This window comes from Streptomyces globisporus, assembly GCF_003501885.1.
In the GTDB taxonomy this organism is placed as follows: domain Bacteria; phylum Actinomycetota; class Actinomycetes; order Streptomycetales; family Streptomycetaceae; genus Streptomyces; species Streptomyces globisporus_D.
The window spans coordinates 1-48,129 of sequence record NZ_QWFA01000094.1; the positions used below are offsets into that span (position 1 = coordinate 1).

A 48,129-nucleotide genomic window follows, 5' to 3' on the forward strand; every position below is an offset into this window, starting at 1 on the left:
GATCAGGGGGGAGTTGCGGGGAGAGGGGCGGCCGGGTCGGTGGGGGCGCCGGTCCTGCGGGGCTCAGCGCCGCGCGGAGAACTTCCGGAACGCCCAGTTCATCTCCGGCTCGGTGGCCCATTTCAGCGCGCGGCCCACCAGCGGGGCGCACATGAGCGTCACAGCCACCGCCGCCACGAGCGAGACGACGACCAGACCGACCGGGTCGGAGAGCCAGGTGTAGCGGTCGAACAGGCCCGCGTACTCGGCCCCCTTGATCAGGAAGCCGTGCAGCAGATAGCCGCAGATCGTGCCGGCGCCGAGCACCGTGAACCACCGCGCCCGGCCGGGCACCCAGGCCAGGAAGCCGACCGTCAGCACCAGGGCGCAGCCGAACATCGCGAGCGTCATCACCGCGCCCGACCACCACGGAGCGCCCATCTCCTGAGCGCTGTTGGCGCGGTAGAACCAGCCGAGCTGCATGCGCGGGGCCGCCCAGTACGCGAAGAGCAGCGCACCGGCGAACAGCGGCAGGGACAGCAGCCGCACCTCGCGCCGCCTGACCAGCTGGAAGTGCTCGGGCTTCACCAGCAGGCCGAGCACGAAGAACGGCAGGAACTGCAGCACCCGCTGAAGATCGAGGTCGTCGCCGATGTCGGGGGAGACGGAGGCGAGCATGGCGATGGCGAGGGCCACCGGCAGCGGATGGCGGATCGCCTGCCAGATCGGCGTGGTCACCCGCCAGATGAACAGGGCGATCAGGAACCAGGTCAGGAAGAACGGGTCCACCAGACTGATCGCCATGTCGGGCGAATCGTCGGCGTACCGCTTGAAGAGCGAATAGGCCGTCTCGAACACCAGGTACGGCACCGCGACCGAGGTGATCAGCCGCTTCACCTTGGGCGCCGTCATGTCGAACGACCGGGAGAAATAGCCGGAGATGAGGATGAACGCCGGCATGTGGAACATGTACACGATCATGTACAGCGCCCGAGTGGCCCGGCTGCCGTCCATCACGGGTTCCCAGGCGTGCGCCACCGCGACGAGGACGATGGCCAGATACTTCACGTTGTCGAAGTAGGGGTCACGCTTCTTCGCCGCTCCGGGCGCTCCGGGCGCCGGGGCTCCGACTCCCGGCGACTCCCGGGTCGCCGGGGGAAGCGGGGCCCTCTGAAATACGCTCGGAGCTTGGAACATCTAAGGCACCTTAGACCGGTCGATTGCCTCGCGTAAAACCGCGGAGAGATATCGCGTGTTCCCCTCCATTCGAATGTGAAACCGTCCAACACCGCCCGCTATGACACCATTGATCCCGCTTAAACAGGGCATATCGCCGGGCGATTGGCCCGAGTGAATTACGTCGCATCCATGCCGTCAATTGGCTGTGAATGAAGTGTGGGGATGCGGAAACGATCGTGGTGACGGATATTCGGCCGCCGGTATTCACAGCCGGCGCACAGGGAGCGGCGCGGCGGCCCGGCTCCCGCTCGCTTCCCGGGCGCGGCGCGACCGAGGGTCCGCGTCCGCACCCGCCGCCGCGACGGCGCCGGCCGTCAAGGATGGCGGGATCCCATCACCCCGTTCCGTCACCCGGCAGCAACCACGGGGGAGTTGGTGGCACGATGGAGGCGACGGGGCGCGCGGTGGTGCACGCTTCCGGGCCGGCAAGGCGGACCGACCGAGGGTGTGATCAGACGTGGCTATATCACTGTCTATGGTGCTGCTGTTCGCGGTCATCCTGGTGGTAATGATCCGTAGCGGCTCCATCAAGCCCGGACCCGCGATCGTCGCCGTGCTCTTCGGCTTCTTCCTGGCATCGACCGGCATGGCCCCGTCGATCAACAGGTTCATGAACTCGCTGGCCGACACCATCAACCAGATCAGCTTCTGAGGCGCGGAGCGGTCTGTCGCGTAAAGCGCGAGGGCCCAAGGTCGTCGGTTCGAATCCGGCCACCCCGACCACCAGCAAGATCGCATTGTGGGAGTCCTCCCCCTTGCCGTTACTATGCAAAATGCGTGCCCGTGTGTCTGATGTACCGGGCTCGGTCCGCGAAGCCGTCACTCGGCGGCCCAGCAGAACCCCAAGAAGTCAGCCACCAAGGAGACCGAACCGTGAAGAGCGCCGTGGAGACCCTGAACCCGACTCGGGTTCGGCTCAGCATCGAGGTGCCCTTCGAGGAGCTCAAGGACAGCCTCGACGCGGCGTACAAGAAGATCAACCAGCAGGTCACGGTGAAGGGCTTCCGCAAGGGCAAGATCCCCGCGCGGGTCATCGACCAGCGGTTCGGCCGCGGTGCGGTGCTGGAGGAGGCCGTCAACGACGCCCTCCCGAAGTTCTACACCGAGGCGGTCAACGAGGGTGAGCTGAACGTCCTCGGCCAGCCCGAGGTCGACATCACCGAGCTGAAGGACGGCGAGCTGCTGGCCTTCACCGCCGAGGTTGACGTACGCCCCGAGATCGAGATCCCGGACTACTCCGGCATCGAGGTCACCGTCGACGCCCTCGAGGTCACCGACGAAGAGGTCGAGAAGGCCGTGGAGCAGCTCCGCGAGCGCTTCGCTTCCACCAACCCGGTCGAGCGCGCCGCCGCCGACGGCGACGTCGTCACGATCGACCTGCAGGCCAAGGTCGACGGCGAGGTCCTGGAGGACGGCGTGGCCGACGGTGTCTCGTACACCATCGGTTCCGGCGAGCTCCTCGACGGCATCGACGAGGCCGTGACCGGCCTGGAGGCCGGTGGCGAGGCCACCTTCACCTCGCAGCTGAAGGGCGGCTCCGCCGAGGGCAAGGACGCGGAGGTCACCGTCAAGGTCACCGCCGTCGCCGCCCGTGAGCTCCCCGAGCTGGACGACGACTTCGCCCAGATGGCCAGCGAGTTCGACACGCTGGAGGAGCTGAAGGCCGACAGCCGCAAGCGCCTGGAGACCACCAAGCAGTACGACCAGGCCACGCAGGCCCAGGAGCGCGTCCTGGAGGAGCTGCTGAAGCTCGCCGAGGTCCCGATCCCGGAGAAGCTGCTCGCGGACGAGGTCCAGACCCGCAAGCACAACCTGGAGCACCACCAGCTCGGCCAGATGGGCCTCGACCTCGAGAAGTACCTCGAGATCCAGGGCAAGACCCTGGAGGAGTTCGAGAACGAGACGTCCGAGCAGGCCATCAAGGGCATCAAGACCCAGTTCATCCTTGACGAGCTCGTCAACAAGGAGAAGCTGAACGTCAACCAGGAGGAGCTCACCGAGCACCTCATGCGGCGTGCCGCCTCCTCCGGCATGAGCCCCGACCAGTTCGCCCAGGCCGTCGTCGAGGGTGGCCAGGTGCCGATGCTCGTCGGCGAGGTCGCCCGCGGCAAGGCGCTCGCCGTCGTCGTCGAGGCCGCCAAGGTCGTCGACACCAACGGTGAGATCGTCGACCTGGAGGACGACGAGGACGAGGCCGCCGAGGCCACGGAGACGGCCGAGGCCGCCACCGAGGACAAGGCGGACGACAAGGCCGAGGAGAAGAACGAGGCCTGAGCCTCGCTCCGATCCGCGACAGCCTCGCGCTGACCGTCACGACGGGCCCCGAACGCATCCTGTGTTCGGGGCCCGTCGGCGTAGCGCGCCGGATCGCCGCGCGCCCCCGGAACCCTTGTGCCCACTGCGGAGCTTGCGCTCCCAGCGAACAGTTGCGGAAGCGGGATGGCGTTGTCCCACCTGCGCGTTAGGGTCCATGAAGAGGAAGGGTGGAGCAGTGGCTCCACCCGCCCGGTACGAAGACGCTGAGACGGCCGGAGCCGTCAGAGACGAGCAGGTGGATACGTGACGAATCTGATGCCCTACGCCGCCGGTGAGCCGTCCCTCGGTGGTGGCCTCGGTGACCAGGTCTACAGCCGACTGCTCGGCGAGCGCATCATCTTCCTCGGCCAGCAGGTCGACGATGACATCGCCAACAAGATCACCGCACAGCTTCTCCTCCTTGCCGCCGACCCGGACAAGGACATCTACCTCTACATCAACAGCCCCGGTGGTTCGGTGACGGCCGGCATGGCGGTCTACGACACCATGCAGTACATCCCCAACGACGTCGTCACCATCGGCATGGGCATGGCCGCATCCATGGGCCAGTTCCTGCTCACCGGCGGCGCCTCGGGCAAGCGCTTCGCGCTCCCGAACACCGACATCCTCATGCACCAGGGTTCGGCCGGTATCGGTGGCACGGCCTCGGACATCAAGATCCAGGCCGAGTACCTGCTCCGCACCAAGACGCGGATGGCGGAGATCACCGCCCACCACTCCGGCCAGACCGTCGAGACGATCATCCGCGACGGCGACCGCGACCGCTGGTACACGGCGGAGGAGGCCAAGGACTACGGCCTCATCGACGAGATCATCACGTTCGCGTCGGGCATCCCGGGCGGCGGCGGCACCGGTGCCTGATCCGGTACCCACCGGACCGTCGGCACCACTCCCGCACCACCGTCTCGTACGCCGAGACCTCCAGCCCCAGAACGCCACCAGGATGGTGAACACCCACATGAACAACTTCTCCGGCGCCTCCGCGAGCGGCCTCTACACCGGCCCGCAGGTGGACAACCGCTACGTCGTCCCGCGCTTCGTGGAGCGCACCTCGCAGGGTGTGCGCGAGTACGACCCGTACGCGAAGCTCTTCGAGGAGCGCGTGATCTTCCTCGGCGTCCAGATCGACGACGCCTCGGCCAACGACGTCATGGCGCAGCTGCTGTGCCTGGAGTCGATGGACCCCGACCGCGACATCTCGATCTACATCAACAGCCCCGGCGGCTCGTTCACCGCGCTCACCGCGATCTACGACACGATGCAGTTCGTGAAGCCGGACATCCAGACGGTCTGCATGGGCCAGGCGGCCTCCGCCGCCGCCGTCCTGCACGACCACGGCCCACGGCCGTGTGAACCGTGCCAAGGGGGGCCCGAACGGGGGCCCAGGCAAGGTACCGTCGGATAGAGGCACCAGGAGCCGCTGAACCAGGCGGCGTCCCAGGCGAAGGGGAAGCACCTCGTGGCACGCATCGGTGATGGCGGCGACCTGCTCAAGTGCTCGTTCTGCGGAAAGAGCCAGAAGCAGGTGAAGAAGCTCATCGCGGGACCCGGTGTGTACATCTGCGACGAGTGCATCGATCTCTGCAACGAGATCATCGAGGAGGAGCTCGCGGAGACGAGCGAGGTGCGCTGGGAAGAGCTTCCCAAGCCCCGCGAGATCTACGAGTTCCTGGAGGGGTACGTCGTCGGGCAGGAGCCCGCGAAGAAGGCCCTCTCGGTCGCGGTGTACAACCACTACAAGCGGGTCCAGGCCGGGGAGAACGGCGGCGGCGCCGGTCGTGAGGACGCGATCGAGCTCGCCAAGTCGAACATCCTCCTGCTGGGCCCCACGGGTTCCGGTAAGACGCTCCTCGCGCAGACGCTGGCCCGCATGCTCAACGTCCCGTTCGCGATCGCGGACGCGACGGCGCTGACGGAGGCCGGCTATGTCGGCGAGGACGTCGAGAACATTCTGCTCAAGCTGATCCAGGCGGCCGACTACGACGTCAAGAAGGCCGAGACCGGGATCATCTACATCGACGAGATCGACAAGGTCGCCCGCAAGAGCGAGAACCCCTCGATCACCCGCGATGTCTCCGGCGAGGGCGTGCAGCAGGCCCTGCTGAAGATCCTGGAGGGCACCACCGCCTCCGTCCCGCCGCAGGGCGGACGCAAGCACCCCCACCAGGAGTTCATCCAGATCGACACGACGAACGTGCTGTTCATCGTGGGCGGCGCGTTCTCCGGCCTGGAGAAGATCATCGAGTCCCGGGCCGGCGCCAAGGGCATCGGCTTCGGCGCCACGATCCGCTCGAAGCTGGAGATCCAGGCGAGCGACCAGTTCCAGGAGGTCATGCCNACGCCCTGGTCAAGCAGTACCAGCGCCTCTTCGAACTCGACGGTGTGGAGCTGGACTTCGAGCGCGAGGCGCTGGAGGCCATCGCCGACCAGGCGATCCTGCGCCAGACCGGCGCGCGCGGTCTGCGGGCGATCATGGAGGAAGTCCTCCAGTCAGTGATGTACGAGGTCCCGTCCCGCAAGGACGTCGCCCGCGTCGTCATCACGCCCGACGTCGTCCGCGACAACGTCAACCCCACGCTGGTCCCGCGCGAGCCGCGCACGATCGGCAAGAACGACGGCGGCCGCCACGAGAAGTCGGCCTAGCCGCAGCGGACTTGTCCTACGCCGAAGGGGCGCCCACCGGATGAACCGGCGGGCGCCCCTTCGGCGTCGAGCTGTCAGATCTTGGTGCGGGCGGTGTTGTAGAGCTTGGCGGTGAGGGCCGCGGCCTGGTCCTTGGGCACGCCCTGACCGGCGAGTGCCAGAGCCTTGTCCGCGGTCGTCGTGATGCCGGCCGTGCTGTAGTCGGCCCAGACGCAGACCGCGAGGATGAAGTGCTGGGGCCCCTTGGCGACCGAGCCGTCGCCGTTCTTGTTGGTCACCTTGAGGTCCTGGCACTTCATCACCGCCCCGTCGAACCCCGCGGGTTCGGCGGTCTCGGCCGAACCGACGAGTTCGATGGAGACCTCGCCGCTGCCCGACTTGGCGTCCTTCTCGACGTCGTTGAAGGCGTCGTTGACCACCTTGGCCGGATCGGCGATCTCGCCCCAGAAGCCCTCGAAGTTGAGCACCTTGGTGGCGGCGGCCGCGGTGCCCACCGAGTAGTCGGCCTTCGCCGCGCTGGGGTTCTTGATGCCCAGCGCCTCGACGTCCGTCTTCTTCGTCCCGGTCAGCGGAGCGCTGAGCACCGGCTTCGTGGTGTCCCGCTTGTAGGCGTCGACCGCGTCCGGAGGCGTGATCTTGTAGCCCTTGGTCGCCTCGGAGACGTCCGAGTTGCTGGCCCTGTCGCCCGTGAGGAAGTACACCCCGCCCGCGATGACCGCCAGCGCCACCACGGCGACACCGATGATCAGCCCGGTCTTCTTCTTCGGCTGCGGCGGCTGCTGGCCGTACATGGGCTGCCCACCGTACGGCGGCTGTGGCGGCTGCTGCCCGTACGGACCCGGCTGCTGCGCCTGCGGGTAGCCGTATCCCTGCTGCGGCCCCTGGGGCTGCCCGTACGGGTTCGGCTGCTGCTGGGGGACGCCCTGCGGGGCCTGCTGCGGGTAGCCGTAGCCGGGCTGGCCCTGCGGCGGCGGGGCGCCGTACGGGCCCGGCTGCTGTCCGTAGGGTCCGGGCTGGCCCTGCGGCGGCTGCCCACCGTACGGGCCCGGCTGGTTGTAGCTCATTGCGGTGTCCCCTCCAGAATTCCTTATGCGTTGCGAACATCCTGACGGAAGCCGCCCTGACGCGGGGGATCGGCCCGGACACCGTTACTGAACCAATCCGTTTCAGTGCAGACCTGTGACGGCCCTAAACTGTCTCCCGTGACCGAGAACTCATCGCAGCAGCCAGCCAGCAACCCCGAACTGCCGACCACGTACGCGCCGGCCGATGTAGAGGGGAAGCTGTACGAGCGCTGGGTAGAGCGTGGTTACTTCGAAGCCGACGAGCACAGCGAGAAGCCGCCCTACAGCATCGTCATCCCGCCGCCGAACGTCACCGGCTCCCTCCACCTGGGCCACGCCTTCGAGCACACCCTGATCGACGCCCTCGTCCGCCGGAAGCGGATGCAGGGCTTCGAGGCGCTGTACCAGCCGGGCATGGACCACGCCGGCATCGCCACCCAGAACGTCGTCGAGCGCGAGCTCGGCAAGGAGGGCAAGTCCCGCCACGACCTGGGCCGTGAGGCGTTCGTCGAGCGCGTCTGGCAGTGGAAGAACGAGTCCGGCGGCCAGATCTCCGGCCAGATGCGCCGCCTCGGCGAAGGCGTCGCATGGTCCCGTGAGCGCTTCACCATGGACGAGGGCCTCTCCAAGGCCGTCCAGACCGTCTTCAAGCAGATGTACGACGACGGGCTGATCTACCGCGCCGAGCGCATCATCAACTGGTGCCCCCGCTGCCTCACCGCGATCTCCGACATCGAGGTCGAGTACCAGGAGGACGACGGCGAGCTCGTCTCCATGACGTACGGGGAGGGTGACGAGACCATCGTCGTCGCCACCACCCGCGCCGAGACGATGCTCGGCGACACGGCCGTCGCCGTCCACCCCGACGACGAGCGCTACCGGCACCTGATCGGCAAGCAGATCAAGCTGCCGCTGACGGACCGCACCATCCCCGTCGTCGCCGACCACCACGTCGACCCGGAGTTCGGCACCGGCGCGGTCAAGGTGACCCCCGCCCACGACCCGAACGACTTCGAGATCGGCAACCGTCACGACCTGCCGTTCATCACCGTCCTCGACGAGCGCGCGGTCATCACCGTCCCCGGCCCCTTCGAGGGCCTGGACCGGCTGGAGGCCCGCTCCGCCATCGTCGCCGCCCTGCGCGCCGAGGGCCGGATCGTCGCCGAGAAGCGCCCCTACGTCCACTCCGTCGGGCACTGCTCGCGCTGCAAGACCACCATCGAGCCGCGCCTTTCGCTCCAGTGGTGGGTCAAGGTCGCCCCGCTCGCCGAGGCCGCCGGTGACGCGGTCCGCGACGGCAAGGTCAAGATCCACCCGCAGGAGATGGAGAAGCGGTACTTCGACTGGGTCGACAACCTCCACGACTGGTGCATCTCGCGCCAGCTCTGGTGGGGCCACCGCATCCCCGTCTTCTACGGCCCGAACGGCGAGGTCGTCTGCGTCGGACCGGACGACGAGGCGCCCACCGGCGAGGGCTGGACCCAGGACAACGACGTTCTGGACACCTGGTTCTCCTCCGGCCTGTGGCCCTTCTCCACGCTCGGCTGGCCCGAACGCACCGACAGCCTCGCGAAGTTCTACCCGAACTCCGTCCTGGTCACCGGCTACGACATCCTCTTCTTCTGGGTCGCCCGGATGATGATGTTCGGCCTGTACGTCAACGACGGCGTCCCGCCGTTCGGCACCATCGTCCTGCACGGCATGGTCCGCGACGAGCACGGCAAGAAGATGTCGAAGTCCTTCGGGAACGTCGTCAACCCGCTGGACTGGATGGACAAGTACGGCTCCGACGCCCTGCGCTTCACCCTCGCACGCGGCGCCAACCCCGGCACCGACGTCCCGATCGGCGAGGACTGGGTCCAGGGCTCGGCGAAGTTCTCCAACAAGATCTGGAACGCCACCCGCTTCGCCCTGATGAACGGCGCCACGATCGAGGGCGAGCTGCCCTCGGCCGAGGAGATGTCGGTCACCGACCGCTGGATCCTGTCGCGCCTCAACAAGACCGTCGCGGACGTCGACGCGTTCTACGACGACTTCCAGTTCGCCAAGATCAGTGAGGCGCTGCGCCACTTCGCCTGGGACGAGGTCTTCGACTGGTACGTCGAGCTCTCCAAGACCACGTTCTTCGCGGGCGGCCGCCCGGCCGAGGTCTCGGGCCGGGTCCTCGGCGAGGTCCTCGACGTGATGCTGCGGCTGCTGCACCCGATCGTCCCGTTCGTCACGGAGGCGCTGTGGACCGCGCTCACCGGACGCGAGTCGATCGTCATCGCCGAGTGGCCCGCCGACTCCGGCTTCCGGGACGACGCGGCCGAGAAGGAGATCGAGCTGGTCCAGCAGGTCGTCACCGAGGTCCGCCGCTTCCGCAACGACCAGGGCCTCCAGCCCGGCCAGAAGGTCCCGGCCGAACTGACCCTGACCGGCACGGCGCTCGCCCCGCACGAGGCGGCCATGCGTCAGCTCCTGCGGCTCCAGCCCGCCGGCGACGGCTTCCACGCCACCGCGTCCCTCCCGGTCGCCGGGGCCACCGTCGCCCTGGACCTGTCCGGCACGATCGACGTGCCGGCCGAGCGCAAGCGCCTCATGAAGGACCTGGAGGCCGCGCAGAAGGAGAAGGCCCAGGCCACCGGCAAGCTCGGCAACGAGGCCTTCCTGGCCAAGGCCCCGGACAACGTGGTCGACAAGATCCGCGGCCGGCTCGCCAAGGCCGAGGCCGACATCGAGCGCATCGGCGCCCAGCTGGCGGCCCTCCCGCAGAGCTGATCGGCTATGGACCGAAGCCCCCGCGCACCCGACCGACCGGGACGCGGGGGCTTCGCCGTACCGCTCGCCGACAGTTCGCCGGGCGCTGCGCGCGATGTCGGTGCCCATCCGTAGACTGGGGCCCGTGAGTGAGCCCCGCCCAGACCGGCACGACGCGTCCGATCCCGACGACACCTTCGAGGAGATCGTCGACGAGGCGACCCAGCGCGACCCCGACCTGGCGGTGCTCGAGGCCGGGAGCCGCACGCTGCGCGCCCACTCGGGTCAGCCGCAGGGCGAAGCGGTCCCCGCCCGCCCGGCCGACCCCGAGACCGACAAGGCGCTGCGCGCGGTGGAGCAGGAGCTCGCCGGACGCTGGGGCGAGACCAAGCTGGAGCCCTCCGTCACGCGCATCGCCGCCCTGATGGACGTCCTCGGCGAGCCGCAGCGCGCCTACCCCTCGATCCACATCACGGGCACCAACGGCAAGACCTCCACGGCCCGCATGATCGAGGCCCTGCTCAACGCCTTCGAGCTGCGCACCGGCCGCTACACCTCCCCGCACGTCCAGTCGATCACCGAGCGAATCAGCCTGGACGGCTCCCCGATCCCGGCCGAGCGGTTCATCGAGACGTACGAGGACATCAAGCCGTACGTCGACATGGTCGACACCCAGCAGCCCTATCGGCTCTCCTTCTTCGAGGTCCTCACCGGGATGGCGTACGCCGCCTTCGCCGACGCCCCCGTCGATGTGGCGGTCGTCGAGGTCGGCATGGGCGGAACCTGGGACGCCACGAACGTCATCGACTCCACGGTCGCCGTCGTCACCCCGATCTCGCTGGACCACACCGACCGGCTCGGCACCACGCCCGCCGAGATCGCCGGTGAGAAGGCCGGGGTCATCAAGCCGGGCGCCACGGTCATCCTGGCGCAGCAGCCGGTGGACGCCGCGCAGGTGATGCTGAAGAAGGCTGTCGAGGTGGACGCGACCGTGGCCCGCGAGGGCATGGAGTTCGGCGTCGCCTCCCGGGAGATCGCGGTCGGCGGCCAGCTCGTCACGCTGCGGGGCCTGGGCGGGGAGTACGAGGAGATCTTCCTCCCGCTGTACGGCGCCCACCAGGCGCACAACGCGGCCGTCGCGCTCGCCGCCGTCGAGGCGTTCTTCGGCATCGGCGCCGAGCAGGCCCGCTCCCTCGACATCGACGCCATCCGCAAGGCGTTCGCCTCGGTGCTCTCCCCGGGCCGCCTGGAGGTCGTGCGCTCCAGCCCGACCGTCGTCCTGGACGCCGCGCACAACCCCGCGGGGGCCAAGGCGGCGGCGAACGGCATCTCCGAGGCGTTCAGCTTCTCCCGGCTGATCGGCGTGGTCGGCACGAGCGACGACAAGGACGTCCGGGGGCTCCTGGAGGCCTTCGAGCCGATCTTCGCCGAGATCGTCGTCACGCAGAACTCCACCCCGCGCGCGATGGACGCGGACGCACTGGCCGCGATCGCCGTCGAGATCTTCGGCGACGACCGGGTCCAGGTCGAGCCGCGCCTCGACGACGCCCTGGAGGCGGCGATCACGCTGGCCGAGGAGGAGGACGAGTACGCGGGCGCCGGGGTGCTGGTGACCGGGTCCGTGATCACGGTCGGCGAAGCACGGCTGCTGCTGGGAAGGGGCTGAGAGAGGGATGCGGACGCTCTGCGCCTCGACGCTGATCGGTGAGTTCTTCGTGATCGGCTTCGCCGGTCTCGTCGCGATGAAGCTGGACGACGCCTCCATGACCGTGGTCTGGACGGTGTGCGGCATCGGCATGGCCCTGTCCGTGCTGCTGTGCGGAATGATCACCCGGCCCGGCGGCATCCAGCTCGGCTGGGCGCTCCAGGTCGCGCTGGTCCTCAGCGGATTCGTGGTCCCGATGATGTTCATCCTGGGGCTGGCCTTCGGCGGACTGTGGTGGGCCTCGATCCACTACGGCCGCAAGATCGACGAGGCCAAGGCGCGCTGGGCCGCCCAGGAGGAAGCCGAAGAGGCCACGGCCTGAGCACTTCCGTCGGTGGCCGACACGCCCGCCTCCGTCGCGGGTTCCGGCGGATCCGGGGGCCGAAGGTGACCCAGGGTGAACCCGGGCGTTGATCCGTTCCCGTACCCCTGTAATCTCGCCTCACCGCACCCGTATGCCTGGCCTTGCAAGGAGCCGTACATGACTCAGCGCACTCTCGTCCTGCTCAAGCCCGACGCCGTCCGCCGTGGCCTGATCGGCGAGATCGTCGGCCGCATCGAGCGCAAGGCGAACTGGCGGATCACCGCCCTGGAGCTGCGCACCCTGGACCACGAGACGCTGGAGCAGCACTACGGCGAGCACAAGGGCCGCCCGTTCTACGAGCCGCTCATGGAGTTCATGGCCTCCGGCCCCGTCGTCGCCCTGGTGGCCGAGGGCGAGCGGGTCATCGAGGGCGTCCGCGCCCTGGCCGGCCCCACCGACCCGATCGCCGCCGCGCCCGGGTCCATCCGTGGTGACTTCGGCACGATCACCCGGGAGAACCTCATCCACGCCTCGGACTCGGAGGAGTCCGCAGAGCGAGAACTGAAGCTTTTCTTTCCGGGACTTTCCTGACCCGATCGGCCAAACAGCGCTGTAGGCGAGGGGCGACCGAAGTAATTCGGTCGCCCCTCGGCATAGGGTTTGGGATCGCGGGAACGCATCCCTCCGACGTAACGTCACCTTGGGTAGGACGGCCACCCGTTCCGCTCACAATGGCGAAGGACCCTCGCGCTGTGTCCGTGGATACGGCACTACGATGGAAGCTTCCACGCCCGCAGCGCCAACCTCGCCTACCAGAACAAGCCATCTTCGCTACCTGGGAAGGCCCGACGCATCCTCATGGGGAACAAGGGGAACTCAATGTCGTTCATCGGCCGTGACATGGCTATCGACCTCGGGACTGCCAACACGCTGGTGTACGTCAGGGGGCGCGGCATCGTTCTGAACGAGCCGTCCGTCGTGGCCATCAACACCAACACCGGCGGAATTCTGGCGGTCGGCTCCGAGGCCAAGAAGATGATCGGGCGCACGCCGGGCAACATCGTTGCCGTGCGGCCGCTGAAGGACGGCGTGATCGCCGACTTCGAGATCACCGAGCGGATGCTCCGCTACTTCATCCTCAAGATCCACAAGCGTCGCTATCTGGCCCGCCCCCGGGTCGTCGTCTGCGTGCCCTCCGGTATCACCGGGGTCGAGCGCCGCGCCGTCATCGAGGCGTCCACGCAGGCCGGCGCGCGCCAGGTGCACATCATCGAGGAGCCCATGGCCGCGGCCATCGGCTCCGGTCTGCCGGTCCACGAGGCCACCGGCAACATGGTCGTGGACATCGGCGGCGGCACCACCGAGGTCGCCGTGATCTCGCTCGGCGGAATCGTCACTGCCCAGTCGATCCGGACCGCCGGTGACGAACTGGACAACGCGATCATCCAGCACATCAAGAAGGAGTACTCGCTCCTCCTCGGTGAGCGGACCGCCGAACAGATCAAGATCACCATCGGTTCGGCGTACGACCTGGACAAGGACGAGCACACCGAGATCCGCGGTCGCGACCTGGTCTCCGGCCTCCCCAAGACGGTCGTCATCTCGGCCGCCGAGGTCCGCAAGGCCATCGAGGAACCGGTCAACGCCATCGTCGACGCCGTGAAGACGACGCTCGACAAGTGCCCGCCCGAGCTGTCCGGCGACGTCATGGACCGCGGCATCGTCCTCACCGGCGGCGGCGCGCTGCTGCGCGGTCTGGACGAACGGCTGCGCCACGAGACGGGCATGCCGATCCACATCGCCGAGGACCCGCTGGACTCGGTGGCGCTCGGCTCCGGCAAGTGCGTCGAGGAGTTCGAGGCGCTCCAGCAGGTGCTGGACGCCCAGCCCCGTCGTTAGACGGAGCGCGGATTCCGCGGGACACACCCGATCCGGCGAGCGGACGCTGACGCTCCGTCCGCCGGATCGTTGATATAGATCGTTGCTGTACACGTACTGGAGCGGGCCACACCCGACCGGTACCCCGTACGGAGACGTACACAGGCACGAATATTCCGACGAGGAAGGCACGGCCGCCGCACGTGAGGGACACACGAGAGAGCCGGCTGCTCCTGGTGCTCTTGATCGCCATCGCATTCGCCCTGATCACGGTGGATATCCGAGGCGGCGAGGGGTCACCGGTCGACGGCGCGCGGCAGGCCGCGGCCACCGTCTTCGGACCGGTCGAGAACGGCGTCGCGGCAGCGGTCGACCCGGTGGGCAACGCCATAGGCGCCGTCAGGGACTCCGGCAACCGGCACGACCGGATCTCCACCCTGGAGAAGGAGAACGCGGCGCTGAAGGCCAAGCTCGGCAGCGACGACCGCACCAACAGCCGGGTCCGTCAGCTCGACGCCATGCTGAAGAACGCGGGCGCCGGACAGTACGGCATCAAGGGCGCCGAGGTCATCGCCATAGGAGCGGCCCAGGGCTTCTCCTGGACGGTTACCATCGACGCCGGCTCCGACGACGGCATCCGCCGCGACATGACCGTCCTCAACGGGGAAGGGCTGGTCGGCCGGGTCACCACCGTCGGCCCGGGCACCGCGACGGTCCTGCTCGCCAACGACCCCGACTTCACTGTCGGCACCCGGATGGAGAAGACCGACGAACTCGGCTTCGCCACCGGCCAGGGCTCGCGCCCGCTGTCGGTGCAGTTCCTCAACGGCAAGGCCGAGGTGAAGGCCGGAGACCGGCTGGTCACCTTCGGCTCCAGCAAGGACAAGCCCTTCGTGCCCGGTGTCCCGGTCGGCGAGGTCGTCCGCGTCGACCCCTCCGGCGGAGCGCTGACCCGGACGGTCTACGTGAAGCCGTACGTCGGGTTCACCAAGCTCGACATCGTCGGCGTCGTCGTCCAGGCCCCCCGCCAGGACCCGCGCGACACGGTCCTGCCCAAGCAGCCCGCCAGGACGAAGCCGAAGCCGACCCCCACGGTCACCGTCACGGTCCAGCCCAACGGCGACCTGGTCGACGGCTCCGGCAAGGTCGTCGGCAACATCAACGAGAAGCCGGGCGGCGGCGACGCCGGTGACGCGGCAGGCAACCAGCAGGGCAACGCCCAGCAACCCGACAACGCGGCCGACGGCCAGGAGCAGGGCTGATCCCCATGCGTATCAACCGGACCCTGCTCTCCACGGCCCTGGTCGTGGTCGCCCTGGTCATCCAGGTCTCCGTCCTCGCCCGCCTCCAGCTCCCCGGCGCAGTCCCGGACCTGCTGCTCCTCACCGTCCTCGGACTCGCCTTCGTGTACGGGCCGGTCAGCGGCTCCCTCATCGGCTTCGGCGCGGGCCTCCTCGCGGACCTCGCGCCGCCCGCCGACCACGCCGCCGGACGCTATGCCCTGGTGCTCTGCGTCATCGGCTACCTCGCGGGCATGATCCGCCCGGAGAACGGGCAGCTGAAGTCGGCCTTCGCCCCGATGGCCGTGGTCGTCGCCGCCGCGATCGGCTCGACCCTGCTGTACGCGGGCGTCGGCGCGCTCGTCGGCGACACCGCCGCCCGCCATGTCGGCCTCGGCAGCCTGCTGTTCACGGCCGCGGTCTACGACCTGCTGCTGGCGCCCTTCACGGTGCCGCTCATCATGGCGCTGGCCAGACGCACCGAGAACGACCCGCTCGCCGAGGCCTCCTCCGGGGGCAACGACGTCGCCGCCGGCTGGCTCGCCTCGGGCACCGGTCTGCGGATCGGCAACCAGCGCGGCGGCCTGCGGGCCAAGGCGGCCCGCAGCCGGGCCGCCCGCGCGGGCAGGATCAAGGGGGTCAAGCGCCTGTGAAGCCGTACGTGACCGAGGGGCCCGGGGGCACCGCGTGAGCAATATTCCCGAGACCGGGCGGACCCAGCGGGTCCAGATCCGGCTCATCGTCATCCAGGTCCTCGTCTTCTCGCTGCTGCTCACCCTCGGCGGACGCCTCTGGTACCTCCAGATCCGCAACGGCGACGAGTACACCGCCGAGGCCGCGGGCAACGGGGTGCAGCAGGTCGTCCAGCCCGCCGTGCGCGGCTCGATCCTCGACGCCCGCGGCGTGGCGCTCGCCGACAACGAGACCCGCCTCGTCGTCTCCGCCAGCCGCACCGAGCTGCTGAAGATGAAGGACGACGGCGTCGGCGTCCTCACCCGTCTCGCCGACGTCCTCGACATGAAGGTCAAGGACGTCCGGGACAAGGTCCGCCTCTGCGACTCCAAGACCCCCCAGCCCTGCTGGAACGGCTCGCCCTACCAGCCGATCCCGGTCACCGACGAGGCCACCACCCAGCAGGCCCTCCAGATCCGTGAGCGCGCCGAGGACTTCCCCGGCATCACCGCCGAACCCACCGCCGTACGCCGCTACGCCGCCCCCGGCAAGGCGCGGACCGCGCAGGTGCTCGGCTATCTCTCGCCCGTCACCGACGACGAGATCCAGAAGGCGCAGGACGGCCCGTCGCCCTACCTGCGCTCCGACCAGGTCGGCCGGTCCGGGATCGAGCGCACCTATGACAAGGAGCTGCGCGGCAAGGCGGGCGTCACCCGCTACGAGGTCGACAACCTCGGCCGCGTCATGGGCGAGGCGGAGAACGACCCGGCGGTGGCCGGCTCCACCCTCGTCACCAGCCTCGACGCCCGCGTCCAGGCGGTCGCCGAGTACGAGCTCGCCGCCGCGATGAAGCGGGTCCGGGGCGAGACCGACAAGATCACCGGCCGGAAGTACGAGGCCGACTCCGGGGCCGTCGTCGTCATGGAGTCGAAGACCGGCCGGGTCGTGGCGATGGCCTCCCAGCCCGACTACGACCCCAACGACTGGGTCGGCGGCATCTCCGGCAAGCAGTACGCCAAGCTCACCAGCAAGAAGTCCAACTACCCGCTGCTCAACCGGGGCATCCAGGGCCAGGCCCCGGCCGGCTCGATCTTCAAGGTGGTCTCTGCCAGCGCCGCCGTGCGCGCAGGTCACGACTTCAACGACCTCTACCAGTGCAGCAGCTCCTACAGCCTGGGCAACCAGACCTTCGCGAACTTCGAGTCCCAGGGCCACGGCCCCATCACCCTCGGCGACGCGCTCAAGTACTCCTGCAACACGGTCTTCTACCGCCTTGGCCACGAGCAGTGGGCGAAAGACGGCGGCATAAAGCCGAAGAAGGATGCCAAGGACTGGTTCTACCGCACCGCCCGTGACTTCGGGCTCGGCTCCGAGACCGGCATCGACCTGCCCAACGAGGTCAAGGGCCGCATCCCGGACCGCCAGTGGAAGCAGGACTTCTGGGAGGCCAACAAGGACGCCTGGTGCAAGGAGGGCAAGAAGGGCGGCACCTACGTCCAGCAGATCGCGTACGAGAGCTGCCTCGAAGGCAACCAGCTCAAGGCCTACGACAGCATCAACTACTCGATCGGGCAGGGCGACGTCCTTGTCACGCCCATTCAGATGGCCACCGCCTACGCCGCCATCAGCAACGGCGGCACCCTCCACGAGCCCACCGTCGGCAAGGCCGTGATCAGCCCCGACGGCAAGTCCGTCCAGGAGATCAAGCCCAAGGTCAGCGGGAAGCTCCCGGTCAACGCCCAGACCATCAAGGACCTCGACAAGGGGCTGCGTTCGGTGGTCGAGCCGGGCGGCACCGCCGCCTGGCGGTTCGGCGGCTGGCCGCAGGACAAGATCCCGATGCGCGCCAAGACCGGTACCGCCCAGGTGTACGGCAAGCAGACCACCGGCTGGTTCGCGACCTACACCGACGACTACACCATCGTCATGACGATCTCCCAGGGCGGCACCGGCTCCGGCTCCTCCGGCCCGGCCGTCCGCAAGATCTACGACGCGCTCTACGGCCTGGACTCCGCCGGCAACCAGGACCTGAAGCGGGCCCTGCTGCCCGAGCCGCAGAAGGCGCTGCCGAAGGTCCAGCCCGACGGCTCGATCCACGCGCCGAAGGTCAAGCCCTACGACCCCACTCCGGTCACGCCCGAGGAGCAGCCGGGAGGACAGGAACCCCAGTTGCCCCTGCCGCCCGGAGGCCAGCCCGGACTCACCGGATCGCCCGCGTCCACGGGGAGGCAGCCGTAATGGCAGGTGGATTCTCCGTCTCCCGCTACACCCCCGACGAGGGCCCCTGGGCCAAGCTGACGGCCCGCGACTCCCTCGCACGGCGGCTGGACTGGCCGCTGCTCGGGGCCGCGCTCGCGCTCTCGTTCCTCGGCTCGCTCCTCGTGTGGTCCGCGACCCGCAACCGCGATCACCTCACCCAGGGCGACCCGTACTTCTTCCTCCTGCGGCACGCCCTCAACACCGGCATCGGCCTCGCCCTGATGATCGGCACGATCTGGCTCGGCCACCGCACCCTGCGCGGGGCCGTCCCGGTCCTCTACGGCATCTCGGTGCTGCTGGTCCTCGCGGTCCTCACCCCGCTCGGCACCACCGTCAACGGCGCCCACGCCTGGATCAAGCTGCCCGCCGGCTTCTCGATCCAGCCCTCCGAGTTCACCAAGATCACCATCATCCTCGTGATGGCGATGCTGCTGGCCGCCCGCGTCGACGCCGGCGACCAGGCCCACCCCGACCACCGCACCGTCGCCAAGGCGCTGGGCCTCGCGGCGGTCCCGATGGCCATCGTCATGCTGATGCCGGACCTCGGCTCGGTGATGGTCATGGCCGTCATCGTCCTCGGCGTCCTGCTGGCCTCCGGCGCCTCCAACCGCTGGGTCTTCGGCCTCATCGGCGCGGGCGCGGGCGGGGCCGTCGCCGTCTGGCAGCTCGGTCTGCTCGACGACTACCAGATCGCCCGGTTCGCCGCCTTCGCCAACCCCGCGCTCGACCCGGCGGGCGTCGGCTACAACACCAACCAGGCCCGCATCGCGATCGGCTCCGGCGGACTCACCGGCACCGGACTCTTCGAAGGCACCCAGACCACCGGTCAGTTCGTGCCCGAGCAGCAGACCGACTTCGTCTTCACCGTGGCCGGCGAGGAGCTGGGCTTCCTCGGCGCGGGACTGATCATCCTGCTCCTCGGTGTCGTCCTGTGGCGCGCCTGCCGGATCGCCCGCGAGACCACCGAGCTGTACGGCACGGTCGTCGCCGCCGGGATCATCGCCTGGTTCGCCTTCCAGTCCTTCGAGAACATCGGCATGACGCTCGGCATCATGCCGGTCGCCGGACTGCCGCTGCCCTTCGTCTCGTACGGAGGATCCTCGATGTTCGCCGTCTGGGTGGCGGTCGGACTGCTCCAGTCCATCAGGGTGCAACGGCCGATGTCTGCCTGAACCCGGCCGGTCGCGGGTAGGTGTCCGTACATGGCGGACACCAAACGCGAGATCGAGCGGAAGTACGAAGCCACCGAAGACACCCGGCTGCCCGACCTGACGCGGGCGGCCGGGGTCGGCCGGGTCGCCCCACGCGGCCGGACCGAGCTCGACGCCGTCTACTGGGACACCGCCGACCTCCGCCTCGCCGCCGACTCCCTCACCCTGCGCCGCAGGACCGGCGGGGACGACGAGGGCTGGCACGTGAAGTTCCCCGTCGCGCTCGGCGTCCGGGACGAGATCCACGAACCGCTCTCCGACACCCTGCCGCCCTCGCTGGCCGCCCTCCTGCGCTCCCGGGTCCGGCACGCGGAGATCACCCCCGTCGTCCGGCTGCTCTCCTCGCGGGACGTCCACCACCTGCTGGCCGACGACGGCACGCTCCTCGCCGAGGTCAGCGTCGACACGGTGCTCGCGGAGCGGCTCGCGGGGGAGGGAAGCGGCACCAGCGCCGCCTGGACCGAGATCGAGGTCGAGCTGGCCGACGACGGTGACCCGGCCGTCCTGGACGCCGTCGAGAAGCGGCTCCGCAAGGCCGGAGTGCGCCCCGCCGAATCCGCCTCGAAGCTCGCCCGGGCGCTGGCGGAGACGACCCCCGCACGGGACGGCAAGGAGCCGGAAGAGAGCGCGCCGCGGACCGCGGGCGACCACGTCCTCGCCTACGTACGCAAGCAGATCGCCACGATCGTCCGCCTCGACCCCGCCGTCCGCCGCGACCTGCCCGACTCCGTGCACAAGATGCGCGTCGCCACCCGTCGGCTGCGCAGCGCCTTCAAGACCCACCGCAAGATCCTCGACCGCGAGGTCACCGACCCCCTCGGCGCGGAGCTCAAGTGGCTCGCCGCCGAACTGGGTCTCGACCGCGACCAGGAAGTCCTGGACGAGCGCATCGGCTCCCGCGTCGAGGCCCTGCCCGCCGTCCTGACCCTCGGCCCGGTGCGCGGCCGGCTCCGCGCCTGGTCGGCCGCCCGCCGCACCGGATCGCGCCGCAGGATCATCGACGTACTCGACGGGCAGCGGTATCTGGACCTCCTGGAGGCACTCGACGCCCTGAGCGCCGGCCCGCCCCTGCGCCCCGCTGCCCGCAAGGCACCGGAGAAGGCCCTGCCCCGGGCCGTGCTCAAGGACTACGAGAAGCTCGCGCGCCGGATGGACCACGCCCTGGAGCACCCGCCGGGCCCCGAGCGGGACACCGCGATGCACGAGGCCCGCAAGGCCGCCAAGCGCGCCCGGTACGCGGGCGAGTCGGCCCGCCCCGCGCTCGGCAAGCCCGCCAAGCGGTTCGCGAAGCGCGTGAAGGCCGTGCAGACCGTCCTCGGCGACCACCAGGACAGCGTCGTCGCCCGGGAGGCCTTGCGGACCCTCGCGATCCAATCGCACGCGGCGGGGGAGACCGCGTTCACCTGGGGACTTCTGTACGGGCAGGAGGAGGCCGCCGCCGATGCCCGGGAGCGCGAGCTGCCCGAGGTCTGGGCCCGCGCCTCGGACCCCGGACTGCGGGCGGATCTGAAGGGCCTGTGACCGGGGTACGCTGGATGGTCACCCCTGCCGGCTCACGAAGGTTCGCGAGATGTCTGCCGCATCGGTCTTCCCACAGCTCGAAGCTCTGCTCCCGCATGTGCAGAAGCCCATCCAGTACGTCGGCGGTGAGCTGAACTCCACCGTCAAGGACTGGGACAGCTGTGACGTCCGCTGGACCCTGATGTACCCCGACGCCTACGAGGTCGGGCTCCCCAACCAGGGCGTCATGATCCTCTACGAGGTACTGAACGAGCGCGAGGGCGTCCTCGCCGAGCGCACGTACAGCGTCTGGCCGGACCTCGAAGAGCTGATGCGCGAGCACAACGTGCCCCAGTTCACCGTGGACAGCCACCGCCCCGTCGGCGCGTTCGACGTCTTCGGGCTCAGCTTCTCCACCGAGCTGGGCTACACCAACATGCTCACCGCCCTGGACCTCGCGGGCATCCCGCTGGAGTCCAAGGACCGCACGGTGGACCACCCGATCGTCCTCGCGGGCGGCCACGCGGCCTTCAACCCCGAGCCGATCGCGGACTTCATCGACTGCGCGGTCGTCGGCGACGGCGAGCAGGCCGTCCTGGAGATCACCGAGATCATCCGCGCCTGGAAGGCCGAGGGCCGCCCCGGCGGCCGCGACGAGGTGCTCTTCCGGCTCTCGAAGACCGGCGGCGTCTACGTCCCGCGCTTCTACGACGTCGAGTACCTCCCCGACGGCCGCATCGGCCGCGTCGTGCCCAACCGGTCCGGCGTGCCGTGGCGCGTCTCCAAGCACACGGTGATGGACCTCGACGAGTGGCCCTACCCCAAGCAGCCCCTCGTCCCGCTCGCGGAGACCGTCCACGAGCGGATGTCCGTCGAGATCTTCCGCGGCTGCACCCGCGGCTGCCGTTTCTGCCAGGCCGGCATGATCACGCGCCCCGTGCGGGAGCGAAGCATCACCGGCATCGGCGAGATGGTCGACAAGGGTCTCAAGGCGACCGGCTTCGAGGAGGTCGGCCTCCTCTCGCTCTCCTCCGCCGACCACAGCGAGATCGGTGACATCGCCAAGGGCCTCGCCGACCGCTACACCGACGACAAGATCGGCCTGTCGCTCCCCTCCACCCGCGTCGACGCGTTCAACGTGGACCTGGCCAACGAGCTGACCCGCAACGGGCGCCGGTCCGGCCTCACCTTCGCCCCCGAGGGCGGCTCCGAGCGCATGCGCAAGGTCATCAACAAGATGGTCTCGGAGGAGGACCTGATCCGCACGGTCGCCACCGCGTACGGCAACGGCTGGCGCCAGGTGAAGCTGTACTTCATGTGCGGCCTGCCCACCGAGACCGACGAGGACGTCCTGCAGATCGGCGACATGGCGGTCAACGTCATCGCCAAGGGACGTGAGGTCTCCGGCCAGAACGACATCCGCTGCACCGTCTCCATCGGCGGGTTCGTGCCCAAGCCGCACACCCCCTTCCAGTGGGCCCCGCAGCTCAGCGCCGAGGACACCGACGCCCGGCTGAAGAAGCTCCGCGACAAGATCCGGGGCGACAAGAAGTACGGCCGCTCCATCGGCTTCCGCTACCACGACGGCAAGCCCGGCATCGTCGAGGGCCTCCTCTCGCGCGGCGACCGCCGCGTCGGCTCCGTCATCCGCGCGGTCTACGAGTCCGGCGGCCGGTTCGACGGCTGGCGCGAGCACTTCAGCTACGACCTCTGGATGAACTGCGCGGAGAAGACGCTCCCCGAGTTCGGCGTCGACGTCGACTGGTACACCACCCGCGAGCGCACCTACGAGGAGGTCCTGCCCTGGGACCACCTCGACTCCGGCCTGGACAAGGACTGGCTCTGGGAGGACTGGCAGGACGCGCTCGACGAGACCGAGGTCGAGGACTGCCGCTGGACCCCCTGCTTCGACTGCGGCGTCTGCCCGCAGCTCGACCTGGACATCCAGATCGGCCCGACGGGCAAGAAGCTGCTCCCGCTGAGCGTGGTCAACAAGTAGCAGCTCCGTGACACACCGCAGGCCCGGTCCGGCAACCCCGGACCGGGCCTGACGCGTCCTTGACGACATGGACCACGGCAAGCACCAGGCGCCCCAGGGATACGAGCCCGGCGAAGGGATCCTGACCACCCTGATCAGGATCCCGGTCCGGATCGTCGTCCTGGTGTTCGTCCTGCCCGCCCGCATGGTCTGGGACGCGCTCACCGCGCTCTGGCACGCCGCGGACCGCGTCCTGCTGCGCCCGCTCGGCCGGGGACTCCTGTGGCTCCTCGACATGCTCGTCCTGACCCCGCCGGCCTGGCTGTACACCTGGGTCCTCACTCCCCTCGGCAAGGCCGCCGCCTGGCTGGCCGTCGCCCTTCTCGTCCGGCCCTGGATCGGCCTGTGGCGGTACGTGATCGTCCCCGTCGCCCGGTACGGGATCGCCACGCCGGCGGTGTGGCTGTACGCCCACGTCCTCACCCCGCTGGGCCACGGCCTGCGGTGGATCGGCACCGCCCTGCTCATCCCGGCGCTGCGCGGCCTCGGCAACGGCATCGGCCGGCTGATCACCGTGCTGCTGATCGTGCCGCTGGAGTTCCTGTGGCGGTACGTGGCCGTCCCGGTGGTTCGTTACGGCCTGGTCGTCCCGGTGGTGTGGCTGTGCGAAACCGTCCTCACGCCGATCGGCCGCGGCACGGCGTGGGTCCTGAGCGCGCTGTGGCAGGGCACGGTCTGGATCCTGAGCGGGCTCTGGCAGGGCACCGCCTGGGTTCTGGCGCAGCTCTGGCGGGGGATCGCGGCCACCGGACGCGGACTCGGCCTGGCGGTCGCCTGGCTGGTGATGACGCTGCTGGTCGCCCCCCTCGGCTGGACGTACCGCCGGATCCTCACCCCGGTCGGCCGGGAGATCGCCGCCGCGTTCGAGGTCGCCTGGCGGATCGCCGGATACGTCTCCCGGGCCGTCGGCCGGGCCCTCGCCACGATCGCCTGGTACCTGATCGGCGCACCGGTCTCCTGGGCGTACCGCACGGTGTGCACCCCCGTCGGCCACTTCCTGCGCGACGCAGTCTGGGCCCCGGCCCGGCGCGCCGCCGCCGAAGCGGGCCGGGCCGCCCGCGCGGCCCTCGCCACCGCCCGGGAAACCGTGCGCCAGGCACGTCGTGACGCCTGGCGGGCCCTGGTCGGCGCCCCGGGCGGCGAACGGTCCGGGGAACCGCGAGGGATCCCTGCGCGTACTCTGGGTAGTACAACGACTGTCCCCAGCGCGGCGCAGGCGTCCGAGACCCCTCTGGGCGGCGATCCATTCGCCAAACAGGGGTGAGCCGGAGCGGCACCCCGGGGGTTACCCGTATTTCGTGGGCGGCGCGCCACCGCGCCCGCCCCGCACCGAGGAGAAGAACCACTGGGCAAGCGACAGCCCGAAGGCCCGCCGCCCGCACCGGCAGTGCAGCGCATCCGCCTGCGCTACACCAAGCGCGGCCGCCTCCGGTTCACCAGCCACCGAGACTTCCAGCGGGCCTTCGAGCGGGCACTGCGCCGCTCCGAGGTGCCGATGGCGTATTCGGCGGGCTTCACGCCCCACCCCAAGGTCTCCTACGCCAATGCCGCACCCACCGGCACGGGCAGCGAGGCGGAGTTCCTGGAGATCGCCCTCACCGAGGCGCGGGACCCCGAGGTCCTGCGCGGACTGCTCGACGCGTCCATGCCGGCCGGCCTCGACATCGTCGACGCCGTCGAGGCCCGCACCTCGGGCCTGGCCGAACGGCTCACCGCCTCCGTCTGGGAGATGCGCCTGGACGGCGCCGACCCCGAGGACGTCCGCACGGCCGTGGCCGCGTTCAACGACGCCGAGTCCGTCGAGGTCCAGCGCAAGGCCAAGAACGGCATCCGGACGTTCGACGCCCGCGCCGCCGTCGCCGACCTGCGGGTCGTCGACGCTCCGGCCGATAGGCCGGGTGAGCGGCCCTGTGCGATACTGCGCCTGGTTGTTCGGCACGTGACACCTGCCGTGCGACCCGACGACGTCCTGTCCGGTCTCCGAGCTGTGGCCGACCTGGCGCCGCCCGTCCCCGCCGCGGTGACGAGGCTGGCGCAGGGGCTCTTCGACGAGGAGTCCGGCACGGTGACCGACCCTCTCGCGCCCGACCGCGAGGCCGCCCCGACCGCACATCCCGCGGTCGCCGGGGCAGCCGTCGCGACGGCGCCGGAAGGTGCAGGTTCCGCGTAAGGCGGTCGTTGTAGCGCAGCCCTGTGACCCGGGAGCCACCTGGGTCGGGCCGCGCACTGACCCACAAGACTTTCGCCAGGCCGTACGCACACCGCATACGGAACCGGCGAGCCAGACATCAGTTCCCGTGCGGCGCCCGCGCCCCGGACGGCGGTATCGCACCACTGCGGACCGAGCCGGACCGGAATCAGACGCGGCGCCCGGGAGCACGACGGGAGAACCGCCCGCATGCCTCAGCCGAACGAACCCGGCACGACCGGGAACAGCGAAGAGAACACCCCCGGGGACAAGCTGCCGCCGCGCCGCAGGCGCCGCGCCGCCTCCCGCCCCGCCGGCCCGCCCGGCGGCCCCGTGAGCGCCGCCGAGGACGTCACGCCGGCCATACCGGCCGAGGCGTCCGCCGCACCGGCCACGGACGACACGCCCGGCGATTCGGTCGCCGAGACCGCCCCGCCCGCCCGTACGCGCCGCCGCGCCGTGCGCAAGGCCACCGCGCCCGCGGGCGCCCCCGCGCCGGTGGAGGCGGAGACCGCCGAGCCTGCCCCGGCCGCCGAGACCCCCGCGCAGCCCGCCGCCGACGAGGAGCCCGCCGCACCGGCGCCGCGCACCCGCCGTCGCGCGGTCCGCAAGGCGACGTCCCCGGCCGGTGCGCCGCAGTCCGCCGAGGCCCCCGCCCCGGTCGTCGAGACCCCGGCCGAGCCCACTCCGGAACCCGCAGCCGAGGAAGAGACCGAGGTCGCCGTGGAGACTCCCGACGAGGCCCCGGCGCCCCGCCGCCGTCGCGCCTCCCGCAAGGCCACTTCGCCCGCCGGCGCCCCGCAGTCCGCCGAGGACGCTGTCGTCGTCGAGCCCGCCGCTGCTGTCGCTGAGCCCGCCCCGGCCGCCGAGCCCGCCGCCGAGGTCGCGGAGCCCGTCGCTCCGCGTGGCCGTACCCGCCGCCGCGCCTCCGCGCCGGCCGGTGCGCCGCAGTCCGCCGCGCCCGCCGCCGAGCCGGTGGCCCAGCCGGAGCCGACTGCCGCCGAGCCCGCCGCCGAGGCCGAGGCCACGGAGGAGGCGCCTGCCCCGCGCACCCGCCGCCGCGCGTCCCGCAAGGCGTCCGCGCCCGCCGGTGCGCCGCAGGTCACCGAGGCCGCCGAGAGCGTCGAGGAGCCCGTCGAGACCGGCGAGAGCCTGCCCGCCGCCGTCGCCGAGGGGCTCGCCGCCGAGGTGGACGAGGTCGAGGAGGCAGCCCCGCGCGGGCGCCAGCGCCGCCGCGCCACCGCCGCCGGCCGCCCCGAGTTCACGGCCACGACCGAGGAGCCGACCCGCAAGGGCCGCCGCGCGACGCGCCCCGCCGTCGCCGTCTTCCAGGCCCCGGTCTTCGCCGAGCCGATGTTCCAGACCCCCGAGACCGCCGCCGCGGCTGCCGCGGCTGCCGGTTCCACCTCGCCGTACGACGAGGTGGACGAGGCCGAGGAGCAGCAGACCGCCGAGGCCGAGCAGAGCACCGCGCCCGCCGAGGCCGCGCCGCAGGGTGGTTCGCGCCGCCGTCGCCGCCGCCGTGGCGAGGCCGAGGCGGCCGAGCAGGCCGCCGAGCCCGCCGCCCCGGTTCGGACGCCCGCCGAGCAGCCCGCCGACGAGGCCCCCGAGGCCGAGGCGGACGAGCACGAGGGCGAGGACGGCGACGAGTACGGCGACCGTCCCTCGCGCCGTCGTCGCCGTGGTGGCCGTCGCCGCCGCCGTGGCGAGGCCAACGACACGGACGACGAGCAGACCACCGACGACGCGTCCGCCCGTGCAGAGGAGCCCCGCTCCGACGACGAGCAGGACACCGACCGCGGCCAGGCCCAGGAGGCCGCCGAGGAGAGCGACGAGGACGACGACTCCTCCGCCTCCGGTTCGAGCAGCAGCTCCCGTCGCCGTCGCCGTCGCCGTCGCCGCAGCGGTGACGCCGCCGTCGACACCGACAACGGCGCCGACGACCCGGAGCGTACGGTCGTCAAGGTCCGCGAGCCGCGCAAGAAGGAGGAGCGCGAGCCGGGCACCGGCTTCGACGAGGTCCAGTCCATCAAGGGCTCGACCCGCATGGAGGCCAAGAAGCAGCGCCGCCGCGAGGGCCGCGAGCAGGGCCGCCGCCGGGTCCCGATCATCACCGAGTCGGAGTTCCTCGCCCGCCGCGAGGCCGTCGAGCGTGTGATGGTCGTCCGCCAGAACGGCGAGCGCACCCAGATCGGCGTCCTCGAGGACAACGTGCTCGTCGAGCACTACGTCAACAAGGAGCAGGCCACCAGCTACGTCGGCAACGTCTACCTGGGCAAGGTCCAGAACGTGCTGCCGTCCATGGAGGCCGCCTTCGTCGACATCGGCAAGGGCCGCAACGCCGTCCTGTACGCCGGTGAGGTCAACTTCGAGGCGCTCGGCATGGCCCACGGGCCGCGCCGCATCGAGACCGCGCTCAAGTCCGGCCAGTCGGTCCTGGTCCAGGTGACCAAGGACCCGATCGGTCACAAGGGCGCGCGTCTCACCAGCCAGGTCTCGCTGCCCGGCCGCTACCTGGTCTACGTGCCCGAGGGCTCGATGACCGGAATCAGCCGCAAGCTGCCCGACACCGAGCGCTCCCGCCTCAAGACCATCCTCAAGAAGATCGTCCCCGAGGACGCGGGCGTCATCGTGCGCACCGCCGCCGAGGGCGCGAGCGAGGACGAGCTGCGCCGTGACGTCGAGCGGCTCCAGCAGCAGTGGGAGGACATCCAGAAGAAGGCGAAGGGCACCAGCGGCTCCAACGCGCCGACGCTGCTCTACGGCGAGCCGGACATGACCGTCCGGGTCGTCCGCGACATCTTCAACGAGGACTTCTCCAAGGTCATCGTCAGCGGCGACGACGCGTGGGAGACCATCCACGGGTACGTCTCGCACGTCGCGCCCGACCTCACCGAGCGGCTCTCCCGCTGGACCTCCGAGGTCGACGTCTTCGCGACGTACCGCATCGACGAGCAGCTGATGAAGGCGCTGGACCGCAAGGTCTACCTGCCCAGCGGCGGTTCGCTGGTGATCGACAAGACCGAGGCGATGGTCGTCGTCGACGTCAACACCGGCAAGTTCACCGGCCAGGGCGGCAACCTGGAGGAGACCGTCACCCGGAACAACCTGGAGGCGGCCGAGGAGATCGTGCGCCAGCTGCGGCTGCGCGACCTCGGCGGCATCGTCGTCGTCGACTTCATCGACATGGTGCTGGAGTCCAACCGGGACCTCGTGCTGCGACGCCTCCTGGAGTGCCTGGGCCGCGACCGCACCAAGCACCAGGTCGCCGAGGTCACCTCGCTGGGCCTGGTCCAGATGACCCGCAAGCGGGTGGGCCAGGGTCTGCTGGAGTCCTTCTCCGAGACCTGCGTCCACTGCAACGGCCGCGGTGTCATCGTCCACATGGAGCAGCCGACGTCCGTCGGCGGCGGTGGCGGCGGCAAGAAGTCCAAGAAGCGTGGCCGCGGCGGCGCCGGTCAGGACCACGAGCATGACCACGGCTCCGACGATCACGTGTCCGCCGAGCCCGTGGAGACGGAGACCGAGGCCGAGCTGGCCGCCGAGGTCGCCGCCCCGGTGGCCGTGGAGCCCGCGGTCGGGGAGGACGACGAGTTCTACGGCAGCCCCGCCGAGGCCGAGGCGGCCGCCTCGCGCCGCGGCCGCCGCCGGGCCTCCCGCAAGGCGTCGGCCCCGGCCGGCGCCCCGAAGGCCGAGGCAGCCGCCCCGGTCGTGGAGGCTCCCGTCGCCGAGGCCCCGGTCGCGGAGGTCGCGGAAACCCCCGAGGCCGTCCAGGCCCCCGAGGCTCCGGCCGAGGTCGCGCCCCAGGGCCGTACGCGCCGTCGGGCCACCCGTAAGGCCACCGCCCCGGCGGGTTCGCCGAAGCAGGCCGAATCGGCGGAGCCGGTGCAGCCGGCCGAGCCGAGCACGGAGCCGGTCGCGGTCGAGGACCCGGTCGTCGAGGCGCCCGCCGCCGAGGCCCCGGCCCCGGCGGAGCAGGCCCCCGAGGCCGAGGCCCCCGTGGCCGCCCCGCCGCGTGCCCGCCGCCGCGTGACCCGTAAGGTCACCGCTCCGGCCGGCTCGCCCACCGGGTCGGACGACGCGGAGATCGTCGTGGTCGCTCCGGCGCCCGAGGCGAACGCGCCCGGGACGAAGGCGCCCGAGGAATCCGCGGAGTCCGGAGCAACGGACGCCGAAACGGCGGAATCCGAGGCGGCGGAGCCGGCCCCGGCGAAGAAGACGGCCCGCAAGGCCGCCGCAAAGAAGGCCCCGGCGAAGAAGGCGGCGGCCAAGAAGACCGCCGCGAAGAAGACCGCCGCAAAGAAGACGACGGCGAAGACGGCCGCGAAGAAGGCGACGAAGAAGACCGTCGCCGCCGAGCAGTCGTCGCCGTCCGTGACGGTCAACGCGCCCTCGGCGGACGGCGAGTCGTCGGCGAGCTGATGAATCCGTAACCGATTGTTCACAGCAGGTGTCCCGTTCCGAGCACGTGGGGGCGGGACACCTGCTTTGTTTCAGAACTGATGCAGGGGCTGGTTAACGAGCCCGAAATGGGTCAAGAAATCCCTGATAATGTGACGGCGGTTGCCATACTTGTGAGGTTTCTTGGCGGAACTCACAGGCGGTGACAAGGCCCGGCGGCGATGCCGGCCGGGCCGGATTCCTCGGCAGGGCGTCGGCATTGTGCCGGTGGGGTTACGCGCGACCTCGTAAGGCGTCCCGCACCTCAAAGCTCTGCCTGGTAACGAGCTCTTGCGGTGTTCAAGGAGGACGTTCATGTCGAGCATCAACGAGCAGCCGATTCCTGCTGCCCGCCCCGTCATCGGGGAAGACGAGATCGAGGCTGCGGTACGCGTACTGCGCAGCGGTCGCGTCGTGCAGGGCCCGGAGGTCGCGGCCTTCGAGGAAGGCTTCTCGCGGCTGGTCGACGACCGGCACTGCGTCGCCGTCAACTCGGGCACCTCGGCCCTGCACCTGCTGCTGCTGGCCCTGGGCATCGGCCCCGGCGACGAGGTCATCGTCCCCTCCTTCTCCTTCGCGGCCTCGGCCAACGCCGTCCGCCTGGTCGGCGCCGACGTGGTGTTCGCCGACATCGAGCCCGGCAGCTTCGGGCTCGACCCGGCCGCCGTCGAAGCCGCGATCACGCCGCGCACCGCCGCGATCATGCCGGTGCACCTCTACGGTCACCCCGCCGCGATGGACAAGCTCATGCCCATCGCCGAGAAGCACGGGCTCGCCGTGGTCGAGGACGCCTGCCAGGCCCACGCGGCGGCGCTGAACGGCACCCCGGTCGGCGCGTTCGGCGCGGGCGGCACCTTCAGCTTCTACCCGACCAAGAACATGCACTCCCTCGAAGGCGGCATGGTCTCCACGGCCGACGCCGAACTGGCCCGCACCCTGCGCCTGCTGCGCAACCAGGGCATGGAGCAGCGCTACGCCAACGAGATCGTCGGCGCCAACATGCGGATGACCGACGTGTCCGCCGCCGTCGGCCGCGTACAGCTGGGCAAGCTGGAGGGCTGGACCGAGCAGCGCCGCGCCAACGCCGCGTACCTCGACGCCCACATCACCGCTCCGGCCGTCACCACGCCGCCGGTCGCCGACGGCGCGCGGCACATCTACCACCAGTACACCGTGCGCATCCAGGGCGACCGGGACGCCGCGATGGCGAAGCTCACCGAGGCGGGCGTCGGCAACGCGGTCTACTACCCGACGCCGATCCACCGGCTGAAGCCCTACTGGGAGCCGGACCAGAAGGCGGGCCGCACCTGGGACCTGCCCGAGACCGAGAAGGCCGCCGCCGAGGTCGTCTCGCTGCCCGTCCACCCCTCGCTCACCCAGGGCGACCTGGAGCGCATCGTCACCGCCGTGAACGACCTCGGGGAGAACCTGTGACCGCCGTACTCAAGGCCGGGCTCGTCGGCCTCGGCTCCATGGGCCGCCACCACGCCCGCGTCCTCGCGAGCCTGGAGGGCGTCGAACTGGTCGGCGTCGTCGACCCGATGGGCGACAAGAACGGCTGGGCCCAGGGCGCACCCGTGCTCTCCACCGTCGAGGAGCTCATCGCCCTCGGCATCGACTACGCCGTCGTGGCCTGCCCGACCGCGCTGCACGAGGAGGTCGGCCTCCAGCTCGCCGACGCCGGTGTCAGCGCCCTGATCGAGAAGCCGCTCGCCGACACCGTCGAGGGCGCCCGCCGCCTCGTCGACGCCTTCGAGTCGCGCGGCCTGGTCGCCGGCGTCGGTCACATCGAACGCTGCAACCCCGCCCTGCTCTCGCTCCGTGCCCGCCTGGAGGCCGGTGAGCTGGGCGACGTCTACCAGGTCGTCACCCGCCGCCAGGGCCCCTTCCCGCACCGGATCGCCGATGTCGGCGTGGTCAAGGACCTGGCCACCCACGACATCGACCTGACGAGCTGGGTCACCGGCCAGACGTACACCTCGATCGCGGCGCACACCGTCTCCAAGTCGGGCCGCGCGCACGAGGACATGGTCTCCGCGGTGGGCCAGCTGTCCGACGGCACGATGGTCAACCACCTGGTCAACTGGCTGAGCCCGCTCAAGGAACGATTCACCTCGGTCACCGGCGAGCGCGGCTGCTTCATCGCCGACACGCTCACCGCCGACCTCACGTTCCACTCGAACGCCGCCGTCGCCACCGAGTGGGAGGCGCTGCGCGCGTTCCGCGGGGTCGCCGAGGGCGACATGATCCGTTACGCCATCCCCAAGCGCGAGCCGCTGCTTGTCGAGCACGAGCTGTTCCGCGACGCTGTGCAGGGCAAGCCCGCCGACATCTGCACGCTGCGGCAGGGGCTGCGTACCGTCGAGGTGGCGACATCGCTGCTCGACTCGGCCAACCGTGGCCGGACCGTCGTATTCGAGACAGGAGAGCCTGCCCGCCATGGCGATTGACAGCTCGGCCGCAGGGCCGGAGCGCAGTTCCCGGGGAAAGATCGTCATGCTCGTCGACAACGGCGTCAACGGCGATTCCCGGGTGCAGAAGGAGGCCCGCTCGGCGGCGGAGGCCGGGTGGGACGTGGTGCTTCTGGGCAAGTCGCCCACCAAGAAGTCCCAGAAGTGGTGGCTGGGCGATGCCCAGGTCCGCCTGCTGCATGTGCCGACGCCCATGCACCGCCGCCGTCATGAGTACCGCAGGGCCGTTCTGCGCTCACCTCTCGCGTATCCGCCCGGTCCGCTCGCGGAGTACCGCAAGCAGCGGATGAAGGCGTGGCGCGCCGAGCTGAACGTCCGGAGCGTCGAGGCCAGGCGCAACGGTTCCTCGCTCGGTGCCGTGCGTCTGGTGCCCCCGCGCCTGCTCGCCAAGACGCTGAGCAAGTGGGTCCGTTTCCGGGCCGGCCGCACGGAGGCGCTCGCGCAGCGCCGCAAGAGCATGGACTCGCCGCTGGACCGCTTCACCACGGCCTTCTGGGTCCGCACCATGGGCGACCGGGCCTGGCGGCGCCTCGACCCGGCCCTGTGGGACTTCGAGCTGGCGTACGGGAAGGTCATCGACCGGCTCGAACCCGACGTGATCCACGCCAACGACTTCCGCATGCTCGGCGTGGCCGCGCGGGCGAAGCTGCGCGCCGAGGCCAAGGGCCGCAAGGTCAAGCTCCTCTGGGACGTGCACGAGTTCCTGCCCGGCATCAAGCCGTGGAACCCGCACCCGCGCTGGCACATCGCGCAGTGCGGACACGAGCGGGAGTACGCCAAGTACGCCGACGCCGTCACCACGGTCTCCGGCACCCTGGCGGAGATGCTCGTCGAGCGCCACGGTCTGAAGGCCCTGCCGGAGGTGGTGCTGAACGCCCCGGACGCCGAGGTCTCCCCGGAGCAGGCCGCGGAGCCGGTGCCCGACCTGCGCGAGCTGTGCGGTATCGGCCCGGACGTCCCGCTGGCGGTCTACAGCGGTGCCGCGGCCCCGCAGCGGGGTCTCGACATCATGGTCGAGGGACTGCCCCAGCTCCCCGGCACGCACGTGGCCTTCGTCGTCCTGCGGCCCAACTCGGCCTACATGCAGGAACTCAAGGAACGAGCCGCCGAACTGGGCGTCTCGGACCGGCTGCACATCCTGCCGTACGTGCCGCACTACCAGGTGGTCCCCTTCCTGTCCGCGGCCAGCGTGGGCGTCATCCCGATCCACCACTGGCCGAACCACGAGATCGCCCTGATCACCAAGTTCTTCGAGTACTCCCACGCCCGTCTGCCGTTCGTCGTGAGCGACGTCAAGACGATGGGGGAGATGGTCGCCCGGACCGGTCAGGGCGAGGTGTTCACCGCCGAGGACGTCTCCGACTACGTACGGGCGGTCAAGTCGGTGCTCGCCGACCCCGCGAAGTACCGCGCCGCCTACGCACGCGAGGGGCTGCTGGAGAACTGGACCTGGGAGGCGCAGGCCGAGGTCCTGGACGGCGTGTACACACGTCTGACCGGTGCCGAGCCGGTGAAGGCGCAACAGCCGGACTCCCAGGTGATGGCATGAGACGAGAGCCCGACGTCACCGTCGTCGTCGCCGTCTACAACACCATGCCGTACCTCACGGAGTGCCTGGACTCCCTGATCCGGCAGAGCATCGGCCTGGAGCGGCTGGAGGTCGTGGCCGTCAACGACGGGTCGACCGACGGGAGCGGTGCCGAGCTCGACCGGTACGCCGAGCGCCATCCCGACGTCGTGAAGGTGCTCCACCAGCCGAACTCGGGCGGCCCCGCCGCGCCCAGCAACCGGGCGCTGGACGTGGCCACCGGCCGTTTCGTCTACTTCATAGGCGCGGACGACCACCTCGGCGAAGAGGCGCTGGAGCGGATGGTCTCCGCCGCCGACGCCAACGGGGCCGACGTGGTCGTCGGGAAGATGGTCGGCACGAACGGCCGGTACGTCCACCAGAAGCTGTACGACGGGAACCACCCCGACATCAGCCTCTACGACTCGGCACTGCCCTTCACCCTGGCCAACACCAAGCTCTTCCGCCGCGAACTGGTGGAGAAGCACAGCCTCCGCTTCCCTGAGGACATGCCGGTCGGCAGCGACCAGCCGTTCACCATCGAGGCCTGCGTACGGGCCCGGAAGATCTCCGTCGTCTCCGACTACACCTGCTACTACGCGGTCAAGCGCGGCGACGCCAGCAACATCACCTACCGGGCGAACCACCTGGCCAGGCTCCGCTGCGTCGAGCGGATCATCGAGCACACGGCCGGTCTGATCCCCGCGGGTCCGCAGCGCGACGCCGTCCTCAAGCGCCACTTCGACTGGGAACTGTCCAAGCTGCTCCAGCAGGACTTCCCCGCGCTCGACCTCGACACCCGGCGTCAGGTGTGCGAGGGCGTCGGCGCATTGGTGGACACCCACTTCACCGACGGCCTGCGCGACGGCACCGGGGTCAAGCGCCGGGTGCGCTTCGGCCTCGCCCGCAGCGGCGCCGTCGAGGAGCTCACCCGCGCCATCGCGGAGGAGACCGAGCACGGAGCGCCGCCCTTCCTGCTGGAGGGTGGCCGTGCCTTCGCCACCTACCCCGGATTCAGGGACCCGGCCGTCGGCCTCGACGACCGCTGGTACGAGGTGCTCGGCGAGACGGTGGCGGGCCGCCTCTCCGCCGGTACACGCCTGGAGTCGGCCGACTGGGACCAGCACGGCACGGAGATGTTCTGTGTCCTGAACCTGCGGGCCGGCATCACGGGGGACACCTCCTCCGCCGTCGTCGCCCTGGCCCGGGGCGCCATGCCCCAGAGCGCCGACAAGGCAGGTGCGCGCAAGCTGCCGGCCGACGCCCCGCGCCCGCAGCGCGTCGGCACGCTCACCGTCGATGCCGCGGAGGACGGCGGCACCCTGCTGACCGCCCGCATCCCGCTGGCGGCCACCCGGGCCAAGAGGGGCGTCCGCCTCTACGTGGACGTGGCGGGCTCGACGTACGAGATCCCGGTCCGCACCCAAGGGCAGCCGATGCCGCTGGCACGCCGCTGGGGGACCACCGACCCCCACCGTGTCGCGGCGAGCCCGAACACGAAGGGCCGTCTCGTCATCACGACGGCCCCGCTGTGGGAACCGAAGCCCAGCGTGGGCGCGCGGCTGCGCCGAACGCTGTCCAGGTCGAAGAGGAAGTAACCCCGATGAACATCTGTGTAGTCGCGCTCGGCAAGATCGGGCTTCCGCTCGCCGTGCAGTTCGCCGCCAAGGGCCACAAGGTCATCGGCGCGGACGTCAACGAGAAGGTCGTCGACCTCGTCAACGCGGCCACCGAGCCGTTCCCCGGCGAGCACGACCTGGACGTCAAGCTGAAGGAGACGGTCGGCGCCGGCCTGCTCTCCGCGACGACGGACACCACGGCCGCGGTCGCCGCGTCCGACGCCGTCGTGGTCGTCGTCCCGCTGTTCGTGGACGCCGAGGGCACCCCGGACTTCGGCTGGATGGACGCCGCCACCAAGGCCATCGCGGCCGGCCTCAAGCCCGGCACCCTGGTCAGCTACGAGACCACGCTCCCGGTCGGCACCACCCGTACCCGCTGGGCGCCGATGCTCGCCGAGGGCTCGGGCCTCACCCCCGGCGAGGACTTCCACCTGGTCTTCTCCCCGGAGCGGGTGCTCACCGGCAGGGTCTTCGCCGACCTGCGCCGCTACCCCAAGCTCGTCGGTGGCATCGACGAGGCGTCCTCCGCCGCGGGCGTCGCCTTCTACGAGGCCGTCCTCGACTTCGACGAGCGCGAGGACCTGCCCCGCCCGAACGGCGTCTGGGACCTCGGCACGGCGGAGGCATCCGAGCTGGCGAAGCTCGCCGAGACCACCTACCGCGACGTCAACATCGGTCTGGCCAACCAGTTCGCCCGGTTCGCCGACCAGAACGGCATCGACGTCAAGAAGGTCATCGAGGCCTGCAACAGCCAGCCCTACAGCCACATCCACCAGCCCGGCATCGCCGTGGGCGGCCACTGCATCCCGATCTACCCGCGGATGTACCTGTGGAACGACCCGGAGGCGACCGTCGTGCGTTCGGCCCGCGAGGCCAACGCCGCGATGCCCGCCTACGCCGTCGATCTGCTGGCCGCCGCCTACGGCGACCTGGACGGCGTCGGGGTCGTGGTGCTGGGCGCGGCCTACCGCGGGGGCGTCAAGGAGACCGCGTTCTCCGGTGTCTTCGGCGTCGTCGAGGCGCTGAAGGCGCGGGGCGCGGTGCCGTTCGTCTCGGACCCCATGTACACCCCGGAGGAGCTGACCGCGCTGGGCCTCGTCCCGCACGAGGGCCAAGCCGTCACCGCGGCGGTTCTCCAGGCCGACCACGCCGAGTACCGCGAGCTGTCCGCCGCCGACCTCCCGGACGTCCGGGTCCTGGTCGACGGCCGCCGTACGACGAACCCGGCCAACTGGGCGGGCGTGCGTCGCGTCGTCATCGGCGGCTGAGCCGTCCGAAGAGACGGTGAGGGCGGGCGTCCTGCCGGACGCCCGCCCTCACCGTGTGCTCCGCGATTCCGCGGAGGGGTGCCTCACCGCTCGGACAGCACGCCGTCCTTCTCGTCGTACAGCGTTCCGCTCTGCGGGCACTCCCACACGCCCGGCTCGTCCGGCCGCTCGGTCAGGCGGACTCCGGCCCGTCCGACCCAGCCGATCCGCCGCGCGGGCACGCCGACGACCAGGGCGAAGTCCGGCACGTCCTTGGTGACAACGGCGCCGGCCGCGACCATCGCCCACCGGCCGATACGGACCGGCGCGACGCAGACAGAGCGCGCGCCGAGGGAGGCGCCCTCGGCGACCTTCACGCCGACCGCCTCCCAGTCGCCGCCGCGCTTCTGCTTGCCGTCCGGGTCGACCGACCGCGGGTTGTGGTCGTTGGTGAGAACGACGGCGGGGCCGACGAAGACGCCGTCGCCGAGCTCGGCGGGCTCGTACACGAGGGCGTAGTTCTGCAGCTTCACGTTGTCGCCGATGCGCACACCGGTGCCGACGTACGCGCCGCGGCCGACGACGCAGCCCTCGCCGAGCTTCGCTCCCTCACGGATCTGCGCCAGCTCCCAGACACTGGAGCCGTCCCCGATCTCGGCGGTCTCGTCGACCTGGGCGGTGGGCTGGACCCTGTAGTTCACGGCATGCCTTTCGGAGAGCTGATGCGCCCGGAAAGCATAAGGCGGGCGGCTCGCCGGCCCCGGCCCGCGGGCCCCGCCTGCGGTCCCGCGACCCGGTTTGACCCCCACACCCCGGCCCCGTAACCTTGACCCTCGGTGTGTTTCCTTAACGCGCCCACCCCTGAGCACATCCCTCCCGGTAACGGTCGGTGTTCGCGCCGTCCGCCAGGAGAGGCCGCTCATCCTTCCGGATCGACACGGGCCCCGGCCCGTGCGGGCGGCTGGCATCAGGGGTTCCGTTCCGAGCGAGAGAGAGATCCGCGTGTACGCCATCGTGCGCAGCGGTGGCCGCCAGCACAAGGTTGCTGTCGGCGACATCGTTGAGGTTGACAAGATTTCCACTGCCAAGGTTGGCGACACGGTCGAGCTCTCGACCCTGCTCGTTGTCGACGGTGACGCGGTCACCAGCGACCCGTGGGTGCTGGACGGCATCAAGGTCACGGCCGAGATCGTGGACCACCACAAGGGCGCGAAGATCGACATCCTTCGCTACAAGAACAAGACCGGCTACCGCCGCCGCCAGGGTCACCGCCAGCAGTACACGGCGATCAAGGTCACCGGTATCCCCACGGCTGCGAAGTAAGGGACTGAGAACACATGGCACACAAGAAGGGCGCATCGTCCACTCGGAACGGGCGCGATTCCAATGCTCAGCGGCTCGGCGTGAAGCGCTTCGGCGGTCAGGCCGTCAACGCCGGTGAGATCCTGGTCCGCCAGCGCGGCACCCACTTCCACCCCGGGGCGGGCGTCGGCCGTGGCGGCGACGACACGCTGTTCGCGCTGACCGCCGGTGCGGTGGAGTTCGGCACGCACCGCGGCCGCAAGGTCGTGAACATCGTTCCGCTCGCCGTCTGAGTCCTCTCGACGCGCGCAGAACGACACACAGCACCTTCCGAGGGCGGATCTCAGCTTTCCCGGTGAACGGGGAAGCGGGTCCGCCCTCGGCGTGTTACGACAGAGACAATTCCGCATTTTCCGCTGTACCTGGAGGCACCCACCATGACCACCTTCGTGGACCGCGTCGAGCTGCATGCCGCCGCGGGTAACGGAGGCCACGGCTGCGCCTCCGTACACCGTGAGAAGTTCAAGCCGCTGGGCGGCCCCGACGGGGGCAACGGCGGCCGCGGCGGCGACGTGATCCTCGTCGTCGAGCAGTCCGTCACCACGCTGCTCGACTACCACCACCACCCCCACCGCAAGGCCACCAACGGCCAGCCCGGCGCCGGCGACAACCGCTCCGGAAAGGACGGCCAGGACCTGGTCCTGCCCGTCCCCGACGGCACCGTCGTCCTCGACAAGGCCGGGAACGTGCTCGCCGACCTCATCGGCCAGGGCACCACCTTCGTGGCCGGTCAGGGCGGCCGTGGCGGCCTCGGCAACGCCGCGCTGGCCTCGGCCCGCCGCAAGGCCCCCGGCTTCGCGCTGCTCGGCGAGCCGGGCGAGAGCCGCGACATCGTCCTGGAGCTCAAGACCGTCGCCGACGTGGCCCTCGTCGGCTACCCGAGCGCGGGCAAGTCCTCGCTGATCTCGGTCCTCTCCGCGGCCAAGCCGAAGATCGCGGACTACCCGTTCACCACCCTCGTACCGAACCTCGGCGTCGTCACCGCCGGTTCGACCGTCTACACCATCGCCGACGTCCCGGGCCTCATTCCCGGCGCCAGCCAGGGCAAGGGCCTCGGCCTGGAGTTCCTGCGGCACGTCGAGCGCTGCTCGGTGCTCGTGCACGTCCTGGACACCGCCACCCTGGAGTCCGACCGCGACCCCGTCTCCGACCTCGACATCATCGAGGAGGAGCTGCGCCAGTACGGCGGCCTGGAGGACCGGCCCCGCATCGTCGCCCTCAACAAGGTCGACATTCCTGACGGCCAGGACCTCGCCGACATGATCCGCCCCGACCTGGAGGCCCGCGGCTACCGCGTGTTCGAGGTCTCCGCCATCGCCCACAAGGGCCTCAACGAACTGAGCTACGCGCTCGCCGGGATCATCGCCGAGGCGCGCGCCACCAAGCCGAAGGAGGAGGCGACCCGCATCGTCATCCGTCCGAAGGCCGTCGACGACGCGGGCTTCACGGTCACCGCCGAGGGCGAGGACCTCTACCGGGTGCGCGGCGAGAAGCCCGAGCGCTGGGTGCGCCAGACCGACTTCAACAACGACGAGGCCGTCGGCTACCTCGCCGACCGGCTCAGCCGCCTCGGGGTCGAGGACGAACTGGTCAAGGCGGGCGCCCGGGCCGGGGACGGCGTCGCGATCGGCCCCGAGGACAACGCGGTCGTCTTCGACTGGGAGCCGACCATGCAGGCCGGCGCGGAGATGCTCGGCCGCCGCGGCGAGGACCACCGCATGGAGGCCCCGCGCCCCGCGGCGCAGCGCCGCAAGGACCGCGAGGCCGAACGCGACGACGCCCAGAAGGAATACGACGAGTTCGACCCCTTCTAAACGCTCCGCACCCCGGCCCGTCTCTGCGGAGGCGGGCCGTCCGGTAGCCTCGGGGCCGGGCGCAGGCGGTTTCCGCCGGTCACGCCGGGTGAACGTGCTGCAGATGTGCGGATTGAGCAACACATCTGTGGGGTCGGTCACCCCGGGTGTCACCTCGGCAGCGCCCAACCTCCCTGGCCAGAGGGTGAACTGCGGGTTTCCGCGGGGCGAGCGACGGACGACGTCCACCTTGCGAGACGGTCACGGAGAGTGCGACCATCACACTGTTCCCCCGTCATAGCAAGGTAGGTCGTCTGTGTCTGTGCCGCATGAAGCCAAGCCCCGGACCACAGCGGTCGTGCTCGCCGGTGGGACCGGTCAGCGCGTCGGCCTCTCGATCCCCAAGCAGCTGCTGAAGATCGCCGGCAAGGCCGTCATCGAGCACACGCTGTCCATCTTCGAGAACGCCGAGGGCATCGACGACGTCATCGTGCTGATGGCGCCCGGTTTCGTCCCCGACGTCGAGAAGATCGTCGCGAAGGCCGGACTGCGCAAGGTCACCCGGATCATCGAGGGCGGCAACACCCGCAACGAGACCACCGAGCGCGCCATCGCGGCCCTCGGCGAGGGCCTCGCAGAGGGCGAGGACCGCAACGTCCTCTTCCATGACGCGGTCCGCCCCCTGCTGTCACAGCGTGTGATCACGGACTGCGTCGAGGCGCTGGAGCGCTACCAGGCCGTCGACGTCGCCATCCCGTCCGCGGACACGATCATCGTGACGCGTACGCACGGTGAGGACGGCGAGTTCATCACCGACGTGCCCGACCGCTCCCGGCTGCGCCGCGGCCAGACGCCGCAGGCCTTCAAGCTCTCCACGATCCGCAAGGCGTACGAGGTGGCGGCGGGAGACCCCAACTTCCAGGCCACCGACGACTGTTCGGTGGTCCTCAAGTACCTCCCCGACGTGCCGATCTACGTGGTCGCGGGCGACGAGTACAACATGAAGGTGACCCAGCCGGTCGACGTCTTCATCACCGACAAGCTCTTCCAGCTGGCCTCCACCGCCGCCCCGCGCCAGGCCGACGAGGCCGCCTACCGCGAGCTGCTCACGGGCAAGACCCTCGTCGTCTTCGGCGGTTCGTACGGCATCGGCGCCGACATCGCCGCCCTCGCCGAGAGCTACGGCGCCAAGGTCTACGCGCTGGGCCGCTCCACCACGGGAACGCACGTGGAGAACCCGGAGCACGTGGACGACGCGCTCTCCAAGGCGTACGGCGAGACCGGCCGGATCGACTACGTCATCAACACGGCGGGCGTGCTGCGCATCGGCAAGCTGGCCGAGACCGACAACACGACGATCCAGGAAGCGCTGAACGTCAACTACCTGGCCCCCGTGCAGATCGCCCGCGCCTCGTACAAGTACCTGGCGGAGACCCGGGGCCAGTTGCTGCTCTACACCTCCAGCAGCTACACCCGGGGCCGCGCCGAGTACAGCCTCTACTCCTCCACCAAGGCCGCCATGGTCAACCTCACCCAGGCGCTCGCCGACGAGTGGGCGGGGGAGGGCATCCGGGTCAACTGCGTGAACCCGGAGCGCACCGCGACCCCGATGCGGACCAAGGCGTTCGGTCAGGAGCCCGAGGGCTCGCTGCTCTCCTCGGAGGCCGTCGCGCGCACCTCGCTGGACGTCCTGCTCTCCGAGCTGACCGGCCATGTCATCGACGTACGGCAGCAGGACCCGACGGCGGGCGCCGCAGAGTCCTCCGGCTTCGAGCAGGCCCTGGCCTCCGTGCTGGACCGTCAAGCAGATGTGTAATAATTCTTGACAAATGTGCTTTTCCGGGCCTCTGTTCGTCGCTTTGCGCGATGGCAGAGGCCCGAATGCGTGAAGCCGCACCTTCACATTTCCGCCAATACGTGAATCAACCGGCACCCCCTGGAGCAGGTTCTTCGTGATCTCGACAGCCATTCGCCTGGCCCGTGTGGGCAGCAGGTCAGAACTGGCGGCAGCAGTGTTGATGGGGCTGGGATATCCCTGCGTCATGCTCGCCGCGCTCATTCCGAACGTCTGGTTCTTCGCGGCGGCCACAGCTGTCACGTACGTCGCGGACTGGTATCTGCACCAGCGGGGGAGCTATCTGATCAACCGCCTGGGCAAGGTGCGGGCCGGGCTGTCGATCCGCTTCCTGCTCCGGCAGCTGATGGTCATCCTGCTGCTGGCCCGCCTGGACCTCGCCGAGTCGCCGCTGTTCTACGCGGCGGTGGCCTGCTTCCTGCTCTTCTACGGGCTCCAGGCGCCGCACGGGGCCATGGCGACCCTGATCCGGCTCCGCCGCACCATGCCGGTCGTCACCCGCAACGTGGACCTGCACGCGGTCCGCATCCCCGACGCCCCGCCCGGCGCGCTGATGCGGCGCTCCGCGGAGAAGATGCTGCACCTCGACATCCCGGCCGTGGCGGGCGTGCTGGTCGCCGCCGGGACCGGCGAGGACGTCATCGGCTACGTGGGCATCGGCCTGACGCTGCTGCTGGCCCTGTCCTACCTCGCGCTGCTCGTCCCGTTCGTGCGTCGCGGCCGACTGACCCCTCCGGCCCCCGCCGTGCTCAAGGCCGTCGACAGCTGGCTGCGTGAGTACCAGCCGACCGTGGTGCTCTACTTCTCCGGCTCCAACGAGTCCGCCTACCAGGGCAACATGTGGCTGGAGACCATGAGCCGGGTCGAGGGCCGCCCGCTGATCATCATGCGGGAGCGCGGTCTCGTCCCGCAGCTCGCCGAGACCTCGGTCCCGGTGATCTGCGTCCCGGCGGGCACCCACCTGATGAACCTGGACCTCTCCACGGTCCGGGTCTGCCTCTACCCCGCGAACGTGGGCAAGAACATCCACATCCTGCGCGTCCCGACCATGAAGCACGTCTTCATCGGCCACGGCGACAGCGACAAGCTCGCCAGCGTGAACCCCTACTCCAAGGTGTACGACGAGGTGTGGACGGCGGGCCGGGCCGGCCGCGACCGGTACGCGCTGGCCGATGTGGGGATCCGCGACGAGGACATCGTCGAGGTCGGGCGCCCGCAGCTGGAGCCCATCAAGAGCTGGACGGGCGCGGTCAAGAACCCCATCCCGACCGTGCTGTACGCGCCCACCTGGGAGGGCTGGGACGACAACCCGGGCAACACCTCCCTGCTGCTGGCGGGCGAGAACATCGTGCGCCGGCTGCTGAACGCCGCCGACCCGGTACGGATCATCTACAAGCCGCACCCGTTCACCGGCATTCGCAGCGCCAAGGCCAAGGCCGTCAACGCCCGGATCCGAGCCATGCTGGAGAAGGCCGCCGCCGAGCGCGCGGCGGAGCCCCGCTGGGCGAAGGAGGCCTCGTCGGCCGCCGCCGCACAGAGTGCCGCCAAGGCCGAGCTCGCCCGGATCGAGGCGCGGCTCGCGCAGCTCGCGGCCACCGGCCGTCCGGCCGGCGACGACGCGGAGGAGTCGCGGCTCTCGCTCGCCGACCCGGTCCGCGAGGCGGAGACCGTACGCCTGAGGGCCGAGTGGAACGACGCCTACTGGCGCTCCTTCGGCTGGTGGGAGCACCGTACGGTGACCGGCGCACAGCCCAAGCTCTACGACTGCTTCAACGAGTCCGACGCCATGGTTTCGGACATCTCCAGTGTGGTCTCCGACTTCATCGCGAGCGGCAAGCCGTACGCGGTCACCGACTCGGCCGCGCTCGGAGCCGAGGAGTTCAAGCGGCAGAACACCGCGGTGCGCGCCGCGGTCATCCTGTCCAACGGCGCCGAGGAGCTCGACGCGCTGCTGGCCGCGGTGGCCGACCCGGCGGCGGACACGCTGGCGGATGCTCGCCGTGAGCTGAAGACCTACCTCCTCGGGCCGGACGAGCCGACCTCCATGGAGCAGTTCAACGCCGCCGTACGGGCGCTGGCGGCCAAGGCCGAGGCCCGTAACCGGGCCGTCGCCCAGCGGATCGGTGAGCAGGCCGTGGCGGTACCGGACGCGGAGGCCGTCACCAGCGGCGTCGGGAGCGGCGATCCGCAGGCGGCCGTCGAGGCCGACGCCACGGCGGACCCGGACGCACCGGAGGCCGACGCGGCGGAGGGCGAGGCGAAGGCAGCTCTCAGCGAGGGGACCTCGTCCGTGCGCTGAGCGCCTTTCAGTCGCACAGTCGCACGCCGCACATCTGATCGAACTGGCTGAAAAGTAAAGCAACCCCGATCACGACCCGTACGTCTCTTTTGAGGGAGGGATGTACGGGTCGTTCGGCATGTTGATGCACAAAAAGTGCATAGTCGGGCAATCTGCCTCCTTTCGTGATCAAATCGACAGGTGCACATGGCCGACATGCCCAGGAAGAACCACGAGCCCGATGTCAGTGTGATCATCGGGGCGTATGACGCGATGCCCTACCTGGTCCGGTGCCTGGAGTCCGTCGAGGCGCAGACCATCGGCGCGGACCGCATGGAGATCGTCGCCGTCGACGACGGCTCCACCGACGGTACGGGCGCCTTCCTGGAGGAATTCGCCGCCCGGACCGCGATCCCCATGAGAGTCGTGCGGCAGCCGAATTCCGGCGGCCCCAGCGGCCCGCGCAACCGGGGCCTCGACCTCGCTCGCGGCCGGTACGTCTTCTTCCTCGACGCGGACGACTACTTCGGCGAGGAAGCCCTGGAGCGCATGGTCGCCATGGGGGACCGGGCGGGCACGGACGTGGTGCTCGGGAAGATCGTCGGCGTCGATCGCGGTGCCGCGAAGTCGATGTGGAAAGAGACCGTCGAGCGCGCCGACCTGTACTCCTCCAACATCAAATTCACCCTGAGCGCGCAGAAGCTGTTCCGTCGCGACCTCCTCGTACGCCTCGGCATGGCCTTCGACGAGAAGCTCAAGACGGGCGAGGACGCCCTGTTCACGATGGAGGCGTATCTGCGCGGCAACGGGATCTCCGTCGTCGCCGACTACACCTGCTACTACCTGGTGGGCCGCGAGGACCGCAACCAGATGACCAAGAAGGGCGGCTTCGAGCGCCGCTTCGACTCGGCCCGCGCCCTCATGGGGCTCATCGCCGAGTACGTGCCCCCGGGCCCCCGGCGCGACGCCTTGATGGTGCGCCCCTTCGTCATCACCCTGCTGCCGCAGTTCGGCCCCGGACTGGTGAAGCAGAAGGACCGGGTCCACGAGCGGAAGATGGCGCTGGCGGCCCCCCTGATGAAGGCGTACTGGACGCCGGGGCTCGGCCGCAACCTCAAGGTGAACGAACGGCTGCGGCTGATGTGCCTCGCCGCGGGCCGGCTCGACCTGCTCCTGGACATCGCCGCCTTCCTGCGCGACAAGAAGGAGCCCGAGATCGTCCGCCGGGGAAACCCGCCCCGTCCGTACCTCGCCTACCCGCACTTCGGCGAGAGCTCCGTGCTCCCCGACAGCGCTTACGAGGTGACCGTCACGGAATGGGTCGGCGGACGGCGGATCGAGGCGCCGCAGCGGGGGCCCCGCCCGTCCTTCGCCCGGCGTGTGGTCCGCAAGGCCCGCCGGACCGTGCTCGGCGCCCTGCGCGCCCCCCGCGCACACCGCGTCTGACCGGGCGCCGGAGGGCTCGCGGGGAGCACCCGCCGGGGGCCGCGGTCAGCCTTCGAACATTCCTCCCCGTCCTGGGCGCCGCCTGGGGCGAGTTCGTCCTGTGAGGGGCGTCACGCCATACTGTGGGGCAACCATGAGACCGTTGAACACGTCTCATTAACGCCCCGTCTTCCTGGGGTTCATGATCTGCACGTCCCCCCGGAAAGGCCTTCCCCCCGTGGCGTCCCTCGAAGCGATCCCCGACGAGCTCGGTCGGCTCATGAAGTACTTCCCGGAGACTCCGGTCGAGGAGCGCCCCGAATTCCACCGGGCGGCCAAGGACTTCCTGGCCCGTGCCGCCCCGAAGGTCGTCCGGCAGTTCTCCCCGATGGCCCGGGTCAAGTGGCACCTGGCGGCCAGCGGCCGCGGCGACGAGCTGGTCGACCTGCTGCACTACGAGCGCGAGAACCCGGGCGCCTTCTCCGTCCGCGGCCTGCGGCGCGCCCGCATCGAGCTGCCCGGCGTCGAGAGCTCCTCGCTCCCCTCCTCCGTGCGCAACTTCAACCGCAGCGAGCTCCCCGTACGCGGCAAGCTCCTCGGCCTCGCCTGGGAGGACGGCAAGCTCCAGATCAAGGGCTACGCCTACATCCCCAACGTCCCCTCGGCCACCGGAAAGCGCTCGCTGCGCGTCGCCGTCCTCCGCCGCCAGGGCAGCCGCTCCACCCTCCCGCTGCGGCTGCGCACGGTCCTGGAGCCCCGCGCCACCGCCGAGGCCAAGGGCGCCCTGCACAACTACGACTGGTCCGGCTTCGAGATTGCCGTCGACCCGTCCCGCCTCCGGGTACGCGGCCAGTGGCAGCCCGGCACCTGGCGCCTGGGCATCGGCATCCCGCGCCCCGGCGGCATGTCCGTCGGCAGCATCACCAAGAACAACGCGGGCGCGGCCGGACACAGCCTCACCCGGATCCTCGACGACGGCGTCCGCCTCGTCGCCGGCTTCGACCGCAACCGGCTGAGGCTGTCCGTCGACGTCGTCCCGGCCGAGATCATCGCCCAGGAAGCCGACGGCGACACCCTCACTGTCACCCTGCGCTCCCGCGTCACCACCCCCGCGGGCAAGTACCCCACCGCCCTGCGCATCGACCACGAGCCCAGCGGCTTCGCCACCGACCTCCCGCTCCAGCAGGGCGAGACCGGCGCCGACGGCTGGCTCCGCCACACCGCCCGGCTGCCCCTGGCCGCCCTGCCCGTCGACGGCGTGCAGCCCGGCAAGGCCGTCAAGTACCGCACGCTCATCGTCTTCGCCGACGGCACCACCCGCCGCGCCACCAACGGCACCGGCCCCGTCACCGGCGTACACCCGCTGCCCGAGGGCCGCGAGCTGGCGATCCTCACCGACGGCGCCGGCAACTTCACCCCGCAGGTCCGCACGGTCCAGCCGGTCGTCGACGGCGTCGAGTGGAGCGCCGACGGCGAACTCGTCCTGACCGGCGTCTACACCGGCCCCGCCGAGCAGATGAAGATGGTCCTGCGCCACACCGGCCGCAACGAGGACCGCCCGCTGCCCGTCGAGTTCGCCGACGGCCGCTTCACCGCCCGGCTGCGCCCGGACACCATGCCCACCTACGAGGGCACCGTCCCGCTGCGCGCCGGCCGCTGGATGCCGCGACTGCGCCGCACCACCGAGTGGGACCACACCCGCGACCTGCCCGTCACCCTCCGCCCCGACCTCGTCGGCACGCTCCCGCTGGCCCACCGGGGCGAGCACCGCACGTACACCGTCGAGCGGGTCGACTTCGACCGGATCTTCGTGGAGTCCGGTCCGGTCCTCGGCCCCGAGCTGCGCGGCGCCTACCGCCAGCGCCTGATGCGCGACGTCTACACCCCCGAGCAGCGCAAGCTGCCGCTGCGCGAGGCCGTGCTCTACAACAGCTTCGGCGGCAAGCAGTTCTCCGACTCGCCCCGCGCGGTCTACGAGGAGCTCAAACGCCGCGGCACCGAGGTCGAGCACATCGCGATGGTCCACGACCAGCAGGTCGTGCTGCCGCCCGGCGTCCGGGGCGTCGAGTGGGGCAGCAAGGAGTGGTACGAGGCACTGGCCCGCAGCCGGTACGTCGTCACCAACGGCGGCATCCGCGAGTGGTTCGTCCGCCGCGAGGGCCAGGTCGTCGTCCAGACCTGGCACGGCACCCCGCTCAAGCGCATCGGCGCCGACCTCCTCGGCACCCCCAAGGCGAACCTGGCCTACATCGCGAGCCTCCCGCAGCGCTCGCGCCAGTACAGCCTGTTCATCACGCCGAACGCCTTCACCACACCGATCATGACCAACTCCTTCCGCCTCCAGTGCGAGGTCCTGGAGGCGGGCTACCCGCGCAACGACGTCTTCCACGCCCCCGACCGCGTCAAGCGCGCCGCGGCCGTACGGGAGAAGCTCGGCATCCCCGCGGGCAAGAAGGTCGTCCTGTACGCACCCACCTGGCGCGACGACCAGCGCTACGGCGGACGCCGCTTCAAGCTCGACAACCAGATCGACGTCGAGGCCGCCCAGCGCGAGCTCGGCGAGGACCACGTCCTGCTCTACCGCAAGCACCACAAGGTCCTCGACTCCATCCCCGGCGCCGGACAGGGCTTCGTCTACGACGTCACGTACTACCCGGACATCGCCGACCTCTACCTGATCGCCGACGTGATGATCACGGACTACTCCTCGGTGCTGTTCGACTTCGCGCACTCCGGGCGTCCGATGCTCTTCTTCACGTACGACCTGGAGCACTACCGCGACACCCTGCGCGGCTTCTACTTCGACTTCACCTCCCGCGCCCCCGGCCCGCTGATCAAGACCTCCGAGGACCTGGTCTCCGCGATCCGGAACATCGACGCGGTCAGCGAGGAGTACAAGGAGAAGTACGCCCAGTTCCGGGTCGACTTCTGCGAGCCCTCCGACGGCCGCGCCTCCGCCCGCGTCGTCGACCGGATGCTCGCCGTCAAGGACGAGCAGCAGAGCTGAGCCCACCGGCCGCCCCCGCCCCCTGCCCGTTCCGCTCGGTGGACGTCACG

At 70.4% G+C, this 48,129-nt stretch carries 32 protein-coding genes and 2 pseudogenes; 31 read left to right on the plus strand and 3 right to left on the minus strand.

Annotation, left to right across the window (positions count from 1 at the left end):
- Positions 1–63: 63 nt before the first annotated feature.
- A complete protein-coding gene (locus D3105_RS18490) occupies positions 64–1,176 on the minus strand; it encodes an acyltransferase family protein (RefSeq protein WP_118904262.1) in 1,113 nt (370 codons plus the stop codon).
- 499 nt (positions 1,177–1,675) lie between these two features.
- Between D3105_RS18490 and D3105_RS18495 the strand changes: the two genes are divergently transcribed.
- The 5 genes and pseudogenes from D3105_RS18495 (at position 1,676) to clpX (ending at position 6,177) form a co-directional block, all read left to right on the plus strand.
- Complete coding sequence (locus D3105_RS18495; RefSeq protein WP_006124418.1) at positions 1,676–1,870, plus strand: hypothetical protein; 195 nt, start codon at positions 1,676–1,678, stop codon at positions 1,868–1,870.
- A 221-nt stretch (positions 1,871–2,091) separates the two neighbouring features.
- Positions 2,092–3,492 carry a trigger factor gene (gene tig, locus D3105_RS18500; protein WP_075266466.1) on the plus strand — a complete coding sequence of 467 codons (1,401 nt, stop codon included), beginning with the start codon at positions 2,092–2,094 and terminating at the stop codon, positions 3,490–3,492.
- Between the two features lie 297 nt (positions 3,493–3,789).
- Positions 3,790–4,395: an ATP-dependent Clp protease proteolytic subunit gene (locus tag D3105_RS18505; RefSeq protein ID WP_030708378.1), complete on the plus strand. Its 606-nt coding sequence runs from the start codon at positions 3,790–3,792 to the stop codon at positions 4,393–4,395.
- Between the two features lie 82 nt (positions 4,396–4,477).
- A pseudogene (locus D3105_RS18510) lies at positions 4,478–4,861 on the plus strand (ATP-dependent Clp protease proteolytic subunit); the annotation flags it as partial.
- A gap of 132 nt (positions 4,862–4,993) precedes the next feature.
- Positions 4,994–6,177 (plus strand): annotated as a pseudogene (gene clpX / locus D3105_RS18515) (ATP-dependent Clp protease ATP-binding subunit ClpX).
- Between the two features lie 74 nt (positions 6,178–6,251).
- Here clpX and D3105_RS18520 read toward each other — a convergent pair.
- Positions 6,252–7,241, minus strand: coding sequence for a hypothetical protein (locus tag D3105_RS18520; protein WP_118904263.1), 990 nt, complete (start codon positions 7,239–7,241; stop codon positions 6,252–6,254).
- A gap of 138 nt (positions 7,242–7,379) precedes the next feature.
- On the opposite strand from D3105_RS18520, the gene D3105_RS18525 reads away from it, so the two are divergent.
- From D3105_RS18525 to D3105_RS18615, 19 genes are all read left to right on the plus strand, one after another.
- Positions 7,380–10,001, plus strand: a complete 2,622-nt coding sequence (locus D3105_RS18525; protein WP_118904264.1) for a valine--tRNA ligase — start codon at positions 7,380–7,382, stop codon at positions 9,999–10,001.
- Between the two features lie 124 nt (positions 10,002–10,125).
- On the plus strand, positions 10,126–11,646 hold the full coding sequence (gene folC / locus D3105_RS18530) for a bifunctional tetrahydrofolate synthase/dihydrofolate synthase (protein ID WP_118904265.1): 1,521 nt from the start codon (positions 10,126–10,128) through the stop codon (positions 11,644–11,646).
- Positions 11,647–11,653: 7 nt separating this feature from the next.
- Positions 11,654–12,007: a DUF4233 domain-containing protein gene (locus D3105_RS18535; RefSeq protein WP_118904266.1), complete on the plus strand. Its 354-nt coding sequence runs from the start codon at positions 11,654–11,656 to the stop codon at positions 12,005–12,007.
- Between the two features lie 159 nt (positions 12,008–12,166).
- Complete coding sequence (gene ndk, locus D3105_RS18540; protein WP_006124409.1) at positions 12,167–12,580, plus strand: nucleoside-diphosphate kinase; 414 nt, start codon at positions 12,167–12,169, stop codon at positions 12,578–12,580.
- A gap of 288 nt (positions 12,581–12,868) precedes the next feature.
- Positions 12,869–13,888, plus strand: coding sequence for a rod shape-determining protein (locus tag D3105_RS18545; RefSeq protein ID WP_006124407.1), 1,020 nt, complete (start codon positions 12,869–12,871; stop codon positions 13,886–13,888).
- Between the two features lie 182 nt (positions 13,889–14,070).
- Positions 14,071–15,129: a rod shape-determining protein MreC gene (gene mreC, locus D3105_RS18550; protein WP_118904267.1), complete on the plus strand. Its 1,059-nt coding sequence runs from the start codon at positions 14,071–14,073 to the stop codon at positions 15,127–15,129.
- Positions 15,130–15,134: 5 nt separating this feature from the next.
- The gene (gene mreD / locus D3105_RS18555; protein ID WP_118904268.1) at positions 15,135–15,800 is read left to right on the plus strand and encodes a rod shape-determining protein MreD; all 666 of its coding nucleotides are present in this window, start codon (positions 15,135–15,137) and stop codon (positions 15,798–15,800) included.
- A gap of 34 nt (positions 15,801–15,834) precedes the next feature.
- The gene (mrdA, locus tag D3105_RS18560) at positions 15,835–18,057 is read left to right on the plus strand and encodes a penicillin-binding protein 2 (RefSeq protein WP_118904269.1); all 2,223 of its coding nucleotides are present in this window, start codon (positions 15,835–15,837) and stop codon (positions 18,055–18,057) included.
- Entirely contained in the window at positions 18,057–19,250 is a 1,194-nt protein-coding gene (rodA, locus tag D3105_RS18565) for a rod shape-determining protein RodA (RefSeq protein WP_118904270.1), read from the plus strand. The genes mrdA and rodA overlap by 1 nt, the downstream gene beginning before the upstream one ends.
- Positions 19,251–19,280: 30 nt before the next feature.
- Positions 19,281–20,810 (plus strand): CYTH and CHAD domain-containing protein, encoded by a 1,530-nt coding sequence (locus tag D3105_RS18570; protein WP_118904271.1) that lies wholly within the window; start codon positions 19,281–19,283, stop codon positions 20,808–20,810.
- A 49-nt stretch (positions 20,811–20,859) separates the two neighbouring features.
- A complete protein-coding gene (locus tag D3105_RS18575) occupies positions 20,860–22,788 on the plus strand; it encodes a TIGR03960 family B12-binding radical SAM protein (protein ID WP_030077781.1) in 1,929 nt (642 codons plus the stop codon).
- A 67-nt stretch (positions 22,789–22,855) separates the two neighbouring features.
- Positions 22,856–24,091, plus strand: a complete 1,236-nt coding sequence (locus D3105_RS18580) for a hypothetical protein (RefSeq protein ID WP_118904272.1) — start codon at positions 22,856–22,858, stop codon at positions 24,089–24,091.
- Between the two features lie 123 nt (positions 24,092–24,214).
- Entirely contained in the window at positions 24,215–24,997 is a 783-nt protein-coding gene (locus D3105_RS18585) for a TIGR03936 family radical SAM-associated protein (RefSeq protein ID WP_118904273.1), read from the plus strand.
- 228 nt (positions 24,998–25,225) lie between these two features.
- A complete protein-coding gene (locus D3105_RS18590; RefSeq protein WP_118904274.1) occupies positions 25,226–29,437 on the plus strand; it encodes an Rne/Rng family ribonuclease in 4,212 nt (1,403 codons plus the stop codon).
- 333 nt (positions 29,438–29,770) lie between these two features.
- A complete protein-coding gene (locus tag D3105_RS18595) occupies positions 29,771–30,889 on the plus strand; it encodes a DegT/DnrJ/EryC1/StrS family aminotransferase (RefSeq protein WP_118904275.1) in 1,119 nt (372 codons plus the stop codon).
- Positions 30,886–31,905 carry a Gfo/Idh/MocA family protein gene (locus tag D3105_RS18600; RefSeq protein ID WP_118904276.1) on the plus strand — a complete coding sequence of 340 codons (1,020 nt, stop codon included), beginning with the start codon at positions 30,886–30,888 and terminating at the stop codon, positions 31,903–31,905. Before D3105_RS18595 ends, D3105_RS18600 begins: the two co-directional genes overlap by 4 nt.
- Positions 31,895–33,475, plus strand: coding sequence for a glycosyltransferase family 4 protein (locus tag D3105_RS18605; RefSeq protein WP_118904277.1), 1,581 nt, complete (start codon positions 31,895–31,897; stop codon positions 33,473–33,475). Before D3105_RS18600 ends, D3105_RS18605 begins: the two co-directional genes overlap by 11 nt.
- A complete protein-coding gene (locus D3105_RS18610) occupies positions 33,472–35,091 on the plus strand; it encodes a glycosyltransferase family 2 protein (RefSeq protein WP_118904278.1) in 1,620 nt (539 codons plus the stop codon). The genes D3105_RS18605 and D3105_RS18610 overlap by 4 nt, the downstream gene beginning before the upstream one ends.
- Before the next feature lie 5 nt (positions 35,092–35,096).
- Positions 35,097–36,380: a nucleotide sugar dehydrogenase gene (locus D3105_RS18615; RefSeq protein WP_118904279.1), complete on the plus strand. Its 1,284-nt coding sequence runs from the start codon at positions 35,097–35,099 to the stop codon at positions 36,378–36,380.
- Between the two features lie 83 nt (positions 36,381–36,463).
- On the opposite strand, the gene D3105_RS18620 is transcribed toward D3105_RS18615, so the two are convergent.
- Positions 36,464–37,060: an acyltransferase gene (locus tag D3105_RS18620; RefSeq protein ID WP_118904280.1), complete on the minus strand. Its 597-nt coding sequence runs from the start codon at positions 37,058–37,060 to the stop codon at positions 36,464–36,466.
- Positions 37,061–37,361: 301 nt separating this feature from the next.
- Between D3105_RS18620 and rplU the strand changes: the two genes are divergently transcribed.
- The 7 genes from rplU (at position 37,362) to D3105_RS18655 (ending at position 48,079) form a co-directional block, all read left to right on the plus strand.
- Positions 37,362–37,682: a 50S ribosomal protein L21 gene (rplU, locus tag D3105_RS18625; RefSeq protein ID WP_010062939.1), complete on the plus strand. Its 321-nt coding sequence runs from the start codon at positions 37,362–37,364 to the stop codon at positions 37,680–37,682.
- A 14-nt stretch (positions 37,683–37,696) separates the two neighbouring features.
- Positions 37,697–37,954, plus strand: a complete 258-nt coding sequence (rpmA, locus tag D3105_RS18630) for a 50S ribosomal protein L27 (protein WP_006124388.1) — start codon at positions 37,697–37,699, stop codon at positions 37,952–37,954.
- 144 nt (positions 37,955–38,098) lie between these two features.
- On the plus strand, positions 38,099–39,535 hold the full coding sequence (obgE, locus tag D3105_RS18635; RefSeq protein WP_069736519.1) for a GTPase ObgE: 1,437 nt from the start codon (positions 38,099–38,101) through the stop codon (positions 39,533–39,535).
- A 295-nt stretch (positions 39,536–39,830) separates the two neighbouring features.
- Complete coding sequence (locus D3105_RS18640; RefSeq protein ID WP_118904281.1) at positions 39,831–41,330, plus strand: bifunctional cytidylyltransferase/SDR family oxidoreductase; 1,500 nt, start codon at positions 39,831–39,833, stop codon at positions 41,328–41,330.
- A 226-nt stretch (positions 41,331–41,556) separates the two neighbouring features.
- Entirely contained in the window at positions 41,557–43,668 is a 2,112-nt protein-coding gene (locus tag D3105_RS18645; RefSeq protein WP_240646944.1) for a CDP-glycerol glycerophosphotransferase family protein, read from the plus strand.
- Positions 43,669–43,854: 186 nt separating this feature from the next.
- Positions 43,855–45,093, plus strand: a complete 1,239-nt coding sequence (locus D3105_RS18650; protein ID WP_118904283.1) for a glycosyltransferase family 2 protein — start codon at positions 43,855–43,857, stop codon at positions 45,091–45,093.
- Positions 45,094–45,310: 217 nt separating this feature from the next.
- Complete coding sequence (locus D3105_RS18655) at positions 45,311–48,079, plus strand: CDP-glycerol glycerophosphotransferase family protein (RefSeq protein ID WP_118904284.1); 2,769 nt, start codon at positions 45,311–45,313, stop codon at positions 48,077–48,079.
- Positions 48,080–48,129: the final 50 nt, after the last annotated feature.

What these genes read in the sequence shown, in the direction of transcription:
- D3105_RS18490 (WP_118904262.1), bottom strand. Translation starts at nt 1,176, where the DNA reads ATGTTCCAAGCTCCGAGCGTATTTCAGAGGGCCCCGCTTCCCCCGGCG.
- D3105_RS18505 (WP_030708378.1), top strand. Translation starts at nt 3,790, where the DNA reads ATGCCCTACGCCGCCGGTGAGCCGTCCCTCGGTGGTGGCCTCGGTGAC.
- D3105_RS18520 (WP_118904263.1), bottom strand. Translation starts at nt 7,241, where the DNA reads ATGAGCTACAACCAGCCGGGCCCGTACGGTGGGCAGCCGCCGCAGGGC.
- D3105_RS18535 (WP_118904266.1), top strand. Translation starts at nt 11,654, where the DNA reads ATGCGGACGCTCTGCGCCTCGACGCTGATCGGTGAGTTCTTCGTGATC.
- ndk (WP_006124409.1), top strand. Translation starts at nt 12,167, where the DNA reads ATGACTCAGCGCACTCTCGTCCTGCTCAAGCCCGACGCCGTCCGCCGT.
- D3105_RS18545 (WP_006124407.1), top strand. Translation starts at nt 12,869, where the DNA reads ATGTCGTTCATCGGCCGTGACATGGCTATCGACCTCGGGACTGCCAAC.
- mreD (WP_118904268.1), top strand. Translation starts at nt 15,135, where the DNA reads ATGCGTATCAACCGGACCCTGCTCTCCACGGCCCTGGTCGTGGTCGCC.
- rodA (WP_118904270.1), top strand. Translation starts at nt 18,057, where the DNA reads ATGGCAGGTGGATTCTCCGTCTCCCGCTACACCCCCGACGAGGGCCCC.
- D3105_RS18570 (WP_118904271.1), top strand. Translation starts at nt 19,281, where the DNA reads ATGGCGGACACCAAACGCGAGATCGAGCGGAAGTACGAAGCCACCGAA.
- D3105_RS18575 (WP_030077781.1), top strand. Translation starts at nt 20,860, where the DNA reads ATGTCTGCCGCATCGGTCTTCCCACAGCTCGAAGCTCTGCTCCCGCAT.
- D3105_RS18580 (WP_118904272.1), top strand. Translation starts at nt 22,856, where the DNA reads ATGGACCACGGCAAGCACCAGGCGCCCCAGGGATACGAGCCCGGCGAA.
- D3105_RS18590 (WP_118904274.1), top strand. Translation starts at nt 25,226, where the DNA reads ATGCCTCAGCCGAACGAACCCGGCACGACCGGGAACAGCGAAGAGAAC.
- D3105_RS18595 (WP_118904275.1), top strand. Translation starts at nt 29,771, where the DNA reads ATGTCGAGCATCAACGAGCAGCCGATTCCTGCTGCCCGCCCCGTCATC.
- D3105_RS18605 (WP_118904277.1), top strand. Translation starts at nt 31,895, where the DNA reads ATGGCGATTGACAGCTCGGCCGCAGGGCCGGAGCGCAGTTCCCGGGGA.
- D3105_RS18610 (WP_118904278.1), top strand. Translation starts at nt 33,472, where the DNA reads ATGAGACGAGAGCCCGACGTCACCGTCGTCGTCGCCGTCTACAACACC.
- D3105_RS18615 (WP_118904279.1), top strand. Translation starts at nt 35,097, where the DNA reads ATGAACATCTGTGTAGTCGCGCTCGGCAAGATCGGGCTTCCGCTCGCC.
- rpmA (WP_006124388.1), top strand. Translation starts at nt 37,697, where the DNA reads ATGGCACACAAGAAGGGCGCATCGTCCACTCGGAACGGGCGCGATTCC.
- obgE (WP_069736519.1), top strand. Translation starts at nt 38,099, where the DNA reads ATGACCACCTTCGTGGACCGCGTCGAGCTGCATGCCGCCGCGGGTAAC.
- D3105_RS18645 (WP_240646944.1), top strand. Translation starts at nt 41,557, where the DNA reads ATGCTCGCCGCGCTCATTCCGAACGTCTGGTTCTTCGCGGCGGCCACA.
- D3105_RS18650 (WP_118904283.1), top strand. Translation starts at nt 43,855, where the DNA reads ATGGCCGACATGCCCAGGAAGAACCACGAGCCCGATGTCAGTGTGATC.